A 57,671-nucleotide genomic window follows, 5' to 3' on the forward strand; every position below is an offset into this window, starting at 1 on the left:
ATATCTCCATTTACAATAGCCACTATTTCTTCATCACTATCAGACGTTGTAAAACCATACATATCAAATATGCCATAATCCGTTGGCAACTTCACTTTTGCTTTTGCTTCTAATTTCGAAATAGCAGACTTACGATATTTTTCTAAATCTTCTATTGAGATCATAACAAGACCATGAGTTTCTTTGAACTTTTCTAATGATTCACCTTTTGCCATAGTGCCATCATCATTCATTATTTCACAAATCAATGCGGCAGGTTTAGCACCTGTTAATTTAGCTAAATCAACTGATGCTTCAGTATGTCCACGTCTTGCCAACACGCCATTATCTTGTGCTATTAATGGAAATAAATGACCTGGCTTATTAAAATCATTCTCATTTGCTTGATCATCTATTAAAGCTTTAGCTGTCAATGTTCTCTCTTCAGCGCTTATACCTGTAGTTGTGTCAATGTGATCAACGCTAACTGTGAATTGTGTACCGTAAACGTCAGAATTATCGCTAACCATTGGGTTTAAATTTAATTTTTTAGCTATAACACTACTGATTGGTGCACAAATCAAGCCTCTACCATATGTGGCCATGAAGTTAACAGTATCATTATGCATCCATTCCGTCACAGCTACTAAGTCACCTTCATTTTCTCTATTTTCATCATCTACAACGATAATGCTATCACCATTTTTTAAAGCTGTTAAAGCTTTGTCTATACTGTCTAATTGCATATTACCCCTCCTAAAATCCAAATGCTCTAAGTTTTTCTGGGCTCAATTCTGATTCATTAGTATTGATAATTCGTTCAACATATTTGAATAACATATCAGTTTCTATATGGACTGGATCACCAACACGTTTTTGATTTAAAATTGTTGATTTTCTTGTTTCTGGTATAAGATGAATATCAAACTCAGTTTCTTTTAGTTGGAAGATAGTTAAACTCACACCATCTACAGTTATTGATCCTTGGCTAACCATTTGTTTAATTAGTGCTGATGATGGTTTGATTGTTACAATTTTAGAGTTGTCTGATGCTTGTATACGAGTGATTCTAGCAACTTCATCTACATGACCTAAAACAAAGTGACCACCAAAACGTCCTTGTCCGCTCATTGCTCTTTCTAAATTAACTTCAGCAGATTGAGTTAATTGATTTAAATATGTTTTATTCTCAGTACCTTTAATCACTTGGACTAAAAAGCTTTGATGGTCAAATTCCACCACTGTTAAACATGCACCGTTAACACTGATTGAATCTCCAATATGCATATCTGATAAAATCGTTTGGCACTCAATCTTTAAGTTAACTACAGACTGTTGCGTGGATACTTTCTTTATGGTCCCAACCTCTTCAACAATTCCTGTAAACATGAATAATCACTTCTTTCGTAACTCTAGTTTGATATTTTGCTCAAGCATTTGTGAATTTACAATTTCAAACTGTGGTACTTCTGATAGATTAAAAATATTTTCACTTTGGAAAAATTGATAATTACCAGAACCACCTATAATTTTCGGGGCGTAATATAAGATTAGTTCGTTTGTAAATTTGGATTGTAGAAATTCAGAAGTCACTGTGGGTCCCGCCTCTACTAGCACACTTCCAATTCCTCTTTGATATAAATCTTTTAATATATTTTCAATTGAACAATTCGTTAATTCTATGATTTCTACATGTTCAATATTCGTTTTTAAATTTTTATTTTGAGTATAAATCCATATTGGTTCATTCCTTAATTGAAAAATATCTAAATCAAAATCAATTTCACCAGTTTTAGATAAGATTACTTTTATAGGATGCTTACCTTCTTCAATACGTGTAGTATATTGTGGGTTATCTGCTTGGATTGTACCTCTACCTGTCAATACAGCATCATGCTTATGTCGTAGATGAAACACATCATTTTTTACTGCTTTATTAGTAATCCATTTACTTTCTCCTTTATCAGTGGCTTGTTTACCATCAAGACTACATGAAACTTTCACTGTAATTTCTGGAATAGATTCATTCTTAGCAATAAAGAAATCCGTGTATAGTGATTCTGCCTCTGACTGAGGACGAAATATCACTTCGATACCTGCCTGTTCTAATATGTCGTCACCTTCAGAGGGTAATGTTGTGTCTTTAACTGCATAAACAACCTTTTTAATGCCCGCTTCAATGATTTTGTTGACACATGGTGGCGTTGAACCATAATGCGTACATGGCTCTAGTGAAATATATATAGTGCCACCTCGAGCATTGTCTCGTGCCATATCTAAAGCTTGTACTTCAGCATGCTTACCACCTTTTTGTAAATGGGCTCCCATACCAACAATACGACCTTCATTTACTACTACAGCACCAACTGGTGGGTTTAAACCCGTTTGTCCTTCTACCATTTTTGCTAATTGAATAGCATAATTCAAATAATGACTCATTTTATCACCTCTAAATAATAAAAAAACACCTGAAATTAACATTTCAGGTGTGGGATATATATTGATATAACATTTTTAGCAATAATAAAATACACACTTATACATATTAAAATAAAAGTGTATGCTAAATAAACACTTAAAAAGTGCTATTTCCAAGTTATACTTCATTCTTTCTCCCATCCAGACTTTACTGTCGGCTCTAGAATTTCACTAGATCAGCCACATTTGCTTCAACAAATGCAGGTCGCAGGCTTAATTTACTGCCGGTTGGGAATTTCACCCTGCCCCGAAAGAATATTTATGAAATTGTATTCGATGATTGAGTCAGGTAACTTTGAATAAGTTACAAAATAATGGTACTACACTTTTGACAAAATGACAATTCTTATTATCTAAGTCGGCTTTATTTTTTTGATATTCTTTAGATTATTACAATTTAAAGTACAAACAAATTAGTTAAAACCAAGAGATTAAGACGGGAATACCCAAAACACTCAGATGATTTAATTCAATTCATCTGAGTGCTTCTTTTTTATACAATACTTTGTATTGTCGGCTCGCTTTCTTAGGAGACAACTACAGCCTGTAGTCTTCATCTTGTGCTATTTCCTCAAGAGTCTCGCCAAAATACGTCGCATTCATATATAATTTACATTTGAAGAATCATTATATGAAATCTAATTCAAAATCGAATAAAAAATAATGGGAAATTATAACTCGGTTAACTTACAACTTTTAATTAATTTGTTATGGTGTAATTTATATCTAAATAAAAAAACATTTTTATTTTGTACTTAATAAATGGTCAACCACGTTAACAGCTTGTTTTACAATCATCATAACGCCATTACGTGATTGATTAATTCCATTAGTTAATTGACCGAGCGCATACATATGTTTCAATGTGCCATATCGAGGGCTTATGATTTGATTTGTTTCAGCCACAATTTGAATACCACCAAGCGGATGTGGTTGTACAACCTGTCTATTTTCCAAATTTAACACGAGCTGATCATCTTCATCTAAATCTGCTAGTTGTGTCTTCGAGCCTGTCGCATTAATTACAATATCGAACTGTTCTATTAACTTATCTTTATAATTAAAATTGAACTTATTATCTCTGTATTGAACATCCTCTAGACCATTATTGATTTTGATTGTGCCGTGATTAATATGATCTATCAACAACCGCGCTGTTTGTGGAGGCATTGGATTTGAATTCTCTTTTAATATAGGTTGATAATCAGTTAAAAATCGTTTTTGATCTTCCCTACTTAAACTATTCCAAATCCAATTTAAATTTTCTTTCGTTAATTCTAGTATACTTTGTAATTTCCCTAAAGCATCAGCATGCTCTAAATCATAAGTTAAATCTTTAATTGGATCATCTTGACTACGATGAACTAATGTTTCGACATCAATATTATGCAATGCACAATCTTTCAAAAATAACTTTATCGCTTCATCTAAAGGTACGTTACCAAAATGCTTACGCTTTATTTCGTTAAACTTTTCAGGAGTTACATACTTAAAATCGATATCGGGCATCTCACCCCTTACGCTTGGCAAACGTCCTTTTCGGCTAGCAACAGTAATGGGTAATTTAGGATGATGCGCTGTTACATAGCGAATCACGTCTAAACTTGCTAATCCTGTACCAATAATAGCGATTTCATCGGAATCTTGTACATCATCTAACGTATTATAGGTTGGATATGGTGTTTTAATATAACCACGTATTCCTTTTAGACCATATGGATCATGATACGACAAAGTACCAATAGTCAAAAACACAACATCATACTTTCTACAATTTTCTATTTCTTTGGAAGTACAAACACAATATGTCACATTTGTTTGACCAATTTCTAACTCAATAAACACTTCAGAAACTTCTTCTTTGAATGTATGTATATTGTCATAATTATGATTATATTTTTTTAAATAATCTTTCATATAATGTCCAAATATAAATCTTGGTAAATATTCTGGATTTGAAAATTTAAACGTAGATTGCGTTTCATACCACTCATAAAACTCTCTATGATTGTCTAAATTTAAAGACATTTGAGCTGCCGGTAAATTTATTAATAATTCTGCACTGTCATTTTGAAACGGAACGCCTTGTCCCATATTTATAGGGTTATCATATACATCAATACTCATTTTAGAAAAGGAATCACTTTTCACTAATTCTTTTAAAAGCGTGACACCTGCAGTGCCCATTCCAATGATGGCAATTCTCATAGTACACTTCCTTACTAAGATTATTTCTCCCTATTATACCAGTCCTTGTGTGTATATTACACATTAATGGTCTACTATTATTTTATCAAGTAGTGTTATAATGTTTTGCTAAGTGTGTTAATCTAAATACATTGAAATAATAGTTTTTTTAATATATTTAAGGAGTTCAATAATGACGTATTTAAGAAGCTTTTTATTTTTTATTATAGCAAGTACGCTTATACTATCTAGCTGTGATTTACCAGGCTTAGGTGGCGGGCAATCAAAAAACACAGTTAAAATTTCAGCGTTAGCTACTAGCGAATCACAAATTATGGCTTATATGTTAAAAGAACTTATCGAGCATGATACAAAAGGTGAAATATCTGGTGCTATTATCAACAATTTAGGGTCTGCAACGATACAGCATAACGCATTAATGAATAACGATGCAGATATATCAAGCACTCGTTACACAGGTACAGATTTAGTTGGTGTACTCGAACAACAACCTATTACCGATACAGACAAAGCGATGAAAATTACTAAAAATTTATTTAACCAAAAGTTTAATCAAACGTTTTTTAACTCCTATGGTTTTGAAAACACTTTTGCATTTATGGTTACAAAAGAAACCGCAGAAAAATATGATTTACACACTGTCTCAGATTTAAAAAAAGTAAAAGACAAAGTCAATGTTGGGACTGATACAACTTGGATTAAACGTGGTGGAGATGGGTACGCACCATTCCAAGAACACTATGGATTCGGCTTTAATTCTCTCAAACCAATGCAAATTGGTCTTGTCTATGACGCATTGAAAAACAATAAATTAGATGTAGCACTAGGTTATACTACAGATGGGAGAATAGCAGCATATGATTTAGTTGTATTAAAAGATGACAAGAATTTCTTCCCACCTTATGATGCCAGTGCGGTTGCTCCAAATAAGTTACTCAAACAACATCCAGAAATTAAAAAATCAATATCGAAACTTGATGGTAAAATTAGCACTGAACAAATGCAAAAATTAAATTATGAAGCTGATGGCAAAGGAAAAGAACCAGCTGTGGTAGCAGAAGCATTCTTAAAAAAACATAATTATTTTGATGACAAGTAGATGAAAATAGAAAACTAATTATCTTAACTAGGAAGTGATATTATCAAATTTATTTTAAAAGTATTTATCTCAACGCTTATGTTATTTATACTTATTAGTCAGAAAAACAAAGTCAAATAAATTAGAATATTCCTATTTACAGCTATTATAAAACGTTAAAAAGCCAAACGTCAGTTGACGCTTGGCTTTTTATTATAGTTATTTAAACTGAAATTGAAAGTCAGATTTTCTAAATTATCAACCCATGCCTATTATCCATACAATTCTATACTATATTATGTTCAAAGATACAAAGTTATAATTTTACAAATAAATAAACTATGAAAGCTGGTGTAAAAATAAAAAACTGCCAACAAAGTTAATACTTCATTGACAGGATAAAACCATACGCTTAGCACGTGGTTATTTATTGTGTTCTATGTTTTTCGTCATCTTTGTAAACAAAGTACTTGTAATACTTACCTTCTGTTTTCATATCATTATAGAAATCGGCCATTAAGCTTGCATTACTTTCAGCCCATTTAATGTCGGTAGCGTATTGATGTTCACCAGGGTTTTTAGGATTCCATCTCATGCTATAAAGTGTGTTCTGATCTTTATTTGATAAAAAGTGATCATGAATAAAGTTTGCCCCACCACTTATAGCTTTTTCTGGTGTATCCCAACCATGTTTTTTAGCATATTCTGATCCAGTTTTGATTGGATCTTCATCTAATGCTCCGACCCCAAAAAAGTTATAATATTTTTTGCCATCAATTTCTACACCACTTGCAAGTTCACTCTTAGCTGATCCTGTTTCCAGTAACGCATGAGAAATCAAATAAACTTCATTTACATGTTTATTTTTCGCTGCTTGTATAAAGTCATCTGAATGTTTTAATAATATTGGATTATCAATTAACATACGTTTAATTCTATTTTCATCGATTCCTTGGTATTTATCCAACTCTAAAAATTGATATTTTTGAGTATCACTCTCTATAAACTTACTACTATTCATTGCGGCTTTTATCTCAGTAGATGATGCATCTCTCCAACTTTTATTATCTTTACTTGAAACTTGTTGGCTTGTGTAGTTATCAATTTGCTTTTTAGATGCTTTATCTAAAGTAACCTTTAGATTTTCAACTTTCTCTTGTTCGTCCACATCTTTAAAAAAGATTTGATCTGATATCATTGAAAAGACAACGACTACAGCTACCCCTAAGATTATCAATAAACCAATAATTGATAATATTGAGCCTTTTTTATGCTTCGTCATGTTCACACCTCTTAGGTAATAATTAGGAATGGAGCCTCTTTAATCTATGTAATACTGCTATTGAGACTATCTGATAATAAAGTTTAACACTAATTACTTAATCGTACAATTTAATCTGATTGTTGTCATATATTCATAAAAAAAGTAATGAAATCTTAATTTCATTACTCTTGACTTTTACGATATTCCATTATGATAAAACTTGCAGCTTGAGATCTATTTTTGTAATAATATCGATTTAAATCTATCGCACCTTCTATTTCACCATCTCGATACATCATTTCATTTGTCATATTATTAATCATAACAAAGTCTGATTTATCTTTAATTATATCTAAATCATTATGTTTCGCAAAAAAATGTTCTAAATTTAAATGTGCGTAATCCATAAAAACCTCCTGATAATTGTCCGAAGATAATATTTATCTCTAATTGCTATATCTTTAAGTTGAATACGCGTTGATGTTATAAAACTTAAATTTATCTACCTTATGCTTTCTATTTAACACCTTATATAACTATTTAGCAAATGAAATTTACTATTTTTAACAATAAACTAAATCTATCCGGAAATTTTTTTTGTATATACAACGATGGAGTTTAACGATGCCCTTTAATGAATTATATAAAAATTCCAAGCACATTATCTATTTTCTACTAAAGAAATATAATATTAAGTACAATAATGATGAATATGTGCAATTACTCACGATAAAAGTGTGGGAATTATCAAAAGTTTATAATCCTCAAAAATCATCTTTGAATTCATTTTTATATGCCCGTCTCAATTACTTTTTAATTGACCTTTTTCGTTCACATCGTTCAATAGAAACATTCGACGTAGCTGAATTAGATAACCTTTCTAATATTAATTACTCCTTTGATGATGCTCAAATCTTGTATGAAAATTTCATTTCTCAATTATCAGAAAAAGAGCAACTTTGGCTTCAGTTAAAATTAGCAGGTTATAAGCAAAAAGAGTTAGCTGAAAAATTAAATTGTTCAATTTCCACATTAAAAAATTATCAAAATAGAGTCAAAATCAAGTATAACAACTATTATTTTAATAAATGAGGTGAAATATTTATGTCCAATCTAACTAAAATATTATATTTTAAAACTGCAATAGGGCCAGAAACACTTACAATTTGCCAATTTACTACACATCAATTTGTATACCCTTCTACAATTAATCAAGCCATTAACTATATTTTAGAGAAACACCAACGCTCTCATACAGTTCAGCTTAAACAGTCTAAACGTATATTAAAAATAAGGAAATTAGTGCCGATTTATATCAATCATCAAACAACAATATTCCCTGTAAAGCCTCAACGGTCTCCTATACAATATTACATTAATGGGTGTACTATTAACGGTTTAAAATCAAAAGGTTCATCCACAATAATTTATTTTAATAACGGGACATTTATCACTGTAGACGCCCCATACATTTTTGTATATAAAAAATGGCAAGAAAGTTTAACACTTTCTCACCTTTTAAGCTAGTCTTATAAAGTTTTATTGTGCTTATATTCCAATAATTTTTTAGTGAAATATCCAGTTACTACTTTTATCATGTATAGACTGACTATAACTAATAGCAAGGCTCCCACCAAAGTTAATACAACAGTAACTGTTGATAGCTCGACTTCTGGCTTAATGAAATATTGTACTGAAGTCAAACTTGTCAAAAAACCGAACAAGAACAAACCAATAAGTACGATATACGTACCTAAAATGCCTAATAATAATACGAATAATTGCGTACTTGAAACGACTTTTTCTTTAAAAATATATTCCTTCAAAAATTGATTTGAGAATGCAACTGGACGTTTTAATTGATCGCTTTCATTTAAATCAACTGTTTTAGATAACACTTCATCTAATTTATTTTTCTCTTTTTTGTTTAAAAACCATAATTGCTTTTTCACTTTTTGCTCAAAGATATTTGCTTTCATTTGAAATGTTCTCCTTTATCACATTCACATCACTTCAGTTACTTTCTTAAATGATAAATCAATTATCACAGTGATTCAATTAAATTTGACGGTTTTTAGAATAAATATGTATTACTACTATTTTATTTCTTTATACTTAGTCAACGACAATAATACCGATTAATTTAGCAATTTGAATAGCTTGTTCACTCGATACTTTACACCCTATTAAATCATCTTTTCCAACAGTGATATGTCCAAAAAATGATTTACTTATGTCACAACTTTTTAATGACGTTTGGTAGATTGACATATTATTTAGATTAGATTTTAAAAATTCCACGTTTTTAAGCAAAGTATTATGAAATTCAGCATTTTCTAGGTCACTTGTATTGATTCTAAATGTATCAATTTTCGATTCTACTAAATTTATAAAATTTGCTTTTACTTCTTCAAATGTAATATGGCTTAATCTCATGTTTTTGAATAATGTTCCTGTCATTCTACAATTTTTAAAAGATACTCTATGAATAGTTCCATAATCCATCTTAGAATTTGAAAAATCACAGTTTTCAAATACAACATCTGTAAAATCAGCGCGCCCCAAATCTGAATTAGCAAAACTACAATCTTTGATAGTTGATTCATATATTAACAACCTATCTAATACTTTTCCTTCCAATGATGAATTTGAGATTTCTGCTAATTCTATTAGATCATCAACTTCATCAAATACATCTGTTAAATCTTTCTTCTCTAAATAACCATTAATATTAGGTGGCTGTAACTTCATTACTTCACTCCTAACTAGCTAATCATTGCATGCATCATAACATTGAACAAGGAGTGAATTAGCTAGAAAATTTATAATATACAGTATATCAGATATATTTCAAAATTTTATATTTTTAATGTATAAAAAAGACCGAGACATTAATAAATGCCCCGGTTTTTTTCACTATTTTAAATTAAAAATAAAACTCAATTTACTTTTACGATTAAAGAATTGATAAGCCTGAACTTTGGATATCTTTTGCAAATCCTTTAACTGTATCAACTGAGAGTTCATTAATGTCACGGCCAAGATTGTTGTTTACTTTTTTAACAACATCTGCTGGACATGTGATAATATCAGCGCCAACTTCATCAGCTTGTATAACATTAATTACTTCACGGCAACTAGCCCATAATAATTTCACGCCGTCTTTACTATGTGTAATTTCAGCAGCTTCTTTCATCATAGGAATTGGGTCAACTCCTGTATCTGCAATACGGCCAGCAAATACTGATACATAAGTTGGAACACCTTCAGTTACAGCATCTGTAATTTCTTTAACTTGATCTAAAGTATAAACAGCAGTCACGTTTAAACGAACATTTTCTGCTGATAATTTTTTAATTAGAGAAATAGTTGATTCACCTTTTGTGTTTACAACTGGAATTTTAACAAATACGTTACTACCATATTGTTTTAAAATTTCAGCTTCTTTTGCCATAGTTTCTAAATCATCTGCAAATACTTCAAATGAGATAGAAGCATCAGGAATCTCGCGAACAGCTTCTTCAGCGAAAGCTTTATAATCAGTTACACCTGCTTTTGCCATTAAACTTGGGTTAGTAGTAAAACCATCAACCTGTTTATTTTTATAAGCTGCTTTCATTTCTTCAATATCTGCACCATCCGCAAATACTTCAACATTTAATTTTGCCATTACTTATTCCTCCTGACTTAATTAAATAATTCAACAAAGAATTATTTGATAACGGTTATTAACCATACAACTTAGTTATACCACTTACAAAGCATTATTTCTAATCTTTTGCTTAAAATCAGAATATTTTTACAGTAAAATTAAACTTTTATTATATATATTGACTATTGGTACAGGAGCATATAATCAATATGTTAATATACTATATAAACATGAATTTCATTAGTTTTTTGTAAATTTATGGTATTATAGTTAAATGAATTGCATTAGGAGGTACAAATGGCACGTTCAAAACTTTATTTTTATTTATCTAGTTTATTGGTTATTGTTAGTTTTTATTTTAATACAAGAAACCCTCTATTAAACATGCATTTTAATTCGATGATAAAATTAATATTTGTTTGTAGTATTATAAATGCTATTATTTTAATAATTTCCATTATTTTTGCTGATAAATCAATCAAACATCTACACGAAGAGTCAGATTGGATACGAAAAGCAAGCAAAATATTACCATACGTTATATTAGTTGTAATTGTTATTCATATTATTGCTTCTCTATCAACATTTGGCATAATATTCTAATTAAGGGGGGCTGGGACAACGATGTATGTCTTGGCCTCTATTTATTGTGGTCAAAGCGAATCTTTGATTTTTAAAAATTATGCCTAAACCTAAGCAGTTCTGAACGATTTCAATTTAAAATATATTCTATATTTCTATTTATACTTGATATTATGCTAACAATAAATAAGAATTAATAGCAACGCGATGTTGCTAAAACTTGTCCTGGTTTTTAGAAAGGAAGCATGCTAAAAATGCAATATTTATATATTTTTGTAGGAGGCGCTGTCGGTGCGCTACTAAGATACTTGTTTTCATTTATCAGTGTTAATTCTGCTTTTCCTATTGGCACATTTATCGCTAATATTTTAGGTGCTTTTTTAATGGGTTTTCTAGGGACACTGACTATAGAATATTATAAGAATAACCCACTTTTAAAAAAAGGTATTACTACAGGTCTATTGGGTGCAATGACTACCTTTTCGACATTTCAATTTGAACTTATACATCTATTTGAGCAACAAGCTTATTTATCCCTTACTTTTTATGCGCTAAGTAGCTATGTTTTAGGAATTTTCTTATGTTATATCGGTGTTAGATTGGGGGAAGCAGCTCATGATTAACTGTTTACTAATCATGTTGGGCGGTGGCATAGGTGCAGTCATCCGAGGATTTATCACTAATTTTTGTAATCACAAATTCAATAGTAAATTACCAGTTGCAACGCCTATCGTTAACATAGGTGGTAGTTTTATCATTGGACTCTTATTAGGCTCGCTGCTCAAGTTAGATTGGATTGAACCCTTTTTAATAGTTGGTATTTTAGGCGGTCTTACTACCTTTTCTACTTTATCATCTGAACTCGTCCAACTATTAATGATTAAAAAGAAATTTGTTTATTTCATTACTTATTCTGCACTCCAATATGGCGTTTCCTTTTTAGCCTGTTTATTAGGTTACATATTATAAAGTGCAATCTTAAAAGTTCATTATAAAAAGCCATAAATTCATTAAATTGAGTTTATGGCTTTTTGCTTTCATTTAAAATTATTCATATATAATAATGACAAGTTCATTAGACTTGTAAATCTATAACATATACATAATTAAATCAAAGCTAATGATTATGTATCACTAACTCAATAATTTAATTATTGTTATTTTACTAAAAATAGCGTTTTATATAATTTTTTAATGACCACTGTATTTTGCAGGATCTGGTCCAATTCTACGTTCTTCATTGAGGTTATCTAATTTTTCTATTTGTTCAGCTGTTAAAGCGAAATCAAATACATCAATATTCTCTTCTATTCTAGAAGGAGTAACCGATTTTGGGATTACTACGACACCATGTTCAATATTCCATCTAATGATTACTTGAGCCGGTGATTTTCCTACTTCATTTGCTACTTCGTTTACTGTTTCATCTTCCAAAATTTGTGCATTCATTAATGGTGACCAAGACTCCATATGAATATTTTGAACTTCCAGATATCTATTTAAAGAAGATTGTAATAAATATGGATGGAATTCTACTTGATTTATTACTGGTTTAATTGAAACTTGCGCTAATAATGCTTCTAAATGTTCAACATTAAAATTACTTACACCAATATTTTTCACTTTATCATTTTTATAAAGATCTTCCATACCTTGCCATGTATCAATCATCAGTGCTTCGTCAGTCCCAGGCCAGTGCATTAGATATAGATCTAAATAATCTAAGCCTAGTTTGTTTAAACTTGTTTCATATGCATTTGCGACGTTTTGTCTACCATAGTCATCAAGCCATAATTTAGAAGTAATGAATAAGTCACTTCTTTTTAATCCTGTTGAAGCTAATCCTTCAGCAATACCTTGACCTACCTTGTCTTCATTTTCATAAATCATCGCCGTATCGATATGTGTATAACCACTTTCAATTGCATGTTTTACTGATGCTGCACATTCATCGTTATTCTCCACGCGGAATGTACCTAAACCAACAATCGGCATCTCATTCCCATTGTAAAATGTAATATTTTCCAAGTTAAAATCCCCTTTTTATTTTGTTAATTATTATACTAATAAATATTTCGAAATATATAAATAAAAATGCCTAAATACTTATAATTAGTTCTTATTTTTGTATTTTCTTATGATATAAGATGACAGCTTCACATTTAATTTAACTTAATTTATTTATGCAGACGAATTAGAATTTTTTTTAATTTATCCTTAACAAAAAATGTCAACAAAAGCCTGATGGCTTTCGTTGACATTATGTACTACATTTCATTATTTTTCTTGAACTATGAAATTTGTAACTTTAGTTAAATGATTCAATTTCATCCATAACACGTTGTAAATCTTCAACGTTATATTGAATACGACCATGGAATACGAATTTATTAAAGTATTCATCCAATTGTTCTGGACCAACTAGCACTTTCGTATTTGAACTTTGCGCATAGTTTGAAATTGTTACATCACCTTCATTTTTAGGATTAAAATATAAAATTGTTGTCGGTGTGAATTTTAAATTTAATTCAGTTTGAATATCACCAGCAAGTTTCTCAATCTCATTTAAATGAGTAGTGTAATTAACAAAAGACAATGAATTTTCATCTTCATTTTGATCTAATACAAGGGTTTGTGGTTCTTGTCTATCAAGGTCCAAGGTATTAAATACCTGTTCCATCATAGGTTGTTCTTTAAACTGTGCGGCACTCACACCATTGTATACATGACCTTTTAATAATTGTGAATCAATAATATATAAACCAGTACGTGTAAGTACTAGGTGGCTAATACGCTGTACATCATTAAATTCATTTTTAGGTAAAAATATATTGGCCATAATATGCATATCTTCTGGACGAATTCTTTTTTCATTTACTAATCTTTCTCGAATGCCAATTAGTCTCATATCAGTTACATATTCACTTTGATTTTTAGAGAATAATTTTAATGCATCAATTTCCCTGTTTTTTGAACTAACTGTAGCATTATATTCTTCTTTTTGCTTTGTTACTGTTTTTTTATTTTCTATTCTTTCTTTTTCTAATTCTTCTTCATGCTCGTCGCTTAGTTTTTGTTCTCTGGTTTTGTATTGTTCTTCTACCTTTTGTTGTGCTTTCTTTTTACTTTTCAAAGCAATGATAAATAAAATGAAACAAATTATTGCTACAACAATTGCCACAATTAAACCAATCTCTAATGGTCCAAATGAATTCATAACAAAAAACGCTCCTTTATGTGTTCAGTAACTTAATTATAATAGATAAACGCATAGCATTCGATAGTAAAGTTAAAAAACTTTTTGTTCTTGTTAAGCTTTAACTGTATCTTTTAATAAATTAATTTTATCTAACTTTTCCCATGGTAATAATACATCTGTACGACCAAAATGACCATATGCAGCAGTTTGTTTATAAATTGGATGTTTCAAGTCTAACATTTTAATAATCCCAGCGGGTCTTAAATCAAAATGTTCTCTCACTGCTTCAACCAATTCACTTTCATTAACTTTTCCTGTGCCAAACGTATCTATAGAAATAGAAACTGGTTCAGCTACACCGATAGCATATGCAAGTTGTACCTCACATTTATCTGCTAATTCAGCAGCAACGATATTTTTAGCTACATAACGTGCAGCATATGCAGCTGAACGGTCTACTTTAGTTGGGTCCTTACCGCTAAAGCATCCCCCGCCATGACGTGCATAACCGCCATATGTGTCAACAATTATTTTACGCCCAGTAAGTCCTGCATCACCTTGTGGACCACCTATTACGAAACGCCCAGTAGGATTGATATAAAATTTTGTATCCTCATCTAAAAGTGCTTCTGGTACTGTTGGATAAATAACATGATGCTTGATATCATCTTGGATTTGTTCTAATTCAATATCTTCAGCATGTTGCGTTGATACAACAATCGTATCAATGCGATGTGGTTGATCTTGTTCATCATACTCTACAGTTACTTGTACTTTACCATCAGGGCGTAAATAGTCTAATATCTCATCTTTACGTACATCTGATAAGCGTTTAGCAAGTTGATGTGATAAGAAAATCGGTAAAGGCATGTATGTATCCGTCTCATTTGTTGCATAACCGAACATCAAACCTTGGTCGCCCGCTCCTGTAGCTTCTATTTCTTCTTCAGTAGCATCTTCACGATATTCTAAAGCTGTATCGACACCTTGAGCGATATCTGGTGACTGTTCATCAATTGCCGTTAACACTGCCATGGTTTGGCTATCGTAACCGTATTTAGCACGCGTATATCCAATCTCTTTAATTGTTTCTCGTACCACTTTTGGAATATCAACATATGTTGTTGTTGATATTTCACCTGAAATTAACGCCATACCAGTTGTTACTGTAGTCTCACAAGCAACACGTGCATGAGGGTCGTCTTTTAATATTTCATCCAATATAGCGTCAGATACTTGATCCGCTATTTTATCAGGATGTCCTTCTGTTACCGATTCTGAAGTGAATAATCTTCTATTGTAAGTCATAATTTGCTCCTTTAGTTTTAAATTACGAAAATTCTCTCTCTGTTGAGCTCATTAAAAAAGCCTTCTACACTATCAATAAATAGAGAGAAGGCCCTTATACGTCCATTCGCTCTTATCGTTCAGACGCTATTTGTCTGCAAACGGTTTGGCACCTTTCTTCGTATTAAGAAGAGGTTGCTGGGCTTCATTGGGTCCATGTCCCTCCGCCACTCAGGATAAGAGAATCCGTTAAGTTCTATAGTACAGAATCAACGATATAATGTCAATTTTACATTTATTAATATTTATTTAAAATTCCTTTTAAATTGGTATGGACTAATGATATATATGTGTTATACTCTGTAATTGTAAAGGCTTACAATAACTAAATAGCGTTGGAGGGATTAGTATGGCTGTAGATACATACACTTATACAAGCAAAATTGAAAGTATTTTAGACAAAAAATCTTCATTATTTCAATTATCTACAACACAGTTGTATAATAAAATTTTAAATAATGATGAAGGCGAACTTACCGAATTAGGTGCAATTAACGCTAGAACAGGTAAATATACAGGTCGTTCACCAAAAGATAAGTTTATTGTAAATGAGCCATCTTATAGAGATGATATTGACTGGGGTAATGTTAATCAACCGATTGAGGAAGAAACATTTTTAAACTTATACGATAAGGTACTAAATTATTTAGACAAAAAAGATGAACTATACGTATTCAATGGTTATGCAGGCAGTGATAACGACTCACAATTGAAATTAACTGTTGTAAATGAATTAGCGTGGCATAACTTATTTGCTCAAAATATGTTTATCCGTCCAAATTCAAAAGAAGAAGCACAAGAAATCAAACCAAACTTCACAATTATTTCAGCACCGCATTTTAAAGCCGATCCAGAAATTGACGGCACAAACTCAGAAACATTTATCATCACATCTTTCAAACATAAAGTCATCCTCATTGGTGGTACTGAGTACGCTGGTGAAATGAAAAAAGGTATTTTCTCCGTAATGAACTATTTACTACCTAAAGATAACATTATGAGCATGCACTGTTCAGCTAACGTTGGAGACAAAGGTGACGTTGCTTTATTCTTCGGTCTTTCTGGAACTGGTAAAACTACACTATCAGCTGATCCAACGCGTAAGCTTATTGGAGACGACGAACATGGTTGGAACGAAAATGGCATCTTTAACATTGAAGGTGGTTGTTACGCAAAAGCAATTAACCTTTCTTATAAAAAAGAACCTCAAATTTATGACGCTATTAAATACGGTACCATTTTAGAAAATGTTGTAGTTGACGAAGATGGTGACGTTGACTTCGATGATAATCAATACACAGAAAATACTAGAGCAGCATATCCAATCAACCATATTGAAAATATTGTAACACCATCTAAAGCGGCTCACCCTAATACAATTATTTTCTTAACTGCAGACGCTTTTGGTGTTCTACCACCAATTTCAAAATTATCCAAAGATCAAGCAATGTACCATTTCTTGAGTGGATTTACTGCTAAATTAGCTGGTACAGAACGTGGCGTAACTGAGCCAGAACCTTCATTCTCTACATGCTTTGGTTCACCATTCTTACCTCTAAACGCTAAAGTTTATGCTGATTTATTAGGCAACTTAATTGATCAACATGATGTTGATGTTTATCTTGTAAACACTGGCTGGACTGGTGGTAAATATGGCGTAGGGCGTCGTATTAGTCTAAGTTACACGAGACAAATGGTAAATCAAGCAATTACTGGAGAATTAAGAGAGGCTGAATATATTAAAGACGATATGTTCGGTTTAGATATCCCAGTAGAAGTTGAGGATGTTCCTCAAACTCTATTGAACCCTATTAATGCTTGGAGTAAGCCAGAAGCATATAGAGAACAAGCTCAAGATTTAATCAATCGTTTCAAACATAACTTCGAAAAATTTGGAGTAGAAGTAGATGATTTAGCAACACACGGCGGGTTCAAATAATATTTAATATCACAAATATCATATATAAAATAGAGGAGCGGGCGTAATGCCCACTCCTCTATTTTTATTTATTCTATTATATTTTATTTTTTTCCACATCTGTCATCCACTTCTTGATTTCATAAAGCGTTTCTTTTAAAGCAAAAGGTCTCGGTATGTGACCTTCTGACATTTGATAAAACGTACGGAAAGTCGTCCCCTTTCCCTCTAATTGCTGCGCTAAATAATAGGCATGATGAATGCCTACTTGCTTATCTTCTCCACCGTGAACAATAAATATAGGTGGACTTGACTTAGTAATCTGAGCTAATGCATCTCGCTGTTGATAGGCATCAGTCTGCTTTTTAGGATGGCCAATCATGCGTTTCAACATGCCCCTTAAGTCAACACGTTCTTCATACATTAAGTATATATCAGACACACCACCCCAAATAATATAACTTGAGATTGGTAAATCTTGAAATGTGAGCAAACCTTGAAGTCCACCTCTCGAAAACCCAACCATATGAATGTCAGCAATAGGGTATTTTTGATGCAGTATGCGTATAGCGACCGTGACATCATTTAAATCTGCCCCATAAAATTCATCTTTACCCTCACTACCATTATTTCCTCTATAATACGGACCAAAGACTAAAGTGCTTGTATTTGCAAATTGCATCATTCTGGCTGCTCTTACTTTGCCTACTTGACCTTTACCACCACGTAAATAAATCACAATTCTTTTTACATCTTTTTTTGGCGTCATTACTAAGCCTCGAACTTTTAAGTTATCGACACAATATGTGACTTCTTCAAATATATGATGTATAGATTCTATTGGCATACGTTTTCTATTTATAAAATCCAAGTGATATCACTCTCTCTAAACAGTGTAAAATTGCATCATCCTTCAACAAATAACTTTTTTTACTTTCTGGAACATCAGCTATATTCTTATAAAATAACGGTCCATTTGTTTCTAAATAATCGTCTTGTCGACTTATCTCTGATACATTTACCATAAATACATCTTTGGTGAAGCTAACGCCGTTTACACGTTGTACTTGATATTGTGCAATATACTCGCATTGCGCTATCGTCGCCCCTGTTTCTTCAAACAACTCACGCGCAACAGCTGCTTCACTTGTTTCTCCATTCTCTTTTTTACCGCCTGGGAATTCGATGCCCCGTAATTTATGGTTTGTAAATAGCAACTGATTTTTATATTTCGGAATAATAAGTACATGATTTCCATCAGCAATATCTTCTTTATCTTTATATGATAAATATACGTTGTCGTTATCTTTGTCTTTAAACTTCATATACATCACTCTTCCCATTATTATGTTAAACTAACTATGCTAAAGCTAAGCTATTTGTTGGAGGCAAAATTTATGAAAACTATATTTCTTGGACTAATCCGTATATATCAACGATTCATATCACCATTAACGCCTGCAACTTGCCGTTTTTACCCTACTTGTTCGGAATATACAAGAGAGGCAATTCAAGTATATGGTGCATTCAAAGGTACTTGGTTAGGTATTAAAAGAATTTCAAAATGTCATCCGCTTCATAAAGGCGGTTTTGATCCAGTGCCTTTAAAGAAAAAAGATAACAAAAAAGATTAATAAATTCGTGTTAATCTTGTACTCTTAACCTTTGGAGGCTCAAAATAAATTGAGCCTCCTTTTAATATACCTGCGCGGTCGACTATATCTTTTTCAAAATAATAGCCTTCTGGTGTAATATCACTTGGATAATCACAAAGTTGGGCTAGCATCGCAGTAAAATACCTACTCAAGCCATACTCATACATGCCACCTATGACTATTTTTACATTTTTATCACTAAGAGCTTTAATGATATCCAGCACCTTATCAATGCCTCCTAATCTAAATGGCTTCAATACAACAACAGCTATAGCGTAAGCATCTATAGCCTCTAGAATGTTATTTACAGTGTCTGCCTTTTCATCTATGGCAACTGGTGGTAATTCATAGATATAAAACTGTTTTAGCATCTCTAAAGATTTAAATGGCTCCTCTATATACAATAATCGGTTATTTCCAATTGTTGTTAGCTTGGTTATCTCCGCCTCGGTTATAGATTCATTTGCATCTACAACAATATCTGGTTTGAATGATAATTTTTCAACTGTTTTAATATCATCTAAAATTGAATCAGACCATTTTATTTTAACGCGTTGAGGTCGCGTTTGAGATAATTGCAAGATATTTTCTTCTGCTAAGCCACTAACCGTTGCACCATATGCTACGCTAAAATCTGTTAATTTAAAAAACATTTGGTAGCAAGCCATTACAATCATACTTCTAGTTGCCGGGTATTTAGATAAATGGTTTAAACTACTTATTATATCATCAAAAGTATAAAACGCTATGTCTTGAATACTTTCAAACCACTCTTTAACTTGAATTTGAGCTTCATCAATCGTTTCATTTGTATACCAATCGGTTTCAAATGCGTTACACTCTCCATAGTAATATACATTATTATCCGTAACTAAAGCTACAAACAATGCTTTACGTTTCTCCAGTTTTATTTTAGGTGTAATAATTGGTGTATTAAACCGTTCATCATAAAGATATAGATGCATATCAACTATTTTCATATAGACTCCTTATTACTTTTATAAATGATTCCTCTGCAATTTGCCTGTTGATGTATACGGTAAAGAAGTAACACGCTTAAATTGCTTTGGCACTTTATACTTTGCTAGATGGTTTTGAAAGAACGTTATTAAATGTTTATTTGTTAAAGTTTCTGATGCAACATAATATAAATAAGGTACTTCACCCCATGTATCATCCTCAATACCGACACACATTGCATCTTCGATAGACTTATGCTTTTTGGCAACCGTTTCTATTTGATAAGGGTATATGTTTTCCCCACCGCTTATAATTAAATCCTTTCTACGATCAAACACCATGACATAACCTTCTTCATCGATTTCTGCTATATCACCTGTTTTAAAATAACCATCCTCAAAGGTATCTTGTTTATTTGTCGGGAAAAGATAACCATTCATAACATTGTCACCTTTAATCAGTAATTCCCCATGGCCATAAACATTAGGTTGTGAAATTTTCACTTCAACATTATCGCTAGGTTTCCCGACAGTATCTGGTCGGAGTTTCAACATTTTTGGTGTAGCTGTTAAAAATTGTGAACATGTCTCAGTCATACCAAAAGAATTGTATATCGGTAAATTATAATCTAATGCTTTATTTATTAACGACGTAGTTAGCTTAGCTCCGCCAAGTAATATTTTTTCAATTGCAAATGGCTGTTGCCATCCTTTGTCCATTAACCATTTTAAAGTCTGCGGTACTAACGAAATATGTGTAGGATTCTCTTCTTTAATTATCTTTAACATTTTATCAGCATCAAATTTCGATTCAAGCCGTAGTGTAAAACCTTCAATTAACGCACGTAACACAACACTTAAACCAGAAATATGATAAATCGGCAATACCGATAACCATTTCGTAGATTGATTAAATCCAAGGCTTTCTTTACAACCTAATGCACTCGCATAATGATTATCAAAAGTTTGTGGTACTGCTTTTTGTGGACCTGTAGTACCAGAAGTAAACATAATAGATGCGATTCGAGCGATTGAAAACGGCGCTTCGAATTCGTGCCCTTCCTGAGTCTGCAATGTTTGAAAATCTATCACTTTAATATCTCTTAAATGAAGTTGTTCCATCGCTATGATGGTACTTACATTTATAGATTTCATTTGAGCAATCATTTCTTCCTTAGTTAACCTCGTATTAACCATGGCTACTTCTATTCCTGCTACCCATGCAGCATTAATTAATACTATGGATTCTATTGTATTGTTAACATATAAACCTATTCTGCTTAATTCTAATTGTTTTAGACTATAGGCGAGTCTTTTAGCGCAATCATACATCTTCCCAAAAGTAATTTGATTCGCGCCATCATCGATAAATATTCCTTTACTATTTTGTTCAGCTTGTGTTTTTAACCAAAAATCCAATCTGTCATTCCTCCATCTCAATTATACTTATTATAACGTGTTTATATTTATTTAACAGGGTTCTTGCACAACACGTGTTATTTTTACTATTTTTCCTATTTCTTAACTATTTTTATCACCTTATAGTGGAAATGTTACTTTTATTTTGAAATTCAGTTAAATCAACTGATTTAACTGGTTAAAATTAAATTTTCACATTTAATGTTTTGTCTATATCAAAGATTGGGTAAGTATTTATTGTAAAAATGATAAAGGAGTGAAGCAGATGAAGTTAAAAAGTTTATCAGTAATAGTATTTTCTAGTCTATTATTAGCTAGTTGTGGAAATGGTTCATCTGACAGTGATACAAAATCTGAAAATAAAAAAGATACAAAATCTGACAACCAAGTCATCGCTATCAACAAAATTAAAACAAGCCCTGAAGACGCTATTAAAAAAGCTCAACAAACATATAATAACCAACATTTAAAAGGCATCTCATATGAAAAAAGCAACGGCGAATGGGCATATAAAATTGAACAACAAGGTGATAATAAAGAGTCAGAAGTTATTATCTCTGATAAAAATAAAAAAATCTTGAACAAAGAACAAGAAAACGAAGATTCACTTAATAAAAACGAAACATTTAATTATAATAACGCCATCGATTATAAAGAAGCCATTAAAAAAGGTCAAAAAGAATTTGACGGAGACATCAAAGAGTGGTCACTATCAAAAGACGATGGGAAACTCGTTTACGATTTAGACCTTAAAAAAGATAAAGAAAAACACGAAGTAACTATTGATGCTAAGAATGGCAAAGTATTAAATAACGAACAAGATAATTAAACATATATCTAGGTAAACATTTAATTATTGTCAGCGCGTCAAAGTCAATTCCTCTTAAAATACATCCCCTATTTCATCAAAGAAAACATGACTGAAAATAAAATGCTTAAACTAAATGGTTGAATTCCGATAACTAAAAAATATAGAAACTAGTGTTTTTTATAATAAAAATCACTTGAACTGCGCTCAAGTATATAGCTCCAAAAAAATCTAATCCATCTAAAAGGAATTTATCGCTCTTATTTGACTAAGATGACTAGATAGAAAGGGTATCACTTTTACTAACTTAATAAATCAAGAACCACTTCTTTAAAGAAGTGGTCCTTTTAGAAATGGGCTTAATAATTACTTAAGTTGATTAGGGCTCTTACATAAGAACCACTTTAGTCACCGACTCTATACCAATTATTAACTCCTAAATATGTTACCAAATAGTCAATTTCTATTTTAATTTATATTATACTAATCGTATAATATCTCCTTTAATATACATCCCCCCTTATATTATTAACCCACTAACATTATTTAATAATTAAAATAAATCATATTACTATTTAATATTTCATTACCGCATATAACTTTCATTAATCTAACTTATTTTTTTATTAGTTTTGCTTGTACTTATTTTAAAAAATAACTAACTACATATACTAATAATGCCTTCTTTGCTAACTTTGTAAAAAAGGAGGCGTTTAAAAATTAAAAAAGTCAGCATAGTTATGCCAACATACAACAACGATTGTTCTCTTTTTCGTACAATTGATTCTGTTATTAATCAAACAATGGAGAAAGCCAATTATGAGTTAATAATTGTAGACGATCATTCAAATAACTCAAATACATTAAAAATTATTAAATCTTATGCAAAAAAGTACAGTAAGTTAATTAAATTCAAACGATTAAAATTCAACAGTGGCAGTGCTAGCAAACCTAGAAATAAAGGTATTGAAATGAGTAGTGGTGAGTATATTTTCTTTTTAGATTCTGACGATTTATTACACCCACGTACCTTAGAAGACTTATATAATTATGGAATTAAACATAAAAGTGATTTGATTATTGGAAAATACGGCGTTAAAGGTAAAGGTAGAAGCGTGCCTAAAGCTATATTTGAAAATGGAAATGTTCCAAAAGCTAATATTATCGACAACAGTATGTTCTATGCTTTATCCGTACTCAAAATGTTTAAAAAAACAATTATAGATAAAAATAAATTAAGATTTAAAACATTTTCACAAACTGCCGAAGATCAATTATTCACTATAGAATTTCTAATGAACTCGAGAAATTATGCTATAAAAACAAATTACGAATACTATGTCGTAGTAAATAATTTTGATAATGGTACACATTTATCACATCACAAAAGTACAGGGAAACAATACTTTGCAACAATTAACGAAATTTATAAAGTCATTTACAAAAGCCCTATTTACAAAGATCAGAAAACACGGGACCAATTTGCTGGAAAATTTACCACGCGGTTATTTAGGCACGGGCAAAAGAAAAACTTTGCAATTAGTAAAATGAAATATGAAGATAAAATTGAATGGTTGAAGTATTTTTCAAAAACACTTAATAGAGTGCCTAGAAGCGCTGATCAGTACGTAACACAAATTTTCAATATGAAATTAGAAGCCATAAGACAAAATAACCTATTAGCTGTTATGACAGCAGATAAATTCATTAAAGGAGAATAACTAAAGTGCATGATTTCAACTATAATGATACAAAAAAGCTTGAATTAAATAATTTGAAAGTAGTATTCGATTTTACCAATGACAAACTAATCTACGTGACATACAGCGATTAATTAATTTAGGAAAATCATTTTTATAATATCGTTTTAAGGAGGATTTTAAATTAATGAAGCGCTTTCTTTTAGTAATATTGATTTTATTGCTTATCTCTTATGTTTTAAAAGAAGAAAATGTTAGTGCATCATCAATAAACAATAACCATACATATATAACTGAACCCACAAAACCTATAAAAGATGCTACACCTGTTGATTATGAGATACCACAAGAGAACCTTAGACCTATAGAAGAAGCCACTGGAAGTGAAATAGAAAGAATTTTAGCCAAAGATAACCATATGTTAGTGAAAAATTATACATCTTATCCTTATAAAACTATAGTACTCTTAAACATGATATTTACCAATATAACTTATATTGGTACAGGTACTGTGATGGCTCCTGATACTATACTTACAGCAGCACATAATGTTTACGATTCAAGATTTGGGGGTTGGGCTACTGAAATAACTGCTTATGCTGGAGCTACAGCTAACAAAGCTACTTTCTGTAAATTTCTTTCACAAAATAAACTCATCTAACTATATAAATGATTTGTTTAAAACCATATCATTAAGTAATCTTTACAGTTTGAGATGTAATATTGGATAATCTCTTCCTTGTTGATCCTTTTGAGATTCTTTATACTTTTTAAATCCATTTTTGATATAAAAATTCACAGCATTATAGTTATCTTTATTTACATCAACATATTGAACTTTGTTTTCTTGAATTAAATACTGTAGTATTTCAGTACCATATCCTATCTGAAAATATTTTGGATCTATAAAAAGCATTTCTAAATTTTTTTCGTTTGTACCTGAGAAACCAATTGCTTCGTAGGCATTAAACCACAAATCAGCTTCGACAAATTTAAAATATGTAGGAATTTCAGCTTTTATTTCCAATCTATCCTTTTCTTTTAAAAAATCGTGAGTTGCAATTACAGATTTTTCCCATATTTCTAATGCTTTTGGGTAATCTTTTTCTTGAAGTTCTATTTTTGTTAGTTTCATATTTTAACTCCTTATACTTAATTTATAATTCCGTAAATTAAGATTTTTTAAATGTATATTTTTTTTGTCGGTATATAACATCCCTCACTTATTTATTTAGTTGAGGGTTCTTTATTTTTAAGTTATTTATAAGTAAAATTATTTTATCTAAATTAAGTTTATCACTATTCTTTATCCCCATAATCTTAAAAAGTGGATAGTTATTTCACCGATCATCTTTTTTAATTATATTACTTCTTTCTAAAATATATTTTGATTAGAAAACTTTTCTTGAAAAGCAAGTAAACTCTCCTTAACAAAATTACAATCTTTTTCTTTAAAATGGATTGCAGCTTCATGTTTTAATGGCAATCTATCTTTCAAAATTTTAACTCTATCTTTGAATAAATCCTCTATACTACCGTAACTCATTATATCTTCATTTAAACAATCGGGTATTGTTAGTAGTTCACTACCTATAGTATATGCACTAAATAATTGATAAAACGACTCATCATCAATTGAATCTAAATATAATAATTCTTTATTTTTATCTCTTGGATGCTTAAACAACTTGTAAAAAAACTTTGATATATAATTCTTCTCTTGATAATATCTTTGTTCTGTTAAAATTTCATTTTCTAATAATTTTAAGTAACTATTTATATTTATATTTAAAGACAATAATAACACCTCATTGATATTCTTTATTATAAATACCCTATATTATAAATATTAAAATATTTTGAACTAATAAAATAACCAAAGAAATATAATAACTAACAAATCGGTATTTTAAAATATCGTACAATACTACAGTGATATTTATGACTAATATATTAATAGTATTTTTACAAATAATTGTCTATTAACTATAAAGCTTCTGGTACTAATAATATAAGTCTTTCTCCAGGTATCATACAGAGATCAATTTCGCATTCGTATTCACCTGGTGTATCTGAGGTTGTTATTTTCATAGTATTAATTTAAAAGAATGGAATAGTTTTACTAGCTTTAACAATATCTTTTGTAAAGAAAAATTGCTTACCTTCTCCTGTATAAGCTGGATTCAAAACCATGTTTGCTTTAGTGCTGTATAGCCATTCTGGATTGATTCCTGAATTTAATATATCTTGAAACTCTTGAAAAGTTTTACTCCAATCTAAATTGGGTTCCATGTAATCACCTCAAGAATATAATAGAACATTTGTTCTTATTAATCAATTTAACACTACTTTTTACAATATAATATAGTTAATGTCACGTTATTTCAGACAAACAAGCAGAACAATCATAGATTACGAAAAAAATTTGAAAATAAGTTAGAACATACAAGGAGTAGTAGATAAAGAGAAAAGTTGATTTGATAAGAAGATAACAAAACTTACAATATGTCATAAAAACAAAAACACCGAAACCCTATTATATCAAGGATTTCGGTGTCTCAAGAAAGCTCAAATTATGTAATTAACGGAGAGTGAGGGATTCGAACCCTCGAGACGCTTGTGGCGCCTACACACTTTCCAGGCGTGCTCCTTCGGCCAACTCGGACAACTCTCCATATAAAAAAACAGAAGCGATATTTCACTTCTGTTTGTATGACCCCGACGGGACTCGAACCCGTGTTACCGCCGTGAAAGGGCGGTGTCTTAACCGCTTGACCACGGGGCCATGGCTCCACAGGTAGGACTCGAACCTACGACCGATCGGTTAACAGCCGATAGCTCTACCACTGAGCTACTGTGGAATAATTATAATGGAGCGGGTGATGGGAATCGAACCCACAACATCAGCTTGGAAGGCTGAGGTTTTGCCATTAAACTACACCCGCATTTTAACGATTATGGGGCGGATGATGGGAATCGAACCCACGAGTGTCGGAACCACAATCCGATGCGTTAACCACTTCGCCACAACCGCCAAAGTAAAAATCAAAAGAATGGTTCAGGACAGAGTCGAACTGCCGACACATGGAGCTTCAATCCATTGCTCTACCAACTGAGCTACTGAACCATAATGAAAAATGGCGGTCCCGATGGGATTCGAACCCACGATCTCCTGCGTGACAGGCAGGCGTGTTAACCGCTACACTACGGGACCTTTAAAAATTGCGGGAGGCGGATTTGAACCACCGACCTTCGGGTTATGAGCCCGACGAGCTACCGAACTGCTCCATCCCGCGTTAATATTATTAATGACGACTACCAATTAAATATACCATAAATGTTAAGTTAATGTCAACGTTTTTTTAAAATTAATTTACATTAGCTTAATCAAAATTAAAACTAAGTATAATGTTGGCTGTTTGCACATCACCTATCAAATAAGACTAACTCAGTATATAAAGATTTCGAGATTTAGTCAATGGATTTTAAAAACTAATTTGTGTAAAAATGGTTAATAATAATATTATTTTAATTTTAGTTCCTTTTTTATATAAATAATTAGCCTCTCCGGAAATTTATTTATAGTTTTAAGACATTGTTCCAATAAAAAAGCATCATAAAAATTCAATAGTTAAAGATTTGCCGTTTAAATAACTTTAATTAAGATTATTATTTATTGACTCATAATACCCAGCATTTTACTTTGCAATCTTGTAAATGTTGTAAATCCATCATCTTCCATAAAATGCCCTCCATATTCAGTCACTTTACATTTGCCTCCTAATTTATCCATTAGTCTTTTAGTTTCTTCATATGATACATGTTTATCATCCTTAGCACATAAGCCATAAAATGCTTCCACTTTTCTTTTAACTTGCTTATAATCAATTTGAAATTTTTCTGTAAGAGCTAATTCATTTGATACTTGAGCATCTTCCATAAATCCTGAAATACTAAACAAACCTTCTATGTAATTTACATGCATTTCTTCAATATATTTTAATGATGCTAAAGTACCAAAGCCATGCGTAACAAAATAAGTTTCATATTTATTAATTTGGATTTGTTGTTTCATTTCACTTACCCATTTTTCGATTTTGCTATCTTTTTCATATGGTAAATTAAATAATTTTACATTATAGCCTTCTAATGTAAGGTTATTTGCTAGCCAATCATACCAATGATTCGATGCGTCTCCATATTTTGAATGTACTATTACGATATCAGTCATAAATATCCCCCCCACTTTATGTGAATCACATTAGCTATCTAATATGCTAATTTTGCAACTGTTTCATTATCTCATAGATTCATATGAATTATAAACAATTCAATATCCATAATAAAAAAACCGTATCATCTATATAACTATTCGATAAGTAGAAGATACGGTTAATTGCTTTTATTTAATTATTATAATTCTGCTAATAACTCTTCTACAGCATTTTTACCTTGTTGAATACAATCAGGTAAACCTACCGCTTCGAATGAGGCACCTGTAATACGTAGTTTTGGGTAATTTTGTTTAATATGTGTTTGTATTGATCTAATTTTATTGATATGACCAACATGATACTGTGGCATACTTTTAGGTAGTCTATTTACAATACTAAAGTCTGGAGCGCCTTTAAATGTCATCATCTGGCTTAAATCTTTTTTAACAATATTAACTAATTCTTCATCTGTATGTTCATCTACAACTGTGTCATCTGGTTTACCTACATAAGCACGTATAAGCACTTTTCCTTCTGGAGTCGTAAATGGCCATTTTTTACTCGTCCATGTACAAGCTGTTATATCAGTTTCACTTGTCCGCGCGATTACAAACCCCGTACCATCATACGTGTTTTCAATATTTTTTTCGTCAAAGGCCAATACCACTGTTGCTACTGTGGTACAGTCCATAGAGTTAAAATAATCAAATGCAGGGTCATTACCAAACCATTGCATAAATGTTTGATGTGGCGCAGTCACTAGCACACTATCGAATGTGTCTTTGTTATCTCCACTGATAATTTCATAATTGGTTTGTGAAGTAATAATATCTTTAATTGGCGTTTGGTATTTTATTTCAACACCTTTGTTGACAATATATTCAGTCAAATATTCTATAAATGAACTAAGCCCGTGTTTAAATTGTTTAAATTGACCTTTAGGCGCACCTGGGTATAATTGACGTTGTTTTTGGCGTTGTAATTTTTCATGTCTCATACCTTTAATCAAACTACCAAATTGTTCTTCTCTATGCTTAAACTCTGGAAAAGTACTCATTAAACTTAAATCATCAATATTTGTACCATAAATGCCACCCATTAAGGGCTCTATTAGATTTTCTAATATCTCATCGCCCAAACGTTCTCGGAAAAATGCGCCAACTGAAATATCTTCGTTCATTTCTGTAGGCTTTTTAAATAAATCTAATCCAGCACGTAGTTTCCCTTGGGGAGAGATTAACTTTGTCTTTAAAAATGGTTTTATATCAGTTGGTACGCCTAATATAGACCCACCAGGGATTGGGAATAATTTATTCTTTGCATATATATAAGACTGTCCAGTTTGATTGGTAATCAAATCATTTTCTAAACCAATATCTTGAGCAATATCAGTCATAATTTGTTTACGTCCTAAATAAGATTCTGGACCTAATTCAATAGTATAGCCATCTTTTCTATAAGTTTGAATTTTCCCACCAGTTCTATTAGATGATTCAAAAATAGTTACATCTACGTCAGGGCGTAGTTTTTTTATAAAATAAGCACTAGATAATCCTGTAATACCAGCACCAATTATTGCGATACTTTTACCCAAATTAATTCACGCTTCCTTTAATAAACATTTTTAACTTCATCAACGATTGCACCGATAAACAATGGGTCTGTATTAGGCATTGAAGGTCGGTAATAATTTACACCTAGTTCATCACAAACCACTTTACATTCATAATCGTTATCAAATAATACTTCCAAATGTTCACAAACAAACCCTACTGGTGTATATATGAAATGCTTGTATCCATAAGTTTCATATAAAGATTTAGTTAAATCTTGGACATCTGGTCCTAACCATGGCGTACCTGTATTACCTTCAGATTGCCATCCCTCTGCCACATGAATAATATCAGATTGTTCCTCTAATAATTGTGCAGTATGATGCAATTCATTCGGATAAGGATCATTATTTTTCTCAATCAATCCTTTAGGTAAGCTATGAGCCGAAACTACTAACACAGTTTCATCGTGCTCTTCACGAGGGATTTTTGTTAGTGTTTCATTAATTTTTTCAGTCCAGTATTGTATAAATTTAGGCTGTTGATAATAATGTGCTACATGTTTAAATTGTATACCGTATTTATCTGCTTCTTGTTGGGCACGTGTATTATATGATCCCACTGAAAAACTTGAATAATGTGGCGCTAATACAACCGTAACTGCTTCATCTATGCCATCTTCATGCATTGATTGTACAGCATCTTCTATAAATGGTGAGATGTGTTTCAAGCCTATATAAAGTTTAAATTGCACCTCGTCATATGCTTCATTGAGTGCGTCACGTAGAGCTTCAGCTTGTCTATTTGTTGTGCCTGCTAAAGGAGACAGTCCTCCTATAAATTGGTATCTATCTTTTAAATCTTGTAATTCTGCATCAGACGGTTGTTTACCATGTCTAATATCAGTGTAATAAGGTTCTATATCACTCTCTTTATATGGTGTACCGTAAGCCATTACTAATAAGCCTATCGTTTTTGTCATTTTAAAATCATCCTTTGTATAAAAAATTTTAGATGTATATGACATAAGAATTTGTAAGTCTTGATAGCCAAAGTTTATGTCGTACTATCTTTGTGTATATTCATGTACAAACGTAGTAACTCGTTTTAAGGTTTCAGGTTTAACTTGTGGAAAAACGCCGTGACCTAAATTGAAAATATGCTTCCCGTGTGTCATACCTTGATCTAGAATCACTTTTAATCTTTCTTCTATAGCATCCCAAGGTGCTAATAATAGAGATGGGTCTAAATTACCTTGTAATGTTTTGTTAATATTCATTGCATTTGCCTCTTTAATTGATAAACGCCAATCTAAACCTAGAACATCGATTGGTAAAGAATTCCATTCATCAGCTAAATGGCTCGCACCAACTCCAAACAAAATAACTGGCACATTATATTTTGCTTTTATACCACTTATCAACTTATTCATAGCTGGTTTTATATAATAACGATAATCTTGAACGTTTAACGCGCCAACCCACGAGTCAAATACTTGTATGATTTGGGCGCCCGCTTCTACTTGAGCAGCAGTATAAGTGATAGACATGTCAACGAGATGGTCCATTAATGCAAACCATGTAGCTTCATCACTATACATCATCGCCTTTGTAAAATTATAATTTTTTGAAGGGCCTCCTTCGATCATATAACTTGCTAAAGTAAATGGCGCACCAGTAAAACCTATTAAAGGAACGTTTAATTTTTCTTCAGTTAATAATTTTATTGTGTCTAAAACATATGGTACATCTCTTTTGGGATCTATAGCACCTAGTTTTTCAACATCTTGAATATTTTTAATCGGGTTATGAATAACTGGACCAATACCCGATTGTATTTCAACATCTACACCAATAGGTTGTAATGGTGTCATAATATCTTTATAAAGCACTGCTGCATCTGTATTATAATTATCTACAGGTAAGTGTGTTACATATGCACACAATTCTGGTTGGTGCGTAATTTCAAATAATGAATACTTTTCTTTTAACTTTCTATATTCAGGTTGTGACCTTCCGGCTTGTCGCATAAACCATACTGGCGTGTGCGACACAGCTTCGCCATTAATCATATTTAGGATTGTATTATTTTTATTATGCACCCTGTAATCCTCCTACATTGTAATCATTCTTATCTATAATACCATACTGTATTATTGTTCGTATTTCATTGTACTTAAATGTCATAAAAAAGACAAACTGTTCGCTTTTCACGATTTAATCATTTGACTATTGTTTTATAATAGAAATCAATTATAATGTTATCAAAGCTTATTTTATATCTATTTGAAAACTTAGATATATCTATAGTAAGGTATAGTAGTTAACTATACTTTCATAAACAAAGCAAGGGGGAAAATCTTTATGAAAATTTTTGCATCTTATGGGACGTTTGGTTATTTAAATCAAATTAGGTTAAACAATCCCGACCATAAATTATTACAATTTTCTGCATCTGATTCTTCAGTGATTCTAGAAGAAACAGCTGAAAAATCAGTATTAAAACAACCTTTAATTTATAATATCCTTGAGTCTGAGGGAGAATTAAACGAAAACCACTTTTATTCTGTAATCTTTATACCAACATCAGAAGATCATGCTTATCAACTAGAAAAAAGATTAGAGAATTTAACTACTGATTTCAGACAATTTGCAGGGTATAGAAGCTACCGTTTCTTAAAACCTGAGCATGGATTAACTTACAAGATTTACTTTGGCTTTGAAAGTAGAACGGATTATGAAGACTTTAAAGCTTCATCTGTTTTCAAAAATAATTTTGATAAACTTGCGCTTAGTCAATTCTTTGGTTCAAGTGGTCAACATTCAAGTTATTTCGAAAGATATCTGTTCCCAATCGACGATAATTAATTTTTTCGTAAAGATTATATCAAAATAAAGTGGTCGTTGCTCATTTCATTTAATGATGTATTGAGTAACGACCACTTTTTTAATCTCTTAATAACGATTCTTGGTATTTGAGTTTTTTGATAACATTTCTAATTGTTAGCCATCCTACCAAAAAGAATAATAAACCATAATAGCTGTACACTGGAAATGTAATTGCATAAACAATCACAAACAATACGCCTACAATAAACATAAGCCTATATAAAAATTGTTCATAGCCTTTTATTACTTTAGTATCTGAACTTGGCCAAACTTGCGGCCACAAGCCATAAGCTTGCTGTGTATAAAACTGAGCCATTTGTAATAAAATGATATACATAAAAAGACTACCTATGATTAGCGTAACTAATGGTTGATGTAACCAAAACATTAAAATCATCGCTAATACAACTAATCTTAATATGATGTTAAATGCATCCTTACCTCTTGCAAAACTTCTAATAAATAAGTAGAGATACATATAGTTTTCATTAAACTTCTTATTTTTTGGCGTAATTAATAATGGGTCAAGATAACTCCTACGTACTGCCGTTTCCTTTAAGTGCTTAACATCGGTAAACATATTTACAAATTTATAATAATTCATATGATGTTGTTGTTCTGACTTAATCATTCTTTCCCATGGGAATAATTGATTTTTATTTTGGTATTTAAGTAAAATGATTAAGCCGATTAATACTAAAATTGAAGTTAAACTAGAAAAATGTTTTGCTTCTAGCGCAACATAGTATCCCGAAGTATAAACGATAAACAATACAAGATGGAGCGACCAACTTTCTAACTTATACTTATACCATTGCCATTTCACTAATAACCCTAAGTAAGGCATAACTAGCATTAATACAGCAAAAAGTATATAAAATTCAAATGATTGGTTATTTATTACGAAAAACAACGGAAATAACACGATTAAAATTAAAATCTGAAGTCCTATACGCGAAAAATAACTATAGACTAATGATTGTGACATGTATAATTCCATATTCTTTTCAAATGGCAATAAAAACAATCGGTCTGCATCTTTCAGTAAAGTTCTTAGTGGAAACATTGAAGTAATTGCCACAATAACACTTGCTATCAAGGCGTAATTAATATGCTGCGGTATAGACTTCAACCAATCCCCATATCCTAATATAAACGCTCCTAACAAAATTACAAGGAATACTGAAAAATGACCGTTGAAGATGAATTTATTGTAATATTGCTTTTCTTTACTGATTTCCTTTTTTCTAGTAAAAAATAATTGTTTAGCATCCTGTGTCATGAATTATTGCCACCTTGTGTCACATGGATGTATATCTCATCTAGTGTTTTACCTTCTAAGCCGGTCTGTTTCCGAAGTTCTTCCAAATTACCGAAAGCAACGATTTCTCCTTCATCCATGATTAAAAATCGATCACAATATCTCTCTGCAGTTGCTAAAATGTGCGTACTCATTAAAACCGTGCGATTTTCATTCTTTTTCTCAACCATTAAATCTAACATCGATTGAATTCCCAAAGGGTCTAAACCTAAAAATGGTTCATCAATAATGTATAACTCTGGTTCTACTATAAAAGCACAGATAATCATTACTTTTTGTTTCATACCTTTAGAAAAATGACTCGGGAATATATTTAACTCATCTTCTAACCTAAATGTTTTTAATAATGGACGTGCTCTTTCCATTGCCTTTTCTCTACTAATATTGTAAGCCATAGCCGTCATATAAATATGTTCTTGTAACGTTAATTCTTCATATATAACTGGAGATTCAGGAATATATGATAGTTTCCTTCTATAAGTTTCTACATCTTTGTTGATGTTAATATCTGAAATAGTTAGACTACCTTCCATTGGTGTAAGTAATCCTAGCATATGTTTAATTGTTGTACTCTTTCCTGCACCGTTTAACCCAATAAGACCAACAATTTCTCCTTGATTGAGTTCAAAATTTATATTCTTAATTACAGGTCGTTTACCATATCCGCCTGTTAAATGTTCTACTTTTACTGTCATATGGCACCTCCACAAATTATATTGTATCAAAAATAAAGCTTTAGGTATAAATTTATTGCGAAAACTGACGTGAATAATATAGTAATGCTATAATAGGCAGTAACAATCTTACAAGGAGTGAAGCTTTTATGTCAGAAACAGTCTTCAGTAAAATTATTGATGGTGAAATTCCAAGTTATAAAGTATATGAAGATGAATACGTATACGCATTCTTAGACATTTCACAAGTTACAAAAGGTCATACATTATTAATACCAAAAAAAGCATCTGCAAATATTTTTGAAACTGATAGTGAGACTATGACACATATCGGAGTTGCTTTACCAAAGGTAGCAAATGCTATAAAATCAGCTTTTAACCCTGATGGATTAAATATTATACAAAATAATGGCGAATTTGCCGATCAATCTGTTTTCCATCTTCATTTCCATTTATTACCAAGATACGAAAACGATGTGGATGGGTTTGGTTATAAATGGGAAACACATGCTGAAAGTATAGACGATGAACAAAAGGCAAAAATCGCACAAGAGATAGCTGCTCACTTCGATTAAAAATGCTTACCTTATAACATATGGGGTATATAAAAATTATTAACCGTTGAGATACTATTTAGAAATGAGGAGAATTTTTATGAAAACAGCTCAAATATTATTAGGTCTAGGTGCCGGAGTTGCAACTGGCCTAGGTGTAGCGTTGATGAATCGCGATAAAAAAGATTCTAATGAATATGTTGAACATGCTAAGAAACCAGTCGGCGCTGAGTCTGAGTTTGATAGAGAAATCACTACAATTAAACAAAGTATAAACGACATCACTAACTATATTGCTCAAATAAAGTCTGAAGGTACAGAATTTGGTAGTTCAATCGGTGATGAAGTTAAAACGATGATTGGTGATTTCAAATCAGATATCGATCCTAATATCGATAAACTACAATCTCATATAGAAAACCTTCAAAACCGTGGAGAAGAAATTACTAAAGCATTCGAAAAAGATAATTAAATTAAAAATTACGCGGTTTAAAGACTGTTATTAACATTTTGAACTGTGGCTCGCCTTATATTTATGTGAGCTACAGTTCTTTTTTACATTCAATATTTACTTATCCAGACTTAGAGCTTGGTGTAAAGCTAAAAATTAAGGATAAATACTTTCATCAAATTTATCTTGACGTTTTTTTTATTTAGATAGATAATACGAAAGTATATAGCATGCGAATTATAATATAAAGGAGTATGACCGAACTATGTATCTTTGTACACGGCAAATAGATATTAATGCACGTTTTGGTTTACCTAGGATTGCATTCCTCAGTTTAGTCACAACTATCATTACATTTCTCATTGCTTATGAAATTTTATACTTCTTTTCAAATACTAAACTAACAGATAAATATTTTTTAGTTTTCTTGTTGCTTGTATTAGTATTATACCCTATTCATAAAGCAATCCATTTATTATTCTTGTTTCCGTACTATAAGTCGTTTAAAAAATATAAATTATTAAAACAAAGAAACATCCCTTTTTATAATACGTACGTTAACACACCTATAAACAAATATTATTTTTGCTTTGATTTAATGACGCCTGTTATTTTAATCACTTCTATTTGTGCTTATTTAAGCACTTTATTTCCGCAATACGGACATTACTTAATGTTTCTTATTGCCTTAAATATGGGGTATTCAGTGATGGACTTTTTATATTTAAAGATTATTTTATTTTCAAACGAAGGCACTTATATTGAAGAACATCAAACAGGTATTAATATATTAAACAAAGTGAAATTAAAACGCGAACACCATATATAAATATTATTTTTCTAACTTATTGTATTTAAAGTAATATGCATGTTTTGGTTTCATTACTGTTACTATAATAACTCGTTAATTCAAAATGGAGTTACAACGTTTTTTACAACTTAAATTATTTTTTGTCTAATGGGACAACTTAATCTGATTTTTATAATTTGATTTTGTTGCCCTATTTTTTTAAATAAACTAATACTATAGTCTTAGAAATTACGTTTCTAATTGGTGATTACCCAATAATATGTTATATTTACGTTGTTATTCTTACAAAAGGAGTTTCCAACCATGAAAACATTGAAAAAAGTTATAGTTCCTGTTACAGCAAGTGCATTATTGTTGGGTGCGTGTGGTAACAGTGCAACAGATTCAAAAGAAGATACGATTATTTCTTCAAAAGCTGGTGACGTTAAAGTAGAAGATGTTATGAATAAGATTGGCGATGAACAAATTGCTAACAGTTCATTCTCTATTTTATTAAATAAACTACTAGCTGATAAATATAAAGATGAAGTAAATACTAAAGATATTGATAAAGAAGTTGAAAAAGAGCAAAAGCAATATGGTGGCAAAGACCAATTTGAAAGCATGTTAAAACAACAAAAAATGTCTCTAAGTGATTACAAAGAACAAAAAAAATTACAAGCTTATCAAAAAGAATTGCTTAATGACAAAGTAGATATCTCAGATAAAGAAATTAAAGAAGATACTAAAAAAGGTTCTCATATCTTAATTAAAGTTAAAGAAAACAAAGATGATAAAGAAGGTTTATCAGATAAAGACGCTAAAGCTAAAGCAGAAAAAATCCAAAAACAAGTTGAAAAAGATCCAGATAAATTTGGCGAAATCGCTAAAAAAGAATCTATGGATAAATCTTCAGCTAAGAAAGATGGAAGCTTAGGTTATGTTATCAAGGGTCAAATGGAAGATAAATTTGAAAAAGCCCTTTTCAAACTTAAAGAAGGCGACATTTCTGACGTAGTCAAAACTGATTATGGTTATCATATCATTAAAGCAGATAAACAAGATGATTTTGATAAAGAAAAAGGCAAACTTAAATCACAATTAATTCAATCTAAAGTTCAAAAAGAACCTAAATTATTAACAGATGCGTATAAAGAGCTATTGGATGAATATAAAGTAGATTACAAAGATAGAGATATCAAAAAAGCAATTGAAGACTCTATATTAGACCCTGAGAAAATTAAACAACAACAACAGCAGCAGCAACAACAACAAATGATGCAGCAAAGTGGCGCTGGCATGTCTACAGGACAATAATAATTATAAAAAAGAGGTTAGGAAAATTCCTAACCTCTTTTTATATACTGTAAAGAAATGTAATTTAAATTCCACTCTAATATTTTCAAATAGCTTTAACTATTAATCTAAAGATGTCGGGTTGTAAAATTGTCGGCCATCTAACCCAAAGATACGTTCCGTAAATTGTCCTTTATTTGTTTTCTTAAATGCTTTTTCAAACATATTCATTTTCGCATCTATATTATCAATAAAGAACAGTATTTCAGCCTCTTTCATGTGTGGTAATTTAGGTGACCCAAACTCCATCTTACCATGATGTGCTAAAATCATATGACGTAATAATAATACCTCTTCACCATCAACGTTTAATTCTCTAGCAGCTTCAGCTACTTCATCGCTTGCAATCGAAATATGTCCTAATAAGTTTCCTTCAACTGTATAAGATGTAGCTACTGGACCACTTAATTCTCTTACTTTACCTAAATCATGTAAAATAATGGCACTGTATAATAAACTACGATTCAATAATGGATAAATATCGCATATTGATTTAGCTACTTGCAACATTGTTAATACATGGTAACTTAAACCACTTGAGAAGTTGTGGTGATGCGTACTTGCAGCTGGAAATGTAAAGAATGCTTCTTGATGTTTACGTATTAAATGACGTGTAATACGCTGTAATGTCGCATTTTCAATTTCTAACATATAATGTGAAATCTCTTCTTGAATTTCTTCAGGCGTCATAGGTGCGCCATCTACAAAATCTTGTGTATTCATATTATCTTCTGGTGTAGCCAATTTTATTTTATTAATTTTCATTTGTTTACGGCCACGATAATTTATAATATCTCCTGTAACATGTACAATCTTTTCAGGCTCTAATACTTTCATGTCCTCTTTACTTACAGTCCAAAGTTTCGCTTCAATATCTCCACTTTTGTCTTGTAGGTGAAGTGTCATATAATCTTTACCTTGAGCAGTTACACCTTGTGTAGCTTTATGAATCAAGAAAAAGTGATTAACTGAATCTCCAGGATTTAAATTTTCAACATTTCTCATTATTTACCGCCTTCCTCGATTTTATTTAATGTAATGATTTGTTTTGAAGGCACGCTCGTATCTTTCACACATGTAAAATACAAAATTTGATAATTACTTGGCATTTGTCTTAAATAATTCATCATAATGTCTTTTCTATATTTATCAAAATGCACAAAAGCGTCATCAATAATAATTGGAAATGGATAATATGGTTTCAGAGTTTGGATTAAACTCAACCGTAATGCAATATATAAAATTTCTTTCGTAGACTGACTTAACTCTACAGGCTCATACATCTGTCCATTTGCTTGTTTTACCATTAAATCATCATTAGCATATGTGACTTGCACATAATGACCATTTGTTAAATGTGAAAAGATATTTGTTGCTTCGTTTATCACTTGTGGCAAACGTTTATCTTTAATTTGCTTAATATGCCCTTCTACTAAAGCTTGTAGATAACTAAGGCTAGCCCAGTCTTTAGCTTCGTCATTTACTTTGTTTTTAAGTATATGGAATCTATGTCTTAAATCAGCTAAAGTTTTATCTGTTTCCATATCTGTAATTTTAGCATTTAAATCACTTACTTGTGACTGTAATTCTAAATATTGGTCATTATAGTCATCAACTTGACGAGCGAGCACTTCATCCTCGTTTGTTAATTGCGCAGCAGTTTTCTCACTCAATCTAGAACTAGAATCATAATTGTAATTTTGATTTTCTAGGTATTTTGATAAATCATTAAAACGTGCCATCTGTTGATGATAATTTTGGTGTTGAACATGATGTTGGTAATAAGCCTCTTCATCATTGACGTTAACAAAATTAAACAATTGCGAAATTACATTATTATTTTCGTTTAACCTATTATGAAGTTGTGAAACCTCACTTTCAATCAATTTGATTTGTTCATTGTTTCTATTCCATTTATCTAAATTATTTGTTTCTTCTTTTAACCATTGTCTTATATCGTGGAATAATGACAGTTCATTAAAATATGAAAATTGATTTTTTGTAATTTCTTGCGCATGAGCGTAAAATTCATCTAATTGTTGTTGTAATTCATGTACTTTTTTATGAAGTTCAGTAATATGACCATCATGTTCTTTAATTTTATTTATTGTATTAATGCTGTCGATAATTAATTCATCTGACATTTTATTTGATAAGAACAAATCTGATTTAATATCATTGATATTGTTCTGCGCAGTTTGGTAATATTGCTTGGCTTGCTCTAATGTGTCTTCTAAGTAAGCTGCTTTCTTATCAATTGCATCTTTTGTTTTAATGGCAGATTGATATTGTTCGCGCACCCTATATTGATCGTCCAAATCAAAATCAAGGTCATAATTGTTTTCTAAGTGATTAACTTGATGTTCCAAATCATCAATTTCTTTTGAAAATGTTTCACTATGTCCAATTTCTTTTGTTTTTACAAAAAATATACCTATGACAAATACAAGAGATAAAATAGCAAATACAATACCGAAAATAATATTTGCAGATACAAATGAGAATATCGTTAACCCAATCCCTATTACCGCTAGTATCATTAGGCTCATTCGTAATAAATTTTGTTTTTTCTCATTTTCACGTTGTTCAGTATCAAACGCTTCTTTCATCTTTTGATAAAGATTATTTTTTTCTTGTAATTCAAATACTCTTTTATTATATTGTTTTTTCTTCTCAAAATTTTCTTCTGGCACAATATCCGCTTCTAATGACTCTATTTCAGCATGGTTTGTGTCTTTATCAATTTTATTTTCTTCAATATTACGTTCAAGTTGTTGTATATAAGCAGTTTGTTCTTGCTTAATTTTAATTTGATTACTTACATGACTTTTCATCGCTTCAGAATCGTCTACTTGATGATGAACACTTTGCCAACCAATATTAGAACTTAATCCTGATTTTTCCCGCGTTTTGTCTTGAATTTCTTTTTCTACAGCTTTTAGTTCATATTCTTTTTGTTTAATTTCGTTTTCTTGTTGATGTAAATGATTAAATGCATCTAAATCACTCTGTTTTGGTACATTTACTTTTTCATTTTCTGCTTTAAGATGAGCTAAACGCTCTTCACGTAAACCAATGTCACGTTTTAAATTTTGTGTTTGTATTTTTGCTGATTCATAACGATCAATACCTTGTTCTGGAAACACAATTGGTTCAATATTTAATTGAGCTTCTAGTTCTTTCCATTCTTGAGTCTGTTCATGTAATGCAATCTCCTTTTGTTTCTGTTCATGCATTTTTGATAGTTGTGTTAAGTTTTGCTTTAAATTACTCAATCTACGTTCAGCTTTATCTTTGTCATCAACTAATCTTTTATATGAAGTTAATTTCGATTCTTCTTCTCGAATTTGCCCCTCAAGCTCTTTCAACTGTTCTAATTGTTGATTTATAATTGGATTACGTCCGTTTTTTTTATATAACATTTCTTTTTTGTCGCTTAATATTTCGCGCATACTTGTAAATTCTGTTGAACCTAAAGCCCCTGCTTGTAACAGGTAATTTTGTAACTGAGTTTCATCCATTTTTTTATGAATATCCTGAAGCCCAAGTACATCAAATGAAAAGATACCTTGATATGTACGCTTAGAAATAAAGTTTAGTTCTTTATTCAACCAAGTTTCATCTTTAATAGTTCCGTTAGGTAAGTATACTTTTACGTCACCTGTTGCACTACCTTTAACACGTTCAACCTCTACTAACGATCCATCATCTTGAATTAAAGTTAATTTACCACCGTACTGGTTTCCTAATCGAGGCTCTAGGCGTGGTTCATTTTCTTTCTTAGTTGGGAAGCCAAAAAGTATGGAATGAATAAATGCTTGGATTGTTGATTTACCAGATTCATTTTCCCCATAAATTTCAGTAAATGATTCATCAAATTCAATCTTTCTTTGTATAAATTTACCATATCCGTAAATCTCTAATGATTTAATTTTCATTTTATTCTCCCCTCATATCTGACTTCAAGAGTTCTTCTGCATGTTCAATAAGTTCTCGTCTATCAAAATCACTATAGTTTTCTAAGTACTTAGACGCTTTAGGATTTAAATATAAGTCATTCATCGCTAGATTATATATGGTATTGTCCTCAATTAACTCTGGAGAAAATTCTTTAACTAATGTATTTTGATCATCGTACTTATTTTTAATTGTTAAGTCTTCGATAAATACAAAATTATGTTCATTTGCTTCATAGTCACTAATCATTTCATGAATTTGTAAAATATCTTGTTCAGGTATCCACTCGTCTGAATCTATTAATACGTTCAACTGATAGATTGCTTTACCATTTTTTCTAACTTGAGTCTTAAATGCTTGTATATCATTAAAGATACCCTGTTTAGAGGTTTGCTTTGTTTCTAGCGTCGCTTTCTCAAATCTTATAAATTGCGTCGGTATAAATTTAGCATCAAGTTTTAAGTTGTCCCCCTCAACAAGTAAACATCCTTTTTCACCAAGCTCTTTAAAGTGTCGTCCCTGTATATTACCTGGATAATGTATTTGTGGCATATCGCTCAATTGTTGACGCTCGTGTATATGGCCCAACGCCCAATAATGATACAATTTATTATTTAAATCTTCTAATCTAAATTCTGTGTAACGGTCATTCGTACTTGTTTTACTATATGTACCATGTAAAATACCGATATGAATACCTTTATAACCTTGACTAATTGGGTATGCATCAAGTTTATTCTCATAACTTACATCATTTTGATAACTAAAACCATGAAGGTAAATTTCTTCTCCGTTTTTAGTTATTGTTTGGTATGTTTCAACATTTTCAGAGAAAACTGATACATTGTCTGGCCATACAGTACCAATACTCGATGATAAAGGATCGTGGTTACCGTGACATAAATAGACAAAAATTTGTTCTCTCTCTAAACGTTCAAATTGTTCCTTTAAGAACACTTCTGCGCGTAATGTGCGATTTTGTTGATCAAATAAATCGCCTGAAATAATCATAAAATCGACTTCTTCGGCTAATGCTAAATCTACTATTTTTTTAAAACTTTCATAAGCACTTTTTTGGATATCTTCGAAAATAGGCTGACTGAGATAATCTCTTGATTTAAAAGGGCTATCTAAATGTAAATCAGCACAATGAATAAATTTCACCATACAGTATCTTTCTCCTTTATTGAAAGGTTTATTTAAGCTGATGCATGTTTGTTGTTTCAGTAATATATTACAAATTTCAACCAATACTAAAATTTATGCATACAAATACCTTGTATTAGTATATTTTACCACATTGTCTATTAGACAGTCGATAAAACAAAAGATGCTCAAATCAAGACAATATCACTTCTAATTATTATTAAATGAGTTAGACAATAGCATTTTCATCATTTTTTAATTAAAACATAATCTTTAAAAAGGGCACAAAAAATGAGGCTGACACATAAATATATGCCTCAGCCTCATTTTTGTATTGGTAGTTATTGACTGTTTGAAAATGCGCTTAAATTAAGCTATTTCGTTTATAGTCTTAACTATCATAATGGATAACAAAATCGTAGTTATAAAATAATCAGTTTTCTGTTCATTCCATTTTAAACTACAACACAATATTTATTTGTATTATAGTCTTTATACATTACTCTAACAATAATTAGTCAGCGTAAATTTCATCTAAAGGTTTTACAATGATTTGATTAATTTCTTGGAATACTTGGCTCATATTTTGTTCAGCCGCCATTAATTCAGAAATGTTAGAATCATTTTCGATTTTTTGAGCTTGTTCTTGTGCTTTTTGCAGCTCTTCTTCACCGATTTCTTCACCTTGCATTTGTTTTTGTTGGAAATTTAATTGTGTTTCACGGAATTCATCAAATAAATCTTTTGATTCTTGATTTTCTTTAACTTTTGCATAAGCATTTTGAATAGCTTGATATTCATCACTTTCTCTTAATGCTTGCTCTAATTGATTTGCATGATCGTATAAATTTACTGCCACTATGCTTCACTCCTTTTTTGTATATGTGCTAAAACCACATCGATATTACAATAACATAATTTAATATGTTATACAAAAATTGCAATTATCCCTTGTAATAAACCAATAATACCACCTAATAAGAACCCTAATAACATAATTAATTTTAACTCTTTATTTGCTATATCTATTATGAGTTTCTCAATATATGCTAAGTCAAACGTATTAATCTGTTCTTCAACCATTTGACGTAAATTGACTTTCTTCATAATTGGTGAGATATGTTTAGACGCATTTTCAATAATCACGTTTGTTAGTTGCTTGGATAACTTATTTTCTAAAAATTGTATAAAGTTTGGCATAAGAGTATTTAGTGGTTTTGTTGCCATATTATTGATATCCATATAGCCCATAGCCAAATCCGTTACTGATGTTTTAAATGATTGGAATTGTTGTTCATTCAGCACTTCATTTAACTGTTTAGATTTAAATGTTGCATATTCGTTTTCAATAATTTGATTTGCGATTGCTTTAGCTTTAGGATGATTAGTCAATCTGATTAATTCATGTTGGATACGATCAGCGATGCTTTCTTTTGTCATAAACATTTGTAATAGCCCGACAATTTTCCCTTTTTCATTAAAGAAAGTATCTAACATCGATGCGATATCTAATGCACCTTTTTCAGATTTCAAGTAAACACGTGCTCTATCAAATAGTATTTCTGGTACTGCTTCAATCTTACTATCTAAACTTTTTTCAATGTCTTCAGGAATCAATTGTTCAATAGGAGTGCTTCGATGATCATAATAAAATGCTTCTAATTTTTCTGACATAATCGATTCTATTTTCTCATTTGCTAATTGTGCAACATCTATGTCGACTTTATTCGCTAAATAATCAAAAGATATGCGATCCTCTTTTAATTTTTTAATTTGTTTTTGTATTACTTCTTCGATTGCAGTTCTAGAAGTTGGCGCATTTAATTTAGACTGAATCATACTCTCAGTTAGTAAATGTTCTTCTATAACTTGGCCAATTTTATCAGCAATTTCTGCTCTTCTTTTTGGTATTAAACCTGGTGTAAATGGCACGCGTTTGTTAAAAATATAATATGTTTTGAATGGATGAAACAACATTTTTACCGCAATAACGTTTGTCACTCCACCTATTAATGCACCAATTATCATCATAAAAATAATTATTAAAAATGCATGCATAAAAGTTTCTCCTTTTTATTTTACTTTATAACATCCTACTATATAAAAATTCACTCTTAAACATTGTACAATACATATAGTCTAATTGTGTAGAAGCATACACCTATTCATTTTAAAAAACAATTGAAAATAAAAAAAGACCTAAATCTTTTGTTTAGGTCAAGTAGTGTATAGTGACTAAATCATTCATATACAATTTAAAGTCCTATGTCACCAAATTATATAAATAATGATTCTTCTATCACAAATTGAATTAATATTATACGTGCATTAACTCTTCTTTAGAAATTCTACCAAAATATGTTTCTGCTTCTCTTAATTTAGAAGTACCAAATATTGGTTGTGTTTCTTGGTTAAGTACTCGATAAATGTCACTTACTTTATTACTTTGTAAGATGAAACCATTACGGCTATCAACAGTGTTCCAGTAGATATCACTTGTTGTTGAATGGTTAGGGTACGCACAGTGATTACGAGAAATAGTTTGTACCATTTCTAGCGGATCACAACCAAATGTACTATTTAAAACATCTGAATCTCTAAATAATGCACAAATTGACACACATGTTGTCCAGTTAGGTAGTACTCTTTCTTTTTCTATTTGTACTAAAGTCTTTTTTGAAAGACCAATAGTTTGGGCCATCGTATCTTGCGTATAACCTGCTTCAATACGTACCATTTTAAATTTTGTTTGAATTAAATCTGTGAAATTCTGTCTATCCATTACTTTAATCTACCTTTCATCTAAAGAATATTTTATCCGGACACAAGAAATTGCAATAATACACGCTTCTTGAAACACAAATTACATCTTAATACAATTTTTAAGAAAATAAAAGAGTGAAATCAAATTTTCATCGTTTTTTATCATTGGCGCAATTATCAAAATAATCAATCTTATATCTTATAATTAATTTACAAACAAAAATCACTTTGTTTGTAAGCGTATTATTTTCATGAAAAGTGTCATCATCTCTCATTACTTATTACTCATAAAAGATAAAAACACCATTTATTATTATATCCTATTTCTACTATAATAGTATAGTTAAAACTGTAAAATGTTGTAATTTTGTTGAAAAAGATTTTATTTATTTACATTGTTCAGAATATTCCCTATAATTTTAAGTACTTTTTAAATTTTGAGGTGCTTAAATGGAAGATAAATACATATTACTCGCAACATGCAATGACAAAGTCGGTATAACATCATTAATTACAAATATTATTGCAGAATACGGCTCTAATATTTTACATCTTGATCACTTTACTGAATACGATCATGCACAAGATACCGAAGGGAAATTATTTTTAAGATTTGAGTTTGAAAAAGCAACACAACTGAAAGAAGCTCTAGAAAATACTTTAAGTCAAAATGACATTAATTTTGATATTTTTGATACAAGTGATAAAACAAAAATCGCATTATTTGTATCAAAAGAAGACCATGCTTTTAATGAAGTATTATTAAGAGTTCAGCGTAAAGAAATCCCTGCTGAAATCACTTGTGTTGTCAGTAATCATGAAAACAATAGGCATTTTGCTGAATCGTTTAATATCCCTTTTTACTATGTGCCAAGTAATAATGATAAGGCGATTGTTGAGCAAAATATATTGGATATTTGCGCAAAACACGAAGTAGAATTAATTGTTTTAGCTAAATATATGCAAATACTTACAGATAATTTTGTAAGTCATTATCCAAATCAAATTATTAATATCCACCATTCTTTCTTACCTTCATTCATTGGAGCGAACCCATACAAACAAGCTTGGGAGCGCGGCGTTAAATTAGTTGGTGCAACAAGTCATTACGTAACTTCTGATTTAGATGAAGGACCAATTATAGACCAAGATGTCACACGTATTAATCATCGTTATAACGTACAAGATTTACGTAAAATTGGACGTCATGTTGAATCTTCTGTTTTAGCTCAAGCAGTTGAATATCATGTTCAACATAAAGTTATCGTAAATGATGGCAATAAAACAATTGTTTTCAATTAATATTGTGTATAAAAAGTGTACTAATTACTGTTATCATCATGATTAATACAATTTTACGCATAATTTAATTTCTAAAACCTTCTATTATATATGATTTTTTAAGTCGCTTTTATCCACAAATTACAAGGGGTAGAAGTGACTTATTTTTATACATCGTGTTTTTCACTAATTTTTTCCTCTATCTTTTCATTATAAACTGCTCACAATACAAGTGTTTTCTGTTGTATAACAGACACACAATACTATAAACCTGTTATATAATATCCTACAGTTTTTCAAATCGTTCACAGTTTGTATTTAAAACTTTCACAAACATTGTGAAAGTTTTAACAATTTCAATGTTACAATATTTTTGAAATTATTAACAGAATGAATGGAGGAGTAAAAATGTTAGAAAAAGAAAAATTACACGAAATTGCTTGGCAAGGATTTAAAAGTGGGCGTTGGCGCCGCCATGTCGATGTTCGTGAGTTTATCCAACTAAACTACTCACTTTATGAAGGCGATGATCAATTTTTAGAAGGCCCTACTGATGCAACATCTAAGCTTTGGGATCAAGTAATGGCTTTATCAAAAGAAGAGCGTGAACGTGGTGGTATGTGGGATATGGATACAAAAGTACCCTCGACAATCACCTCGCATGAAGCCGGTTATTTAAATCAAGATTTAGAAACTATTGTCGGCGTCCAAACTGAAAAACCATTTAAACGATCTATGCAACCATTTGGCGGCATTCGTATGGCCAAAGCAGCCTGTGAATCTTATGGTTATAAACTAGATTCAGAAACTGAAAAAATATTTACAGATTATCGTAAAACTCATAACCAAGGTGTGTTTGATGCCTACTCTAAAGAAATGCTTGACTGTCGAAAAGCTGGTATTATCACAGGCCTTCCGGATGCTTATGGCAGAGGACGAATAATTGGCGATTATCGCCGTGTTGCGCTCTATGGCATTGATTTTTTGATGGCAGAAAAAATGCTTGACTTCAATACAATGTCTACTGAAATGTCAGAAGATATTATTCGATTACGCGAAGAATTATCAGAACAATATCGCTCACTTAAAGAATTAAAAGTATTAGGTGAAACTTATGGCTTTGATCTAGGACGCCCTGCTACTACTTTTAAAGAAGCTGTTCAATGGCTTTATTTAGCATATTTAGCTGCTATCAAAGAACAAAATGGTGCTGCTATGAGTTTAGGACGTACGTCTACATTCTTAGATATTTATGCTGAACGTGATTTAAAAAATGGTACTATCACTGAAAGTGAAGTTCAAGAAATAATTGATCACTTTATTATGAAATTACGTATTGTGAAATTTGCACGTACACCAGATTATAATGAATTATTCTCTGGAGACCCTACTTGGGTTACTGAATCAATTGGTGGTATAGGAATTAATGGTAAACCTCTTGTAACTAAGAACTCATTCCGTTTCTTACACTCATTAGACAACTTAGGACCTGCACCAGAACCAAATTTAACTGTACTTTGGTCAGTACAATTACCAACACATTTTAAAAATTATTGTGCAAAAATGAGTATAAAAACAAGTTCAATACAGTATGAAAATGATGATTTAATGCGTGAATCATACGGTGATGACTATGGTATTGCATGTTGTGTATCTGCAATGAAAATTGGTAAACAAATGCAATTCTTTGGTGCTCGTGCAAACTTAGCTAAAACTTTATTATACGCAATTAATGGTGGAAAAGATGAAAAATCTGGTATGCAAGTCGGACCATCATATGAAGCTATCAATTCACAAGTATTAAATTACGATGAAGTATTTGAAAAGTTTGATAAGATGATGGATTGGTTAGCAGGCGTTTACATCAATGCTTTAAATATTATTCATTATATGCATGATAAATACAGTTACGAGCGTATCGAGATGGCGTTACACGATACTAATATCATACGTACGATGGCAACAGGTATTGCAGGTTTATCAGTTGCTGCGGATTCATTGTCAGCAATTAAATATGCCCAAGTTATGCCAATACGTGATGAAAATGGTTTAGTAATTGATTTTGAAATAAATGGAGATTTCCCTAAATATGGCAACAATGATACTCGTGTAGATGATATCGCCGTAGATTTAGTAGAACGCTTTATGACTAAATTAAGAAGCCATAAAACATATCGTAATTCTGAGCATACAATGAGTGTACTTACAATCACTTCAAATGTCGTTTATGGTAAAAAGACCGGTAATACACCTGATGGACGAAAAGCTGGTGAACCATTTGCCCCAGGTGCCAACCCAATGCATGGGCGGGACCAAAAAGGTGCATTATCATCACTGAGCTCTGTTGCAAAAATTCCTTATGATTGTTGCAAAGATGGTATTTCAAATACATTTAGTATCGTTCCTAAATCATTAGGAAAATTACCAGAAGAGCAAAATAAAAATCTTACAAGTATGCTTGATGGATACGCTATGCAACACGGCCATCATTTAAACATAAACGTCTTTAATCGAGACACATTGTTAGATGCAATGGAGCACCCCGAAGAGTATCCGCAACTTACTATTCGTGTTTCTGGCTATGCTGTTAATTTCATTAAATTAACACGAGAACAACAATTAGATGTTATTTCTCGTACGTTTCATGAAAGAATGTAAAACAAAAATTACAAGGTGGGAGCAAAATGCTTAAAGGACACTTGCACTCTGTTGAAAGTATGGGCACTGTCGATGGACCAGGTATTAGATATATACTTTTTATGCAAGGCTGTTTACTGAGATGTTTATATTGTCATAATCCGGATACATGGAAAGTCAATGAATTATCTAGAGAAGTAACAGTAGACGAAATGGTGGATGAAATAACATCTTTCAAACCTTATTTTGAAGCATCTGGGGGCGGCGTCACTATAAGTGGTGGCGAACCATTGTTGCAAATGCCCTTTGTCACAGCTTTATTTAAAGCGTTAAAGGCAAACGGAATTCATACATGTATCGATACTTCTGCAGGTTGTGCAAATGACACATTAGCATTTCAACGTCACTTCGATAAATTATTAAAATATACAGACTTAATACTCTTGGATATTAAACATATTGATAATGAGAAACACATAGCATTAACTGAAAAACCTAACACACAAATATTAAAAATTGCTAAAAAGTTATCAGATGTTAAACAACCTGTTTGGATTAGACACGTGCTAGTTCCCGGATATACTGATGCTAAGGAAGATTTAATACAATTAGGCGCGTTTATAAATACATTGGATAATGTGGAAAGATTTGAACTATTGCCCTATCATCAACTTGGTGTCCATAAATGGGAAGCAATGAACTTGAGCTATCCTTTAAATAAAGTTCAACCACCTACAGATAACGATGTTAAATTAGCTTATCAACTTGTAAATTTTAAAGGTAACATCCCTTTAAAAATATAACAATACTACATGTTATTTTAACGAACCTCCTACTATGCTAATTGGGTAGGTTCGCTTTAACTTAAATAAAGTATTTTATGATAATGAACCCAAGCTTTTTATAGTTACGCTTTAAACTTTAATATTACTGTCATTTTATTTATATTTGCTTATATTAAAAATTATAATGTATAATCTTATTTGTCAGTTTTTAAAAAGTCAGCATGAAAGAGTGATATATTCAAATGAATGCAATGTGGTTTGTGTTAAAAGAACAATTGAAAAATTTATATTTAATTAAAAGACTAGCAGACTTTCAACTACGTATATCAAATCACAACAATTATTTAGGGATTGCTTGGGAGATTATTAACCCTGCCATGCAAATTGCAGTATACTGGTTTGTCTTCGGTTTGGGCTTGCGAAATAATTCGATGCATGATGGAATCCCATTTATCTATTGGTTAATTGTCGGTATTAGCATGTGGTTTTTCGTAAACCAAGGCGTACTAGAAGGTACAAAATCAATCGCTTCAAAGTATAATCAAGTAGCTAAAATGAAGTTTCCTTTATCAATTATACCTAGTTACATTGTTTTCAGTAGATTTTATGGTCATCTAGGTTTACTTATGATTGTACTAATATTATGTTTCTTTGGGGGGTATTATCCTTCAATTTATTCATTACAATTATTGATATATGTGCCTTACGCACTTATACTTACTATAGTCATCTCGCTATTAACTTCTACATTAGGTGTACTGATTCGAGATACGCAGATGGTAGTTCAATCATTAATGAGAATTATATTTTTTGTATCTTCTATTTTGTATGCACCTAAAAATGAAATTGTAATAACAGTGATGAAATTAAATCCAATATATTTCCTTGCAGAAGGATATAGAGCCGCTGTGCTTCATCATGAATGGTATTTTATAGAGCATTGGCATTTAACGCTTTATAACCTTGCCTTAGTTGTGATTTTATTTATTATTGGTGCTATATTGCATATGCGTTATAGAGACCATTTTGCCGATTTTATGTAAAATCAATAATTCAAAATTTGTATATACACTAAACCCACTTTGTAATCATTCAAAATGATATAAAGTGGGTTTTTAGTGCTGTTTATATTTTATACCGCACAAAATTAGTGGTAGTATTAAGTAAACAATTTTGTCTTATGTCAAATACTCATTTTATTATATTGTAATTAAAGCTTGGAGGAAAAGTTATGAATATAGATATGAATAATCCTGTATTTGCTATTCAAGCTACATTAAAATATTCGCATTCGCAATCAATTGCTGGAGATTTAATTTTGCTCAGTGATTGCATATATTTTAGAACTAGTAATGTAGCAAAAGTCCTTAATTTAAAAGATGAATTTCTATTTTCAGATATTAAAAGTATAAAAATGGGTTTAACATTAACCTGTTTTAGAATCACTATCATGGACAAAGATGGTGAACCATGGATTTTTAATTATATAGATCGTAAAAAAGGCAAACAATTTATAGAACTCTATAATGAAATTAAATAGTTTAAATGTATAGCGCAAAGTGTTAATATGAATTAATTATTTTATTAATGTTTACTATTCAAAAATATCAGCCTAAAACAATAACATGTTTTAGGCTGATATTCTGTAAAAATTATTATAAGTTAGCATGCATATTAAAAATACACTTACAAATCTTTTTCTATTCTATTAAATTGTTAATAGCAAGCTAGAATTCAAAAAACGCTAAAATGATATTTTCAATTCTAGTCAACTGGGTCATAAGCAAACGACAATACTTAATTAATCAGCCACATTTTTTTACTCATACTTGTTAAATTTACAATTCAATAAATCCTTTGATAATTAAATAGATACTTAAACAAATCAAAACAAATTTAAGCAAGTTTGATAACTTTGCGGAATTAATTGATCTATTAATTTTCACACCGCACTTAGTTCCTACATAACTTGCAATAATTAATATCAATCCATAACCCCAAATAATATGTCCTTGGATCATATGTCCCACTGAGCTCGCTAAACTTGAAGTAAAAATAATAATCATACTAGTTGCCACGGCTACGTGTGGTGTGAAGTTAAAAACAATTATCATTAACGGCGTCATTAACACGCCACCGCCAATTCCAAACAAACCAGCACTGATACCTACAAAAAATGCAAAAATAATTCCTATTGTTAAGTTCACATTTTTTTCTGTAGTACTGTCCTTTTTAGATGCTAAATAGTCTTTTACAAAAAGTAAGATTGAAATTAAAAATAAAAATATACCAAATATAATATTAAAGTATATATCGTTCAGAAATTGACTTAGGTAAGCCCCTAGTAACGATCCAGGAATAATACCAATAGAAAATAAAATACCATTTCTAAAATCAATCGTATCTTTACCTTTGCCCCGGTAAGCAATTATTGAAAACAAACCTGTAAAAACAAGTGTCACAGATGAGATACCAATTGCAGTTTGTGTTGTAATACCGCTTAATAAATCAAAATTTGCACCTATAAAAACCAATGTTGGTACAATAATAATACCTCCACCAACACCGATCAAAGAACCTATAATAGAGGAAACGAGCCCTATTATAAGTAATATTATAATTGTCATTGCTTTACACCTCTCAACATTCAAACCCTATATTCTATTTTAAATTATTCTTATATTCATTTATTTTAACACTTTTATCTTCTTCATTTGGTTCAAAATACCAAACTCCATCAGTTTCTATTAAATTTTCACCATCAATAGATTCTTTATCAATAGATTCTGTAGCATCTTTATAATTTGAATATAAAGATTTTAAATCGCCAACATTAAGGTCTGTTTTAACATTTTCTTCACTAACTTTAAGTATTTTGTTTAACTTAAATAAATTGGAAGATCCATTTGCTTTTTTAGATAGTGTATCAATGACCTGACGTTGTCTCTCAGTACGACCTTCGTCGCCACCTGCACCTTCCTCTTTACGACTACGCACGTAATTTAGTGCTTTATCGCCATCTAATTTTACTTTTTGCCCCTCTTTGAAACTAGAACCATTATAACTAAACGTTGCGTTGCTTGTCACAGTTACACCATCAAAAATATCAATCATCTTTTTGAAACCATCCATGTCTAAAGTAACATAAGCATCTACTGGTACATCTAAATTTTGTCTAAGTGTGTCCATTGCTGTCTTTGGACCACCATATGCATAAGCATGTGCAATTTTTTGATTACCAGCGACCTCAGGGATATTACTACTCATATCACGAGGTATAGAAATGAGTTTTGTTTTATTCTTTTCGGGGTTTATTGATGCAATTAATAGTGTATCTGTACGTTGTCCCATGTTTTCCTCAGCACGTTTTACATCTGAATCCACCCCAAATATTGCGATAGAAATTGGTTTATTATTTTTTATTTTTTCTTGGGTTGCTTTCGTTGCTTCATCTGTGCCATCTGAATCATGTATTGCTTGATTCAAATGAAATAATTTATATGCAAAAAATCCGATTATTATAAGTATTAACAGTAAAATAACCGCTACAATCTTGCCTCTTTTCGATAATTTCAAATTACTTCTTTCCTTCCATTCCTTATTAAATAAAAGTTTTTATGTATTATTCATATACTTTGGTCTCTTTTTTTATTTCTCGGATAACTGCCAATAAAATACCTAATGCTATACTGATACTTAACATGGATGATCCACCATAACTTAATAAGGGAAGCGTTACTCCAGTTAAAGGTATCAAACCAGACACACCACCTATATTTACAAATACTTGCATAAACAAATAACTTACTACACCTACACAAATTAATTTATAAAAATGGTTACGCGTTTTATTTGCATAAATAAATCCTTTAAAAATAATAAAGCCGTACATAAGAAGTATAAGTAATACGCCTATGAGTCCTAATTCTTCTGAAATAACCGTAAATATAAAGTCTGTATGTGGTTCTGGTAAATACCCTAATTTCAAAATGCCATTACCTAACCCACGACCGAATACCCCACCGTTACTTATTGATACTAATGCGTTCGTAAGTTGATAGCCATCACTGTTTTCGTACTTAAAAGGGTCCAATACTACTTTAATTCGCTTCATTCTGTATAGATTTTTCGAGTCAAAAACTAAAGTATAGAATATGTATAGAATTACGGGGATTGAAGTAATTGTTAATATTTGAATTTTTATTTTATTTTTAATATCTGAATACATTAAGATAGCCACAATAATTGCTACTGTTAATAATGTACCCCCGAGATCTCCTTGCATTAATACAAGTACTAAGCCCACGCCTAATATACCCAATGGCGGGACAATATTCTTCAACTTATAATCTTGATTGTTGGTTAGTTTTTTATCTAAGATAAAAGAAAGATAAAAAATAGCAACTAATTTTAAAAACTCAGATGATTGTAAACTAAACAATCCAAGATTAATCCAGTTTCTGGAACCATTAACATCTTTACCTATCAGTAATGTCAGAATTAATAATGCAAACGTTCCAACTATTAGAAACTTTTGCGTACTAGCATTTCTTAGCATTTTAATATTAAAGTACATGCTAATAAATAAGATTATACAAACACTTAAAATGAAAAAGATAAATTGTCTTTTCATAAAATAATTAGCTTCTATAGGTGTTCCATTTGTTAAACTCCCTTTAGAAGCAGGCACCATACTTGCGCTGTATACCATTATGACGCCGATAATACTTAGAATTATAAAACTAATTATAATACCAAGGTCCAAACGTTTTAATCGCTTTTGAAATCTTTTCATTATATTTAACATTAACTTTACCCTTTCTTAATACTATGTTTACAATTGTTGCACAAAGGTAATGTTATGGCAATAATTTTTAGGTAGTCCTAAAGTCTTATTTTTAATGGCAAAAATATTTTTAAAGAAAACTTAAAACATATAGTCTGTTTTTATAGAATAATTTATAAAAACAATTAACCAATAACATATTCTCTTTTACAACTATTGATTTTAATTAAAAAAAGAGGACAGAACATTATAATAATGTTTCGTCCTCTTAAATTATCTTCCTAAACTATTTAAAATCATTTATTCTTTGCGGCTAATTTTCTCTCTTCTGATTTAGATATAATTAATGCACAAGCGGCATCTCCAGTTATATTCACAGATGTTCTTGTCATATCAAGTAATCTATCGATACCTAAGATGATTCCGATTGCAGCAGGATCCAAGCCTACCGCATTTAACACCATAGCTAACATAATTAAACCGACTCCTGGAACACCAGCTGTCCCAATTGAAGCTACTACGGCGATTACGACTACCGTTATAATTTGAGTAAAAGATAAGGTTGCACCAGATATTTGAGCAATAAACATAGTAGCAACACCTTGCATGATTGCTGTACCGTCCATATTAATCGTTGCACCTAATGGTTGGACAAATGAAGCAATTTCACGTCTAACTCCCATTTTCTTTGTACATTCTAAAGAAACAGGCAAAGTTGCGGTTGAGCTTGAGGCACTAAAACCTAATGTAATAGCAGGAATAAATTCCTTATAAAACTTCAATGGACTTGATTTACCAAGAAACTTAATTGCAGAACCATAAACAACAAAGAAATGGATTGCTAAGGCTAACAATACAATAAAGAAGTACATTCCAAGTTGCTGAATTGCCCCAAATCCTGCCCCTGTAAATGCATGTGCCACCAATCCAAATGTCCCAATCGGAGCAAACACGCTCATTATCATAGTAACGATATACATTAACACTTCATTGGTTTGTTCTAAAAATTTATGTACCATCTGTGCTTTGGAACCGACCATAATAATACCAACCCCGATAAATATTGCAAATGTAATAATTTGCAGCATATTTTCTTCGGTCATTGCCTGTAATGGATTTTTAGGAAACAAATTAATAAGTGTTTGATCAAATGTTTGCTTTGCAGCTGAATCTTGCGCACTATTTTCTTTATTCAGTGTTTGTTGATAACTCGATACATCGTCACTATTTAAAAGATCAGATTTACCTGCACCGGGTTGTAATACCAGTGCCAAAGTAAGACCAATAATAATTGCAATTGCAGTCGTAGTTAAAAAGAAGGTAATTGTCTTGAGTCCAATTCCTCCCAATAATTTAGGATCCCCAACACCTACTACACCCAATACAATAGATACAAATACTACTGGTACTACAAGCATAAAGATTAAATTCAAGAAAATTTGTCCAATAACATTAAATAGGTATTTATCTACATTCTCTACAAAGGCTGAGCCTGCAAAAATATTAAAAATAGAACCAATTGCGATACCTAATATTAATGCTATGACAATCTTTAATGAAAGATTTTTTGTTTTCATAGCAACATCCCCTTTTGAGTATTAACTTTATTATATAGTATTTTTATATATTTTAAAGTAATTTTTCAAAATACTAAAAAAATTGCTACTTCATAGTATATTTTTAAATAAAATACGTTTTTTATATTAGGTTGTTCTGCATCGCATAAATAGCGGCTTGTGTACGATCCGTTACTTGCAATTTATTAAAAATATGGCTTACATGTGTTTTTATTGTTTTTTCCGATACAAATAGAGTCTCTGCAATTTCCTTATTAGTCTTACCTTTCACCATTTCTGCTAAAACTTCTGCCTCACGTTTAGATAATTTATTTGTAAAATGCGGCTTTTTACTAACAGCTTCTATAACATTTTGAGCCTGTGGATGAATAATTTTTTCTCCATCCAATACTTTTTTAATCGTTTTAATTAATTGCTCCGGCTCTACGTCTTTCATTTCATACCCATCTGCTCCTTGATCAATAGCAGATATTACATGCTCATCATCCACATAACTCGTTAAGACCAAAATTTTTATTTCTGGATAGTTATTTTTTATTATCTTTGTAATTTCAATACCGTTCATTTCTGGCATGACTAAATCGAGTAATACAATATCTGGTAAATCATTACTTGATAAGTATGTTAAAAATGATTTACCATCTGAAAATCCTCCAATGACTTCTAAATCATCTACTGTGGATAATAGAAAT

57 protein-coding genes, 8 tRNA genes and 2 riboswitches (2 of these 67 running past the window's edge) are annotated in these 57,671 nt (G+C 31.0%); of the genes, 21 read left to right on the forward strand and 44 right to left on the reverse strand.

The window, feature by feature from the left end; all coding sequences use genetic code 11:
• From ribA to ACF91D_RS15550, 4 genes are all read right to left on the reverse strand, one after another.
• Positions 1-725 carry the 5' portion of a GTP cyclohydrolase II gene (ribA, locus tag ACF91D_RS15535; RefSeq protein ID WP_101093709.1) on the reverse strand. Its footprint begins 457 nt before the window's first position, so only the first 725 of its 1,182 coding nucleotides appear in the window; its start codon is at positions 723-725; the stop codon falls past the left edge of the window.
• Between the two features lie 10 nt (positions 726-735).
• Entirely contained in the window at positions 736-1,368 is a 633-nt protein-coding gene (ribE, locus tag ACF91D_RS15540; RefSeq protein ID WP_327620553.1) for a riboflavin synthase, read from the reverse strand.
• 6 nt (positions 1,369-1,374) lie between these two features.
• Positions 1,375-2,418, reverse strand: coding sequence for a bifunctional diaminohydroxyphosphoribosylaminopyrimidine deaminase/5-amino-6-(5-phosphoribosylamino)uracil reductase RibD (ribD, locus tag ACF91D_RS15545; RefSeq protein ID WP_039067032.1), 1,044 nt, complete (start codon positions 2,416-2,418; stop codon positions 1,375-1,377).
• Between the two features lie 164 nt (positions 2,419-2,582).
• A riboswitch (FMN riboswitch) is annotated at positions 2,583-2,716 on the reverse strand.
• A gap of 485 nt (positions 2,717-3,201) precedes the next feature.
• Entirely contained in the window at positions 3,202-4,665 is a 1,464-nt protein-coding gene (locus tag ACF91D_RS15550) for an FAD/NAD(P)-binding protein (protein WP_327620552.1), read from the reverse strand.
• A 172-nt stretch (positions 4,666-4,837) separates the two neighbouring features.
• On the opposite strand from ACF91D_RS15550, the gene ACF91D_RS15555 reads away from it, so the two are divergent.
• Entirely contained in the window at positions 4,838-5,764 is a 927-nt protein-coding gene (locus tag ACF91D_RS15555) for an osmoprotectant ABC transporter substrate-binding protein (protein WP_039067029.1), read from the forward strand.
• 406 nt (positions 5,765-6,170) lie between these two features.
• Here ACF91D_RS15555 and sagB read toward each other — a convergent pair whose 3' ends face one another.
• Together sagB and ACF91D_RS15565 are read right to left on the reverse strand one after the other, a co-directional pair.
• Positions 6,171-7,025 carry a peptidoglycan release complex glucosaminidase SagB gene (gene sagB, locus ACF91D_RS15560; protein ID WP_119586108.1) on the reverse strand — a complete coding sequence of 285 codons (855 nt, stop codon included), beginning with the start codon at positions 7,023-7,025 and terminating at the stop codon, positions 6,171-6,173.
• A gap of 164 nt (positions 7,026-7,189) precedes the next feature.
• Positions 7,190-7,414 (reverse strand): hypothetical protein, encoded by a 225-nt coding sequence (locus ACF91D_RS15565; protein ID WP_017722196.1) that lies wholly within the window; start codon positions 7,412-7,414, stop codon positions 7,190-7,192.
• A 217-nt stretch (positions 7,415-7,631) separates the two neighbouring features.
• Between ACF91D_RS15565 and ACF91D_RS15570 the strand changes: the two genes are divergently transcribed.
• The gene (locus ACF91D_RS15570) at positions 7,632-8,099 is read left to right on the forward strand and encodes a sigma-70 family RNA polymerase sigma factor (RefSeq protein ID WP_327620551.1); all 468 of its coding nucleotides are present in this window, start codon (positions 7,632-7,634) and stop codon (positions 8,097-8,099) included.
• A 12-nt stretch (positions 8,100-8,111) separates the two neighbouring features.
• Entirely contained in the window at positions 8,112-8,534 is a 423-nt protein-coding gene (locus ACF91D_RS15575; protein ID WP_039067025.1) for a competence protein ComK, read from the forward strand.
• Positions 8,535-8,536: 2 nt separating this feature from the next.
• Here the strand turns inward: ACF91D_RS15575 and ACF91D_RS15580 are convergent, their stop codons facing one another.
• The 3 genes from ACF91D_RS15580 to ACF91D_RS15590 all read right to left on the reverse strand — a co-directional run bounded on the left by ACF91D_RS15580 (position 8,537) and on the right by ACF91D_RS15590 (position 10,677).
• Positions 8,537-8,986 carry a hypothetical protein gene (locus tag ACF91D_RS15580; protein WP_069792237.1) on the reverse strand — a complete coding sequence of 150 codons (450 nt, stop codon included), beginning with the start codon at positions 8,984-8,986 and terminating at the stop codon, positions 8,537-8,539.
• Between the two features lie 136 nt (positions 8,987-9,122).
• Complete coding sequence (locus tag ACF91D_RS15585; RefSeq protein WP_039067021.1) at positions 9,123-9,758, reverse strand: pentapeptide repeat-containing protein; 636 nt, start codon at positions 9,756-9,758, stop codon at positions 9,123-9,125.
• A gap of 205 nt (positions 9,759-9,963) precedes the next feature.
• Entirely contained in the window at positions 9,964-10,677 is a 714-nt protein-coding gene (locus ACF91D_RS15590; protein WP_017722201.1) for a transaldolase, read from the reverse strand.
• A 279-nt stretch (positions 10,678-10,956) separates the two neighbouring features.
• On the opposite strand from ACF91D_RS15590, the gene ACF91D_RS15595 reads away from it, so the two are divergent.
• The 3 genes from ACF91D_RS15595 (at position 10,957) to ACF91D_RS15605 (ending at position 12,210) form a co-directional block, all read left to right on the forward strand.
• On the forward strand, positions 10,957-11,262 hold the full coding sequence (locus ACF91D_RS15595) for a hypothetical protein (RefSeq protein WP_039067019.1): 306 nt from the start codon (positions 10,957-10,959) through the stop codon (positions 11,260-11,262).
• Positions 11,263-11,495: 233 nt separating this feature from the next.
• Positions 11,496-11,864 carry a fluoride efflux transporter CrcB gene (gene crcB / locus ACF91D_RS15600; protein ID WP_039067017.1) on the forward strand — a complete coding sequence of 123 codons (369 nt, stop codon included), beginning with the start codon at positions 11,496-11,498 and terminating at the stop codon, positions 11,862-11,864.
• The gene (locus ACF91D_RS15605) at positions 11,857-12,210 is read left to right on the forward strand and encodes a fluoride efflux transporter FluC (protein ID WP_039067015.1); all 354 of its coding nucleotides are present in this window, start codon (positions 11,857-11,859) and stop codon (positions 12,208-12,210) included. The genes crcB and ACF91D_RS15605 overlap by 8 nt, the downstream gene beginning before the upstream one ends.
• A 222-nt stretch (positions 12,211-12,432) precedes the next feature.
• Here ACF91D_RS15605 and ACF91D_RS15610 read toward each other — a convergent pair whose 3' ends face one another.
• The 3 genes from ACF91D_RS15610 to metK all read right to left on the reverse strand — a co-directional run bounded on the left by ACF91D_RS15610 (position 12,433) and on the right by metK (position 15,748).
• Positions 12,433-13,269 (reverse strand): aldo/keto reductase, encoded by an 837-nt coding sequence (locus tag ACF91D_RS15610; RefSeq protein ID WP_069792239.1) that lies wholly within the window; start codon positions 13,267-13,269, stop codon positions 12,433-12,435.
• 280 nt (positions 13,270-13,549) lie between these two features.
• On the reverse strand, positions 13,550-14,458 hold the full coding sequence (locus ACF91D_RS15615; RefSeq protein ID WP_039067012.1) for a nuclease-related domain-containing protein: 909 nt from the start codon (positions 14,456-14,458) through the stop codon (positions 13,550-13,552).
• A gap of 93 nt (positions 14,459-14,551) precedes the next feature.
• Entirely contained in the window at positions 14,552-15,748 is a 1,197-nt protein-coding gene (metK, locus tag ACF91D_RS15620; RefSeq protein WP_039067010.1) for a methionine adenosyltransferase, read from the reverse strand.
• Between the two features lie 109 nt (positions 15,749-15,857).
• Positions 15,858-15,970: riboswitch (SAM riboswitch) on the reverse strand.
• Between the two features lie 166 nt (positions 15,971-16,136).
• On the opposite strand from metK, the gene pckA reads away from it, so the two are divergent.
• Complete coding sequence (pckA, locus tag ACF91D_RS15625; protein ID WP_039067009.1) at positions 16,137-17,726, forward strand: phosphoenolpyruvate carboxykinase (ATP); 1,590 nt, start codon at positions 16,137-16,139, stop codon at positions 17,724-17,726.
• A gap of 76 nt (positions 17,727-17,802) precedes the next feature.
• Here pckA and ACF91D_RS15630 read toward each other — a convergent pair whose 3' ends face one another.
• Both ACF91D_RS15630 and ytkD read right to left on the reverse strand, forming a co-directional pair.
• Positions 17,803-18,576 (reverse strand): alpha/beta hydrolase family protein, encoded by a 774-nt coding sequence (locus tag ACF91D_RS15630; protein WP_327620550.1) that lies wholly within the window; start codon positions 18,574-18,576, stop codon positions 17,803-17,805.
• Positions 18,560-19,036 carry an RNA deprotection pyrophosphohydrolase gene (gene ytkD / locus ACF91D_RS15635; RefSeq protein ID WP_080750256.1) on the reverse strand — a complete coding sequence of 159 codons (477 nt, stop codon included), beginning with the start codon at positions 19,034-19,036 and terminating at the stop codon, positions 18,560-18,562. The genes ACF91D_RS15630 and ytkD overlap by 17 nt, the downstream gene beginning before the upstream one ends.
• A gap of 66 nt (positions 19,037-19,102) precedes the next feature.
• Between ytkD and yidD the strand changes: the two genes are divergently transcribed.
• A complete protein-coding gene (gene yidD, locus ACF91D_RS15640) occupies positions 19,103-19,339 on the forward strand; it encodes a membrane protein insertion efficiency factor YidD (RefSeq protein ID WP_039067006.1) in 237 nt (78 codons plus the stop codon).
• Here the strand turns inward: yidD and menC are convergent.
• Positions 19,336-20,340 carry an o-succinylbenzoate synthase gene (gene menC / locus ACF91D_RS15645; RefSeq protein WP_039067005.1) on the reverse strand — a complete coding sequence of 335 codons (1,005 nt, stop codon included), beginning with the start codon at positions 20,338-20,340 and terminating at the stop codon, positions 19,336-19,338. The two genes, yidD and menC, sit on opposite strands and share 4 nt — an antisense overlap.
• An 18-nt stretch (positions 20,341-20,358) precedes the next feature.
• Positions 20,359-21,738, reverse strand: coding sequence for an o-succinylbenzoate--CoA ligase (menE, locus tag ACF91D_RS15650; protein ID WP_069792243.1), 1,380 nt, complete (start codon positions 21,736-21,738; stop codon positions 20,359-20,361).
• A 265-nt stretch (positions 21,739-22,003) separates the two neighbouring features.
• On the opposite strand from menE, the gene ACF91D_RS15655 reads away from it, so the two are divergent.
• From ACF91D_RS15655 to ACF91D_RS15665, 3 genes are all read left to right on the forward strand, one after another.
• A complete protein-coding gene (locus tag ACF91D_RS15655) occupies positions 22,004-22,567 on the forward strand; it encodes a PepSY domain-containing protein (protein ID WP_069792244.1) in 564 nt (187 codons plus the stop codon).
• A gap of 698 nt (positions 22,568-23,265) precedes the next feature.
• Positions 23,266-24,267: a glycosyltransferase family 2 protein gene (locus tag ACF91D_RS15660; RefSeq protein WP_327620694.1), complete on the forward strand. Its 1,002-nt coding sequence runs from the start codon at positions 23,266-23,268 to the stop codon at positions 24,265-24,267.
• Between the two features lie 166 nt (positions 24,268-24,433).
• Positions 24,434-24,907: a trypsin-like serine peptidase gene (locus ACF91D_RS15665; protein ID WP_327620549.1), complete on the forward strand. Its 474-nt coding sequence runs from the start codon at positions 24,434-24,436 to the stop codon at positions 24,905-24,907.
• A gap of 42 nt (positions 24,908-24,949) precedes the next feature.
• On the opposite strand, the gene ACF91D_RS15670 is transcribed toward ACF91D_RS15665, so the two are convergent.
• The 15 genes from ACF91D_RS15670 to hemE form a co-directional block, all read right to left on the reverse strand.
• On the reverse strand, positions 24,950-25,381 hold the full coding sequence (locus tag ACF91D_RS15670) for a GNAT family N-acetyltransferase (protein ID WP_069792247.1): 432 nt from the start codon (positions 25,379-25,381) through the stop codon (positions 24,950-24,952).
• A 240-nt stretch (positions 25,382-25,621) separates the two neighbouring features.
• Complete coding sequence (locus ACF91D_RS15675) at positions 25,622-26,044, reverse strand: hypothetical protein (RefSeq protein WP_069792248.1); 423 nt, start codon at positions 26,042-26,044, stop codon at positions 25,622-25,624.
• Positions 26,045-26,346: 302 nt separating this feature from the next.
• Positions 26,347-26,538 (reverse strand): hypothetical protein, encoded by a 192-nt coding sequence (locus ACF91D_RS15680; protein WP_039066993.1) that lies wholly within the window; start codon positions 26,536-26,538, stop codon positions 26,347-26,349.
• 293 nt (positions 26,539-26,831) lie between these two features.
• Positions 26,832-26,920 (reverse strand) — tRNA-Ser (locus ACF91D_RS15685).
• A 39-nt stretch (positions 26,921-26,959) separates the two neighbouring features.
• Positions 26,960-27,031, reverse strand: a tRNA-Glu gene (locus ACF91D_RS15690).
• Between the two features lies 1 nt (position 27,032).
• A tRNA-Asn gene (locus ACF91D_RS15695) sits at positions 27,033-27,107 on the reverse strand.
• 10 nt (positions 27,108-27,117) lie between these two features.
• A tRNA-Gly gene (locus tag ACF91D_RS15700) sits at positions 27,118-27,191 on the reverse strand.
• 13 nt (positions 27,192-27,204) lie between these two features.
• A tRNA-His gene (locus ACF91D_RS15705) sits at positions 27,205-27,280 on the reverse strand.
• Positions 27,281-27,300: 20 nt separating this feature from the next.
• Positions 27,301-27,373: transfer RNA gene (locus tag ACF91D_RS15710), tRNA-Phe, on the reverse strand.
• Positions 27,374-27,384: 11 nt separating this feature from the next.
• A tRNA-Asp gene (locus ACF91D_RS15715) sits at positions 27,385-27,460 on the reverse strand.
• A gap of 8 nt (positions 27,461-27,468) precedes the next feature.
• A tRNA-Met gene (locus ACF91D_RS15720) sits at positions 27,469-27,542 on the reverse strand.
• A gap of 377 nt (positions 27,543-27,919) precedes the next feature.
• The gene (locus ACF91D_RS15725; protein WP_069792550.1) at positions 27,920-28,477 is read right to left on the reverse strand and encodes an RBBP9/YdeN family alpha/beta hydrolase; all 558 of its coding nucleotides are present in this window, start codon (positions 28,475-28,477) and stop codon (positions 27,920-27,922) included.
• Positions 28,478-28,659: 182 nt separating this feature from the next.
• Positions 28,660-30,054 carry a protoporphyrinogen oxidase gene (gene hemY, locus ACF91D_RS15730; protein ID WP_069792551.1) on the reverse strand — a complete coding sequence of 465 codons (1,395 nt, stop codon included), beginning with the start codon at positions 30,052-30,054 and terminating at the stop codon, positions 28,660-28,662.
• Between the two features lie 17 nt (positions 30,055-30,071).
• Complete coding sequence (gene hemH, locus ACF91D_RS15735) at positions 30,072-30,995, reverse strand: ferrochelatase (RefSeq protein WP_039066990.1); 924 nt, start codon at positions 30,993-30,995, stop codon at positions 30,072-30,074.
• A gap of 84 nt (positions 30,996-31,079) precedes the next feature.
• Positions 31,080-32,114 carry a uroporphyrinogen decarboxylase gene (gene hemE / locus ACF91D_RS15740; protein ID WP_039066988.1) on the reverse strand — a complete coding sequence of 345 codons (1,035 nt, stop codon included), beginning with the start codon at positions 32,112-32,114 and terminating at the stop codon, positions 31,080-31,082.
• 262 nt (positions 32,115-32,376) lie between these two features.
• On the opposite strand from hemE, the gene ACF91D_RS15745 reads away from it, so the two are divergent.
• Positions 32,377-32,880, forward strand: coding sequence for an antibiotic biosynthesis monooxygenase (locus tag ACF91D_RS15745; RefSeq protein WP_069792552.1), 504 nt, complete (start codon positions 32,377-32,379; stop codon positions 32,878-32,880).
• Positions 32,881-32,959: 79 nt separating this feature from the next.
• Here the strand turns inward: ACF91D_RS15745 and ecsB are convergent, their stop codons facing one another.
• Together ecsB and ecsA are read right to left on the reverse strand one after the other, a co-directional pair.
• Positions 32,960-34,183: an ABC transporter permease EcsB gene (ecsB, locus tag ACF91D_RS15750; RefSeq protein ID WP_039066985.1), complete on the reverse strand. Its 1,224-nt coding sequence runs from the start codon at positions 34,181-34,183 to the stop codon at positions 32,960-32,962.
• Positions 34,180-34,917 carry an ABC transporter ATP-binding protein EcsA gene (ecsA, locus tag ACF91D_RS15755; protein ID WP_039066983.1) on the reverse strand — a complete coding sequence of 246 codons (738 nt, stop codon included), beginning with the start codon at positions 34,915-34,917 and terminating at the stop codon, positions 34,180-34,182. The genes ecsB and ecsA overlap by 4 nt, the downstream gene beginning before the upstream one ends.
• A gap of 128 nt (positions 34,918-35,045) precedes the next feature.
• On the opposite strand from ecsA, the gene ACF91D_RS15760 reads away from it, so the two are divergent.
• The 4 genes from ACF91D_RS15760 (at position 35,046) to prsA (ending at position 38,008) form a co-directional block, all read left to right on the forward strand.
• The gene (locus tag ACF91D_RS15760; RefSeq protein ID WP_039066982.1) at positions 35,046-35,471 is read left to right on the forward strand and encodes an HIT family protein; all 426 of its coding nucleotides are present in this window, start codon (positions 35,046-35,048) and stop codon (positions 35,469-35,471) included.
• Positions 35,472-35,550: 79 nt separating this feature from the next.
• Complete coding sequence (locus ACF91D_RS15765) at positions 35,551-35,922, forward strand: YtxH domain-containing protein (RefSeq protein WP_039066981.1); 372 nt, start codon at positions 35,551-35,553, stop codon at positions 35,920-35,922.
• Positions 35,923-36,166: 244 nt separating this feature from the next.
• On the forward strand, positions 36,167-36,730 hold the full coding sequence (locus ACF91D_RS15770; RefSeq protein ID WP_039066979.1) for a DUF3267 domain-containing protein: 564 nt from the start codon (positions 36,167-36,169) through the stop codon (positions 36,728-36,730).
• A gap of 285 nt (positions 36,731-37,015) precedes the next feature.
• On the forward strand, positions 37,016-38,008 hold the full coding sequence (gene prsA, locus ACF91D_RS15775) for a peptidylprolyl isomerase PrsA (RefSeq protein ID WP_039066977.1): 993 nt from the start codon (positions 37,016-37,018) through the stop codon (positions 38,006-38,008).
• A 102-nt stretch (positions 38,009-38,110) separates the two neighbouring features.
• On the opposite strand, the gene yhaM is transcribed toward prsA, so the two are convergent.
• From yhaM to xdrA, 6 genes are all read right to left on the reverse strand, one after another.
• Entirely contained in the window at positions 38,111-39,052 is a 942-nt protein-coding gene (yhaM, locus tag ACF91D_RS15780) for a 3'-5' exoribonuclease YhaM (RefSeq protein WP_039066975.1), read from the reverse strand.
• Entirely contained in the window at positions 39,052-41,985 is a 2,934-nt protein-coding gene (locus ACF91D_RS15785; protein WP_069792553.1) for an ATP-binding protein, read from the reverse strand. The genes yhaM and ACF91D_RS15785 overlap by 1 nt, the downstream gene beginning before the upstream one ends.
• Before the next feature lies 1 nt (position 41,986).
• Positions 41,987-43,171, reverse strand: coding sequence for a metallophosphoesterase family protein (locus ACF91D_RS15790; protein ID WP_069792554.1), 1,185 nt, complete (start codon positions 43,169-43,171; stop codon positions 41,987-41,989).
• A 493-nt stretch (positions 43,172-43,664) separates the two neighbouring features.
• On the reverse strand, positions 43,665-44,009 hold the full coding sequence (locus tag ACF91D_RS15795; protein ID WP_017723169.1) for a YlbF/YmcA family competence regulator: 345 nt from the start codon (positions 44,007-44,009) through the stop codon (positions 43,665-43,667).
• Between the two features lie 68 nt (positions 44,010-44,077).
• Entirely contained in the window at positions 44,078-45,208 is a 1,131-nt protein-coding gene (locus ACF91D_RS15800; RefSeq protein ID WP_039066970.1) for a DUF445 domain-containing protein, read from the reverse strand.
• Positions 45,209-45,467: 259 nt separating this feature from the next.
• Positions 45,468-45,932, reverse strand: coding sequence for an XRE family transcriptional regulator XdrA (xdrA, locus tag ACF91D_RS15805; protein WP_017723171.1), 465 nt, complete (start codon positions 45,930-45,932; stop codon positions 45,468-45,470).
• A 431-nt stretch (positions 45,933-46,363) separates the two neighbouring features.
• Here xdrA and purU point away from each other — a divergent pair, with 431 nt between their 5' ends.
• The 5 genes from purU (at position 46,364) to ACF91D_RS15830 (ending at position 52,156) form a co-directional block, all read left to right on the forward strand.
• Positions 46,364-47,215 (forward strand): formyltetrahydrofolate deformylase, encoded by an 852-nt coding sequence (purU, locus tag ACF91D_RS15810; protein WP_039066968.1) that lies wholly within the window; start codon positions 46,364-46,366, stop codon positions 47,213-47,215.
• Between the two features lie 387 nt (positions 47,216-47,602).
• Positions 47,603-49,852 carry a formate C-acetyltransferase gene (gene pflB, locus ACF91D_RS15815; RefSeq protein WP_107549001.1) on the forward strand — a complete coding sequence of 750 codons (2,250 nt, stop codon included), beginning with the start codon at positions 47,603-47,605 and terminating at the stop codon, positions 49,850-49,852.
• 26 nt (positions 49,853-49,878) lie between these two features.
• Positions 49,879-50,634 (forward strand): pyruvate formate-lyase-activating protein, encoded by a 756-nt coding sequence (gene pflA, locus ACF91D_RS15820; RefSeq protein ID WP_069792556.1) that lies wholly within the window; start codon positions 49,879-49,881, stop codon positions 50,632-50,634.
• A gap of 224 nt (positions 50,635-50,858) precedes the next feature.
• On the forward strand, positions 50,859-51,659 hold the full coding sequence (locus ACF91D_RS15825) for an ABC transporter permease (RefSeq protein ID WP_069792557.1): 801 nt from the start codon (positions 50,859-50,861) through the stop codon (positions 51,657-51,659).
• A gap of 188 nt (positions 51,660-51,847) precedes the next feature.
• On the forward strand, positions 51,848-52,156 hold the full coding sequence (locus tag ACF91D_RS15830; RefSeq protein WP_069792558.1) for a hypothetical protein: 309 nt from the start codon (positions 51,848-51,850) through the stop codon (positions 52,154-52,156).
• A gap of 298 nt (positions 52,157-52,454) precedes the next feature.
• On the opposite strand, the gene ACF91D_RS15835 is transcribed toward ACF91D_RS15830, so the two are convergent.
• The 5 genes from ACF91D_RS15835 to ACF91D_RS15855 all read right to left on the reverse strand — a co-directional run.
• On the reverse strand, positions 52,455-53,243 hold the full coding sequence (locus tag ACF91D_RS15835) for a sulfite exporter TauE/SafE family protein (RefSeq protein WP_039066962.1): 789 nt from the start codon (positions 53,241-53,243) through the stop codon (positions 52,455-52,457).
• 34 nt (positions 53,244-53,277) lie between these two features.
• Positions 53,278-54,192 carry an LCP family protein gene (locus ACF91D_RS15840; RefSeq protein ID WP_039066960.1) on the reverse strand — a complete coding sequence of 305 codons (915 nt, stop codon included), beginning with the start codon at positions 54,190-54,192 and terminating at the stop codon, positions 53,278-53,280.
• Positions 54,193-54,238: 46 nt separating this feature from the next.
• Positions 54,239-55,423 (reverse strand): FtsW/RodA/SpoVE family cell cycle protein, encoded by a 1,185-nt coding sequence (locus ACF91D_RS15845; RefSeq protein WP_172643865.1) that lies wholly within the window; start codon positions 55,421-55,423, stop codon positions 54,239-54,241.
• Positions 55,424-55,698: 275 nt separating this feature from the next.
• Positions 55,699-56,979, reverse strand: a complete 1,281-nt coding sequence (locus ACF91D_RS15850) for a dicarboxylate/amino acid:cation symporter (RefSeq protein ID WP_039066959.1) — start codon at positions 56,977-56,979, stop codon at positions 55,699-55,701.
• Between the two features lie 121 nt (positions 56,980-57,100).
• On the reverse strand, positions 57,101-57,671 hold the 3' portion of the coding sequence (locus ACF91D_RS15855) for a response regulator (protein WP_039066958.1). It continues 53 nt past the right edge of the window; 571 of the gene's 624 nt are visible here — the last part of the coding sequence; its start codon lies beyond the right edge, outside the window — the gene reads right to left on this strand; the stop codon is at positions 57,101-57,103.

The sequence above is a fragment of the Staphylococcus sp. 231237_7MaSpsaltlick genome, assembly GCF_043107035.1.

Bases quoted from the DNA above. Each gene is read 5' to 3' on its own strand.
- ribE (WP_327620553.1), bottom strand. From the start codon at position 1,368: ATGTTTACAGGAATTGTTGAAGAGGTTGGGACCATAAAGAAAGTATCC.
- ribD (WP_039067032.1), bottom strand. From the start codon at position 2,418: ATGAGTCATTATTTGAATTATGCTATTCAATTAGCAAAAATGGTAGAA.
- ACF91D_RS15550 (WP_327620552.1), bottom strand. From the start codon at position 4,665: ATGAGAATTGCCATCATTGGAATGGGCACTGCAGGTGTCACGCTTTTA.
- ACF91D_RS15555 (WP_039067029.1), top strand. From the start codon at position 4,838: ATGACGTATTTAAGAAGCTTTTTATTTTTTATTATAGCAAGTACGCTT.
- sagB (WP_119586108.1), bottom strand. From the start codon at position 7,025: ATGACGAAGCATAAAAAAGGCTCAATATTATCAATTATTGGTTTATTG.
- ACF91D_RS15565 (WP_017722196.1), bottom strand. From the start codon at position 7,414: ATGGATTACGCACATTTAAATTTAGAACATTTTTTTGCGAAACATAAT.
- ACF91D_RS15570 (WP_327620551.1), top strand. From the start codon at position 7,632: ATGCCCTTTAATGAATTATATAAAAATTCCAAGCACATTATCTATTTT.
- ACF91D_RS15575 (WP_039067025.1), top strand. From the start codon at position 8,112: ATGTCCAATCTAACTAAAATATTATATTTTAAAACTGCAATAGGGCCA.
- ACF91D_RS15580 (WP_069792237.1), bottom strand. From the start codon at position 8,986: ATGAAAGCAAATATCTTTGAGCAAAAAGTGAAAAAGCAATTATGGTTT.
- ACF91D_RS15585 (WP_039067021.1), bottom strand. From the start codon at position 9,758: ATGAAGTTACAGCCACCTAATATTAATGGTTATTTAGAGAAGAAAGAT.
- ACF91D_RS15590 (WP_017722201.1), bottom strand. From the start codon at position 10,677: ATGGCAAAATTAAATGTTGAAGTATTTGCGGATGGTGCAGATATTGAA.
- ACF91D_RS15595 (WP_039067019.1), top strand. From the start codon at position 10,957: ATGGCACGTTCAAAACTTTATTTTTATTTATCTAGTTTATTGGTTATT.
- crcB (WP_039067017.1), top strand. From the start codon at position 11,496: ATGCAATATTTATATATTTTTGTAGGAGGCGCTGTCGGTGCGCTACTA.
- ACF91D_RS15605 (WP_039067015.1), top strand. From the start codon at position 11,857: ATGATTAACTGTTTACTAATCATGTTGGGCGGTGGCATAGGTGCAGTC.
- ACF91D_RS15615 (WP_039067012.1), bottom strand. From the start codon at position 14,458: ATGAATTCATTTGGACCATTAGAGATTGGTTTAATTGTGGCAATTGTT.
- metK (WP_039067010.1), bottom strand. From the start codon at position 15,748: ATGACTTACAATAGAAGATTATTCACTTCAGAATCGGTAACAGAAGGA.
- pckA (WP_039067009.1), top strand. From the start codon at position 16,137: ATGGCTGTAGATACATACACTTATACAAGCAAAATTGAAAGTATTTTA.
- ytkD (WP_080750256.1), bottom strand. From the start codon at position 19,036: ATGTATATGAAGTTTAAAGACAAAGATAACGACAACGTATATTTATCA.
- yidD (WP_039067006.1), top strand. From the start codon at position 19,103: ATGAAAACTATATTTCTTGGACTAATCCGTATATATCAACGATTCATA.
- menC (WP_039067005.1), bottom strand. From the start codon at position 20,340: ATGAAAATAGTTGATATGCATCTATATCTTTATGATGAACGGTTTAAT.
- ACF91D_RS15655 (WP_069792244.1), top strand. From the start codon at position 22,004: ATGAAGTTAAAAAGTTTATCAGTAATAGTATTTTCTAGTCTATTATTA.
- ACF91D_RS15665 (WP_327620549.1), top strand. From the start codon at position 24,434: ATGAAGCGCTTTCTTTTAGTAATATTGATTTTATTGCTTATCTCTTAT.
- ACF91D_RS15670 (WP_069792247.1), bottom strand. From the start codon at position 25,381: ATGAAACTAACAAAAATAGAACTTCAAGAAAAAGATTACCCAAAAGCA.
- ACF91D_RS15680 (WP_039066993.1), bottom strand. From the start codon at position 26,538: ATGGAACCCAATTTAGATTGGAGTAAAACTTTTCAAGAGTTTCAAGAT.
- ACF91D_RS15725 (WP_069792550.1), bottom strand. From the start codon at position 28,477: ATGACTGATATCGTAATAGTACATTCAAAATATGGAGACGCATCGAAT.
- hemH (WP_039066990.1), bottom strand. From the start codon at position 30,995: ATGACAAAAACGATAGGCTTATTAGTAATGGCTTACGGTACACCATAT.
- ACF91D_RS15745 (WP_069792552.1), top strand. From the start codon at position 32,377: ATGAAAATTTTTGCATCTTATGGGACGTTTGGTTATTTAAATCAAATT.
- ecsB (WP_039066985.1), bottom strand. From the start codon at position 34,183: ATGACACAGGATGCTAAACAATTATTTTTTACTAGAAAAAAGGAAATC.
- ecsA (WP_039066983.1), bottom strand. From the start codon at position 34,917: ATGACAGTAAAAGTAGAACATTTAACAGGCGGATATGGTAAACGACCT.
- ACF91D_RS15760 (WP_039066982.1), top strand. From the start codon at position 35,046: ATGTCAGAAACAGTCTTCAGTAAAATTATTGATGGTGAAATTCCAAGT.
- ACF91D_RS15765 (WP_039066981.1), top strand. From the start codon at position 35,551: ATGAAAACAGCTCAAATATTATTAGGTCTAGGTGCCGGAGTTGCAACT.
- ACF91D_RS15770 (WP_039066979.1), top strand. From the start codon at position 36,167: ATGTATCTTTGTACACGGCAAATAGATATTAATGCACGTTTTGGTTTA.
- prsA (WP_039066977.1), top strand. From the start codon at position 37,016: ATGAAAACATTGAAAAAAGTTATAGTTCCTGTTACAGCAAGTGCATTA.
- yhaM (WP_039066975.1), bottom strand. From the start codon at position 39,052: ATGAGAAATGTTGAAAATTTAAATCCTGGAGATTCAGTTAATCACTTT.
- ACF91D_RS15785 (WP_069792553.1), bottom strand. From the start codon at position 41,985: ATGAAAATTAAATCATTAGAGATTTACGGATATGGTAAATTTATACAA.
- ACF91D_RS15790 (WP_069792554.1), bottom strand. From the start codon at position 43,171: ATGGTGAAATTTATTCATTGTGCTGATTTACATTTAGATAGCCCTTTT.
- ACF91D_RS15800 (WP_039066970.1), bottom strand. From the start codon at position 45,208: ATGCATGCATTTTTAATAATTATTTTTATGATGATAATTGGTGCATTA.
- xdrA (WP_017723171.1), bottom strand. From the start codon at position 45,932: ATGGATAGACAGAATTTCACAGATTTAATTCAAACAAAATTTAAAATG.
- purU (WP_039066968.1), top strand. From the start codon at position 46,364: ATGGAAGATAAATACATATTACTCGCAACATGCAATGACAAAGTCGGT.
- pflB (WP_107549001.1), top strand. From the start codon at position 47,603: ATGTTAGAAAAAGAAAAATTACACGAAATTGCTTGGCAAGGATTTAAA.
- pflA (WP_069792556.1), top strand. From the start codon at position 49,879: ATGCTTAAAGGACACTTGCACTCTGTTGAAAGTATGGGCACTGTCGAT.
- ACF91D_RS15825 (WP_069792557.1), top strand. From the start codon at position 50,859: ATGAATGCAATGTGGTTTGTGTTAAAAGAACAATTGAAAAATTTATAT.
- ACF91D_RS15830 (WP_069792558.1), top strand. From the start codon at position 51,848: ATGAATATAGATATGAATAATCCTGTATTTGCTATTCAAGCTACATTA.
- ACF91D_RS15835 (WP_039066962.1), bottom strand. From the start codon at position 53,243: ATGACAATTATAATATTACTTATAATAGGGCTCGTTTCCTCTATTATA.
- ACF91D_RS15845 (WP_172643865.1), bottom strand. From the start codon at position 55,423: ATGTTAAATATAATGAAAAGATTTCAAAAGCGATTAAAACGTTTGGAC.
- ACF91D_RS15850 (WP_039066959.1), bottom strand. From the start codon at position 56,979: ATGAAAACAAAAAATCTTTCATTAAAGATTGTCATAGCATTAATATTA.